This is a genomic window from Kribbella sp. NPDC054772 (assembly GCF_053611945.1).
This window is the reverse complement of sequence record NZ_JBSHBJ010000009.1, coordinates 69,588-123,215: the sequence shown is the minus strand read 5'-3', so window position 1 is coordinate 123,215 and position 53,628 is coordinate 69,588. Positions and strand designations below refer to the sequence as shown.

Annotated in this window: 62 protein-coding genes and 1 tRNA gene; 28 read left to right on the top strand and 35 right to left on the bottom strand. The window is 68.6% G+C overall.

What is annotated here, in order from left to right; genetic code table 11:
• Positions 1–53: 53 nt before the first annotated feature.
• Positions 54–821 carry an SDR family NAD(P)-dependent oxidoreductase gene (locus ACWGID_RS17375; protein WP_452197603.1) on the bottom strand — a complete coding sequence of 256 codons (768 nt, stop codon included), beginning with the start codon at positions 819–821 and terminating at the stop codon, positions 54–56.
• Between the two features lie 88 nt (positions 822–909).
• Here ACWGID_RS17375 and ACWGID_RS17370 point away from each other — a divergent pair, with 88 nt between their 5' ends.
• The gene (locus tag ACWGID_RS17370) at positions 910–1,449 is read left to right on the top strand and encodes a GNAT family N-acetyltransferase (protein WP_452197602.1); all 540 of its coding nucleotides are present in this window, start codon (positions 910–912) and stop codon (positions 1,447–1,449) included.
• Here the strand turns inward: ACWGID_RS17370 and ACWGID_RS17365 are convergent.
• The 6 genes from ACWGID_RS17365 to ACWGID_RS17340 are packed head-to-tail and all read right to left on the bottom strand — an operon-like array spanning position 1,446 to position 8,212.
• Positions 1,446–2,261 carry a bifunctional allantoicase/(S)-ureidoglycine aminohydrolase gene (locus ACWGID_RS17365; RefSeq protein WP_452197600.1) on the bottom strand — a complete coding sequence of 272 codons (816 nt, stop codon included), beginning with the start codon at positions 2,259–2,261 and terminating at the stop codon, positions 1,446–1,448. The two genes, ACWGID_RS17370 and ACWGID_RS17365, sit on opposite strands and share 4 nt — an antisense overlap.
• A complete protein-coding gene (gene allB, locus ACWGID_RS17360; RefSeq protein WP_452197598.1) occupies positions 2,258–3,598 on the bottom strand; it encodes an allantoinase AllB in 1,341 nt (446 codons plus the stop codon). The genes ACWGID_RS17365 and allB overlap by 4 nt, the downstream gene beginning before the upstream one ends.
• Positions 3,595–4,722, bottom strand: coding sequence for a glycerate kinase (locus tag ACWGID_RS17355; protein ID WP_452197596.1), 1,128 nt, complete (start codon positions 4,720–4,722; stop codon positions 3,595–3,597). Before ACWGID_RS17355 ends, allB begins: the two co-directional genes overlap by 4 nt.
• Positions 4,722–6,497 (bottom strand): glyoxylate carboligase, encoded by a 1,776-nt coding sequence (gene gcl, locus ACWGID_RS17350; protein ID WP_452197594.1) that lies wholly within the window; start codon positions 6,495–6,497, stop codon positions 4,722–4,724. The genes ACWGID_RS17355 and gcl overlap by 1 nt, the downstream gene beginning before the upstream one ends.
• Positions 6,494–7,378 carry a 2-hydroxy-3-oxopropionate reductase gene (locus ACWGID_RS17345; RefSeq protein WP_452197593.1) on the bottom strand — a complete coding sequence of 295 codons (885 nt, stop codon included), beginning with the start codon at positions 7,376–7,378 and terminating at the stop codon, positions 6,494–6,496. The genes gcl and ACWGID_RS17345 overlap by 4 nt, the downstream gene beginning before the upstream one ends.
• A 21-nt stretch (positions 7,379–7,399) precedes the next feature.
• Positions 7,400–8,212 (bottom strand): hydroxypyruvate isomerase family protein, encoded by an 813-nt coding sequence (locus tag ACWGID_RS17340; protein ID WP_452197591.1) that lies wholly within the window; start codon positions 8,210–8,212, stop codon positions 7,400–7,402.
• Positions 8,213–8,375: 163 nt separating this feature from the next.
• Between ACWGID_RS17340 and ACWGID_RS17335 the strand changes: the two genes are divergently transcribed.
• The 6 genes from ACWGID_RS17335 (at position 8,376) to guaD (ending at position 17,824) form a co-directional block, all read left to right on the top strand.
• Positions 8,376–9,908 (top strand): PucR family transcriptional regulator, encoded by a 1,533-nt coding sequence (locus ACWGID_RS17335; RefSeq protein WP_452197589.1) that lies wholly within the window; start codon positions 8,376–8,378, stop codon positions 9,906–9,908.
• Between the two features lie 120 nt (positions 9,909–10,028).
• Positions 10,029–11,954: a 2-oxo-4-hydroxy-4-carboxy-5-ureidoimidazoline decarboxylase gene (uraD, locus tag ACWGID_RS17330; protein ID WP_452197587.1), complete on the top strand. Its 1,926-nt coding sequence runs from the start codon at positions 10,029–10,031 to the stop codon at positions 11,952–11,954.
• Positions 11,951–13,387 carry a xanthine dehydrogenase small subunit gene (locus ACWGID_RS17325; RefSeq protein WP_452197586.1) on the top strand — a complete coding sequence of 479 codons (1,437 nt, stop codon included), beginning with the start codon at positions 11,951–11,953 and terminating at the stop codon, positions 13,385–13,387. The genes uraD (ACWGID_RS17330) and ACWGID_RS17325 overlap by 4 nt, the downstream gene beginning before the upstream one ends.
• Entirely contained in the window at positions 13,384–15,723 is a 2,340-nt protein-coding gene (gene xdhB / locus ACWGID_RS17320; protein ID WP_452197584.1) for a xanthine dehydrogenase molybdopterin binding subunit, read from the top strand. Before ACWGID_RS17325 ends, xdhB begins: the two co-directional genes overlap by 4 nt.
• Positions 15,711–16,547 (top strand): xanthine dehydrogenase accessory protein XdhC, encoded by an 837-nt coding sequence (gene xdhC / locus ACWGID_RS17315; protein WP_452197582.1) that lies wholly within the window; start codon positions 15,711–15,713, stop codon positions 16,545–16,547. Before xdhB ends, xdhC begins: the two co-directional genes overlap by 13 nt.
• Complete coding sequence (guaD, locus tag ACWGID_RS17310) at positions 16,544–17,824, top strand: guanine deaminase (RefSeq protein WP_452197580.1); 1,281 nt, start codon at positions 16,544–16,546, stop codon at positions 17,822–17,824. The genes xdhC and guaD overlap by 4 nt, the downstream gene beginning before the upstream one ends.
• 31 nt (positions 17,825–17,855) lie before the next feature.
• Here the strand turns inward: guaD and ACWGID_RS17305 are convergent, their stop codons facing one another.
• The 8 genes from ACWGID_RS17305 to ACWGID_RS17270 all read right to left on the bottom strand — a co-directional run bounded on the left by ACWGID_RS17305 (position 17,856) and on the right by ACWGID_RS17270 (position 23,883).
• Complete coding sequence (locus ACWGID_RS17305) at positions 17,856–18,809, bottom strand: type IV toxin-antitoxin system AbiEi family antitoxin domain-containing protein (protein ID WP_452197578.1); 954 nt, start codon at positions 18,807–18,809, stop codon at positions 17,856–17,858.
• 102 nt (positions 18,810–18,911) lie between these two features.
• Positions 18,912–20,264, bottom strand: coding sequence for an 8-oxoguanine deaminase (locus ACWGID_RS17300; RefSeq protein ID WP_452197577.1), 1,353 nt, complete (start codon positions 20,262–20,264; stop codon positions 18,912–18,914).
• A gap of 4 nt (positions 20,265–20,268) precedes the next feature.
• Positions 20,269–21,174 (bottom strand): factor-independent urate hydroxylase, encoded by a 906-nt coding sequence (gene pucL, locus ACWGID_RS17295; protein ID WP_452197575.1) that lies wholly within the window; start codon positions 21,172–21,174, stop codon positions 20,269–20,271.
• A gap of 5 nt (positions 21,175–21,179) precedes the next feature.
• Positions 21,180–21,497, bottom strand: coding sequence for a hydroxyisourate hydrolase (gene uraH, locus ACWGID_RS17290; protein ID WP_452197573.1), 318 nt, complete (start codon positions 21,495–21,497; stop codon positions 21,180–21,182).
• Positions 21,494–21,982: a 2-oxo-4-hydroxy-4-carboxy-5-ureidoimidazoline decarboxylase gene (gene uraD, locus ACWGID_RS17285; RefSeq protein WP_452197571.1), complete on the bottom strand. Its 489-nt coding sequence runs from the start codon at positions 21,980–21,982 to the stop codon at positions 21,494–21,496. Before uraD (ACWGID_RS17285) ends, uraH begins: the two co-directional genes overlap by 4 nt.
• Positions 21,983–22,070: 88 nt before the next feature.
• Positions 22,071–22,424, bottom strand: a complete 354-nt coding sequence (locus ACWGID_RS17280; RefSeq protein WP_452197569.1) for a helix-turn-helix domain-containing protein — start codon at positions 22,422–22,424, stop codon at positions 22,071–22,073.
• A complete protein-coding gene (locus ACWGID_RS17275) occupies positions 22,417–22,656 on the bottom strand; it encodes a thiamine-binding protein (protein ID WP_387767607.1) in 240 nt (79 codons plus the stop codon). Before ACWGID_RS17275 ends, ACWGID_RS17280 begins: the two co-directional genes overlap by 8 nt.
• Positions 22,657–22,665: 9 nt before the next feature.
• Positions 22,666–23,883 (bottom strand): DUF6986 family protein, encoded by a 1,218-nt coding sequence (locus ACWGID_RS17270; RefSeq protein WP_452197567.1) that lies wholly within the window; start codon positions 23,881–23,883, stop codon positions 22,666–22,668.
• Between the two features lie 117 nt (positions 23,884–24,000).
• On the opposite strand from ACWGID_RS17270, the gene ACWGID_RS17265 reads away from it, so the two are divergent.
• Positions 24,001–24,765: an IclR family transcriptional regulator gene (locus tag ACWGID_RS17265; protein WP_452197566.1), complete on the top strand. Its 765-nt coding sequence runs from the start codon at positions 24,001–24,003 to the stop codon at positions 24,763–24,765.
• A gap of 145 nt (positions 24,766–24,910) precedes the next feature.
• On the opposite strand, the gene ACWGID_RS17260 is transcribed toward ACWGID_RS17265, so the two are convergent.
• Positions 24,911–25,489, bottom strand: coding sequence for a GNAT family N-acetyltransferase (locus tag ACWGID_RS17260; protein WP_452197564.1), 579 nt, complete (start codon positions 25,487–25,489; stop codon positions 24,911–24,913).
• 31 nt (positions 25,490–25,520) lie between these two features.
• Positions 25,521–26,525, bottom strand: coding sequence for a glucose-6-phosphate dehydrogenase (coenzyme-F420) (gene fgd / locus ACWGID_RS17255; RefSeq protein WP_452197562.1), 1,005 nt, complete (start codon positions 26,523–26,525; stop codon positions 25,521–25,523).
• 92 nt (positions 26,526–26,617) lie between these two features.
• Between fgd and ACWGID_RS17250 the strand changes: the two genes are divergently transcribed.
• The 3 genes from ACWGID_RS17250 to ACWGID_RS17240 all read left to right on the top strand — a co-directional run bounded on the left by ACWGID_RS17250 (position 26,618) and on the right by ACWGID_RS17240 (position 28,689).
• Positions 26,618–26,941 carry a hypothetical protein gene (locus ACWGID_RS17250; protein WP_452197560.1) on the top strand — a complete coding sequence of 108 codons (324 nt, stop codon included), beginning with the start codon at positions 26,618–26,620 and terminating at the stop codon, positions 26,939–26,941.
• A 371-nt stretch (positions 26,942–27,312) separates the two neighbouring features.
• Complete coding sequence (locus ACWGID_RS17245; RefSeq protein WP_452197558.1) at positions 27,313–28,152, top strand: carbon-nitrogen hydrolase family protein; 840 nt, start codon at positions 27,313–27,315, stop codon at positions 28,150–28,152.
• Between the two features lie 36 nt (positions 28,153–28,188).
• A complete protein-coding gene (locus ACWGID_RS17240; RefSeq protein WP_452197557.1) occupies positions 28,189–28,689 on the top strand; it encodes a methylated-DNA--[protein]-cysteine S-methyltransferase in 501 nt (166 codons plus the stop codon).
• Between the two features lie 107 nt (positions 28,690–28,796).
• On the opposite strand, the gene ACWGID_RS17235 is transcribed toward ACWGID_RS17240, so the two are convergent.
• The gene (locus ACWGID_RS17235) at positions 28,797–29,240 is read right to left on the bottom strand and encodes a hypothetical protein (RefSeq protein WP_452197555.1); all 444 of its coding nucleotides are present in this window, start codon (positions 29,238–29,240) and stop codon (positions 28,797–28,799) included.
• Between the two features lie 19 nt (positions 29,241–29,259).
• Positions 29,260–30,102 (bottom strand): DUF72 domain-containing protein, encoded by an 843-nt coding sequence (locus tag ACWGID_RS17230; RefSeq protein ID WP_452197553.1) that lies wholly within the window; start codon positions 30,100–30,102, stop codon positions 29,260–29,262.
• 9 nt (positions 30,103–30,111) lie between these two features.
• Between ACWGID_RS17230 and ACWGID_RS17225 the strand changes: the two genes are divergently transcribed.
• Positions 30,112–31,062, top strand: a complete 951-nt coding sequence (locus tag ACWGID_RS17225; RefSeq protein WP_452197551.1) for a phosphotransferase — start codon at positions 30,112–30,114, stop codon at positions 31,060–31,062.
• 166 nt (positions 31,063–31,228) lie between these two features.
• Here the strand turns inward: ACWGID_RS17225 and ACWGID_RS17220 are convergent, their stop codons facing one another.
• The 5 genes from ACWGID_RS17220 to ACWGID_RS17200 all read right to left on the bottom strand — a co-directional run bounded on the left by ACWGID_RS17220 (position 31,229) and on the right by ACWGID_RS17200 (position 33,652).
• The gene (locus ACWGID_RS17220) at positions 31,229–31,603 is read right to left on the bottom strand and encodes a hypothetical protein (RefSeq protein WP_452197549.1); all 375 of its coding nucleotides are present in this window, start codon (positions 31,601–31,603) and stop codon (positions 31,229–31,231) included.
• 37 nt (positions 31,604–31,640) lie between these two features.
• Positions 31,641–32,150, bottom strand: a complete 510-nt coding sequence (locus ACWGID_RS17215; RefSeq protein WP_452197547.1) for a hypothetical protein — start codon at positions 32,148–32,150, stop codon at positions 31,641–31,643.
• Entirely contained in the window at positions 32,140–32,673 is a 534-nt protein-coding gene (locus tag ACWGID_RS17210) for an AAA family ATPase (protein ID WP_452197546.1), read from the bottom strand. The genes ACWGID_RS17215 and ACWGID_RS17210 overlap by 11 nt, the downstream gene beginning before the upstream one ends.
• A gap of 4 nt (positions 32,674–32,677) precedes the next feature.
• A complete protein-coding gene (locus ACWGID_RS17205; RefSeq protein WP_452197544.1) occupies positions 32,678–33,091 on the bottom strand; it encodes a hypothetical protein in 414 nt (137 codons plus the stop codon).
• 120 nt (positions 33,092–33,211) lie between these two features.
• Positions 33,212–33,652, bottom strand: coding sequence for a hypothetical protein (locus tag ACWGID_RS17200; RefSeq protein ID WP_452197542.1), 441 nt, complete (start codon positions 33,650–33,652; stop codon positions 33,212–33,214).
• Between the two features lie 109 nt (positions 33,653–33,761).
• Here ACWGID_RS17200 and ACWGID_RS17195 point away from each other — a divergent pair, with 109 nt between their 5' ends.
• The 3 genes from ACWGID_RS17195 (at position 33,762) to ACWGID_RS17185 (ending at position 35,443) form a co-directional block, all read left to right on the top strand.
• The gene (locus ACWGID_RS17195; RefSeq protein ID WP_452197540.1) at positions 33,762–34,106 is read left to right on the top strand and encodes a ClpX C4-type zinc finger protein; all 345 of its coding nucleotides are present in this window, start codon (positions 33,762–33,764) and stop codon (positions 34,104–34,106) included.
• Positions 34,103–34,699 carry a histidine phosphatase family protein gene (locus ACWGID_RS17190; protein ID WP_452197538.1) on the top strand — a complete coding sequence of 199 codons (597 nt, stop codon included), beginning with the start codon at positions 34,103–34,105 and terminating at the stop codon, positions 34,697–34,699. The genes ACWGID_RS17195 and ACWGID_RS17190 overlap by 4 nt, the downstream gene beginning before the upstream one ends.
• A 66-nt stretch (positions 34,700–34,765) precedes the next feature.
• Positions 34,766–35,443 carry a hypothetical protein gene (locus ACWGID_RS17185; protein WP_452197536.1) on the top strand — a complete coding sequence of 226 codons (678 nt, stop codon included), beginning with the start codon at positions 34,766–34,768 and terminating at the stop codon, positions 35,441–35,443.
• An 8-nt stretch (positions 35,444–35,451) separates the two neighbouring features.
• Here the strand turns inward: ACWGID_RS17185 and ACWGID_RS17180 are convergent, their stop codons facing one another.
• Entirely contained in the window at positions 35,452–36,231 is a 780-nt protein-coding gene (locus tag ACWGID_RS17180; protein WP_452197534.1) for an alpha/beta fold hydrolase, read from the bottom strand.
• Positions 36,232–36,277: 46 nt separating this feature from the next.
• Here ACWGID_RS17180 and ACWGID_RS17175 point away from each other — a divergent pair, with 46 nt between their 5' ends.
• Positions 36,278–36,622 carry a cytidine deaminase family protein gene (locus ACWGID_RS17175; protein ID WP_452197532.1) on the top strand — a complete coding sequence of 115 codons (345 nt, stop codon included), beginning with the start codon at positions 36,278–36,280 and terminating at the stop codon, positions 36,620–36,622.
• A gap of 6 nt (positions 36,623–36,628) precedes the next feature.
• Here the strand turns inward: ACWGID_RS17175 and ACWGID_RS17170 are convergent, their stop codons facing one another.
• The 3 genes from ACWGID_RS17170 to ACWGID_RS17160 are packed head-to-tail and all read right to left on the bottom strand — an operon-like array spanning position 36,629 to position 39,562.
• Entirely contained in the window at positions 36,629–37,861 is a 1,233-nt protein-coding gene (locus ACWGID_RS17170; protein WP_452197530.1) for a hypothetical protein, read from the bottom strand.
• Between the two features lie 40 nt (positions 37,862–37,901).
• A complete protein-coding gene (locus ACWGID_RS17165) occupies positions 37,902–38,804 on the bottom strand; it encodes a phosphotransferase family protein (RefSeq protein ID WP_452197528.1) in 903 nt (300 codons plus the stop codon).
• Positions 38,801–39,562 (bottom strand): phosphotransferase enzyme family protein, encoded by a 762-nt coding sequence (locus ACWGID_RS17160; protein ID WP_452197526.1) that lies wholly within the window; start codon positions 39,560–39,562, stop codon positions 38,801–38,803. Before ACWGID_RS17160 ends, ACWGID_RS17165 begins: the two co-directional genes overlap by 4 nt.
• Before the next feature lie 88 nt (positions 39,563–39,650).
• Between ACWGID_RS17160 and ACWGID_RS17155 the strand changes: the two genes are divergently transcribed.
• Positions 39,651–40,061, top strand: coding sequence for a nuclear transport factor 2 family protein (locus ACWGID_RS17155; RefSeq protein ID WP_452197524.1), 411 nt, complete (start codon positions 39,651–39,653; stop codon positions 40,059–40,061).
• Here the strand turns inward: ACWGID_RS17155 and ACWGID_RS17150 are convergent.
• Positions 40,058–40,726: an SAM-dependent methyltransferase gene (locus ACWGID_RS17150; protein WP_452197522.1), complete on the bottom strand. Its 669-nt coding sequence runs from the start codon at positions 40,724–40,726 to the stop codon at positions 40,058–40,060. The genes ACWGID_RS17155 and ACWGID_RS17150 overlap by 4 nt on opposite strands.
• 195 nt (positions 40,727–40,921) lie before the next feature.
• Here ACWGID_RS17150 and ACWGID_RS17145 point away from each other — a divergent pair, with 195 nt between their 5' ends.
• The 3 genes from ACWGID_RS17145 to ACWGID_RS17135 all read left to right on the top strand — a co-directional run bounded on the left by ACWGID_RS17145 (position 40,922) and on the right by ACWGID_RS17135 (position 42,545).
• On the top strand, positions 40,922–41,503 hold the full coding sequence (locus tag ACWGID_RS17145; RefSeq protein ID WP_452197520.1) for a helix-turn-helix domain-containing protein: 582 nt from the start codon (positions 40,922–40,924) through the stop codon (positions 41,501–41,503).
• Between the two features lie 7 nt (positions 41,504–41,510).
• A complete protein-coding gene (locus ACWGID_RS17140; RefSeq protein ID WP_452197518.1) occupies positions 41,511–41,882 on the top strand; it encodes a hypothetical protein in 372 nt (123 codons plus the stop codon).
• A 78-nt stretch (positions 41,883–41,960) separates the two neighbouring features.
• Positions 41,961–42,545, top strand: a complete 585-nt coding sequence (locus tag ACWGID_RS17135) for an AAA family ATPase (protein WP_452197516.1) — start codon at positions 41,961–41,963, stop codon at positions 42,543–42,545.
• Positions 42,546–42,744: 199 nt separating this feature from the next.
• Here the strand turns inward: ACWGID_RS17135 and ACWGID_RS17130 are convergent, their stop codons facing one another.
• On the bottom strand, positions 42,745–43,215 hold the full coding sequence (locus ACWGID_RS17130) for a hypothetical protein (protein ID WP_452197514.1): 471 nt from the start codon (positions 43,213–43,215) through the stop codon (positions 42,745–42,747).
• Between the two features lie 589 nt (positions 43,216–43,804).
• Here ACWGID_RS17130 and ACWGID_RS17125 point away from each other — a divergent pair.
• The gene (locus ACWGID_RS17125; RefSeq protein WP_452197513.1) at positions 43,805–44,428 is read left to right on the top strand and encodes a nucleotidyltransferase domain-containing protein; all 624 of its coding nucleotides are present in this window, start codon (positions 43,805–43,807) and stop codon (positions 44,426–44,428) included.
• A gap of 10 nt (positions 44,429–44,438) precedes the next feature.
• Here the strand turns inward: ACWGID_RS17125 and ACWGID_RS17120 are convergent, their stop codons facing one another.
• Entirely contained in the window at positions 44,439–45,185 is a 747-nt protein-coding gene (locus ACWGID_RS17120) for a phosphotransferase family protein (protein ID WP_452197511.1), read from the bottom strand.
• A gap of 132 nt (positions 45,186–45,317) precedes the next feature.
• Between ACWGID_RS17120 and ACWGID_RS17115 the strand changes: the two genes are divergently transcribed.
• Together ACWGID_RS17115 and ACWGID_RS17110 are read left to right on the top strand one after the other, a co-directional pair.
• Positions 45,318–45,695, top strand: coding sequence for a hypothetical protein (locus ACWGID_RS17115; RefSeq protein ID WP_452197509.1), 378 nt, complete (start codon positions 45,318–45,320; stop codon positions 45,693–45,695).
• Positions 45,696–45,810: 115 nt separating this feature from the next.
• Positions 45,811–46,572, top strand: a complete 762-nt coding sequence (locus ACWGID_RS17110) for a RibD family protein (protein WP_452197507.1) — start codon at positions 45,811–45,813, stop codon at positions 46,570–46,572.
• Between the two features lie 41 nt (positions 46,573–46,613).
• On the opposite strand, the gene ACWGID_RS17105 is transcribed toward ACWGID_RS17110, so the two are convergent.
• Both ACWGID_RS17105 and ACWGID_RS17100 read right to left on the bottom strand, forming a co-directional pair.
• Positions 46,614–47,051: a hypothetical protein gene (locus ACWGID_RS17105; RefSeq protein WP_452197505.1), complete on the bottom strand. Its 438-nt coding sequence runs from the start codon at positions 47,049–47,051 to the stop codon at positions 46,614–46,616.
• A 145-nt stretch (positions 47,052–47,196) separates the two neighbouring features.
• Positions 47,197–47,748, bottom strand: a complete 552-nt coding sequence (locus ACWGID_RS17100) for a GNAT family N-acetyltransferase (RefSeq protein WP_452197503.1) — start codon at positions 47,746–47,748, stop codon at positions 47,197–47,199.
• Between the two features lie 92 nt (positions 47,749–47,840).
• On the opposite strand from ACWGID_RS17100, the gene ACWGID_RS17095 reads away from it, so the two are divergent.
• Positions 47,841–48,557 carry a class I SAM-dependent methyltransferase gene (locus ACWGID_RS17095; RefSeq protein ID WP_452197502.1) on the top strand — a complete coding sequence of 239 codons (717 nt, stop codon included), beginning with the start codon at positions 47,841–47,843 and terminating at the stop codon, positions 48,555–48,557.
• Between the two features lie 48 nt (positions 48,558–48,605).
• Here the strand turns inward: ACWGID_RS17095 and ACWGID_RS17090 are convergent, their stop codons facing one another.
• Entirely contained in the window at positions 48,606–49,094 is a 489-nt protein-coding gene (locus ACWGID_RS17090) for a GNAT family N-acetyltransferase (RefSeq protein WP_452197500.1), read from the bottom strand.
• A gap of 261 nt (positions 49,095–49,355) precedes the next feature.
• On the opposite strand from ACWGID_RS17090, the gene ACWGID_RS17085 reads away from it, so the two are divergent.
• A complete protein-coding gene (locus ACWGID_RS17085) occupies positions 49,356–49,985 on the top strand; it encodes a glyoxalase superfamily protein (RefSeq protein WP_452197498.1) in 630 nt (209 codons plus the stop codon).
• 561 nt (positions 49,986–50,546) lie between these two features.
• On the opposite strand, the gene ACWGID_RS17080 is transcribed toward ACWGID_RS17085, so the two are convergent.
• Positions 50,547–50,619, bottom strand: a tRNA-Arg gene (locus ACWGID_RS17080).
• 260 nt (positions 50,620–50,879) lie between these two features.
• Between ACWGID_RS17080 and ACWGID_RS17075 the strand changes: the two genes are divergently transcribed.
• The 3 genes from ACWGID_RS17075 (at position 50,880) to ACWGID_RS17065 (ending at position 53,503) form a co-directional block, all read left to right on the top strand.
• The gene (locus ACWGID_RS17075) at positions 50,880–51,434 is read left to right on the top strand and encodes a hypothetical protein (protein WP_452197496.1); all 555 of its coding nucleotides are present in this window, start codon (positions 50,880–50,882) and stop codon (positions 51,432–51,434) included.
• A 249-nt stretch (positions 51,435–51,683) separates the two neighbouring features.
• Entirely contained in the window at positions 51,684–52,274 is a 591-nt protein-coding gene (locus tag ACWGID_RS17070; RefSeq protein WP_452197494.1) for a hypothetical protein, read from the top strand.
• Positions 52,271–53,503 (top strand): hypothetical protein, encoded by a 1,233-nt coding sequence (locus ACWGID_RS17065; protein ID WP_452197493.1) that lies wholly within the window; start codon positions 52,271–52,273, stop codon positions 53,501–53,503. The genes ACWGID_RS17070 and ACWGID_RS17065 overlap by 4 nt, the downstream gene beginning before the upstream one ends.
• Positions 53,504–53,628 lie beyond the last annotated feature (125 nt).

Here is a 53,628-nt window from a genome sequence, read left to right as displayed (position 1 = left end):
CGGCGACCCGAGCGTGGGACCGGATGGTTGGTGAGTGGTGCAGGTCCGCATGCTCACGGCGTCAGCTGGCCGCCGTTGATCTCGATGATCTGACCGGTGACGTACGACGCCATCCGGTCGGAGGCGAGGAAGAGGATCGTGCCGACGCACTCGTGCGGAGTACCGGTCCGGCCCATCGGGATGGTGGCCAGCATCGCCTGCATCTGGGCGTCGGCGGTGTGGCGGTCGTGGAACGGGGTCGCGATCACGCCGGGCGCGATCGCGTTCACCCGGATACCCTCCGCGGCGAGCTCCTTGGCGAGACCGCGGGTGAACGTGCTGACCGCGCCCTTCGAGGTCGCGTACACGACCGACCCGCCGGCGCCGCCGGTCCGCCCGGCGATCGAGGTGACGTTGATGATCGACCCGTTGCCCTGCGCGCGGAACACCGGCACGATCCGCCGGCTGAGCGCGAACACCGAGGTCAGGTTGACGTCCAGGATCCGGTGGAACTCCTCGTCCGGTACGTCGGCGATCGCGGACCGGTTCACCAGGTCACCGGCGTTGTTCACCAGGACGTCGATCCGCCCGTGCTGGGCGAGCACCTCGTCGATGAACGCGTCGGCGGATTTCGGGTCCGCGAGGTCCGCCTGGTGCAGGGACGCCGCACCGCCGGCTGTCTGCACCGCGCCCACGGTGTGCTTCGCGCCGTCGGAATTGCGGTGGTAGTGCAGCGCGACCGTGGCTCCCGTCTCCGCGAAGCCCACCGCCGCCGCGGCCCCGATCCCGCTGCTGGCCCCGGTCACCACGACAACCTGATCCCTGAAATCCAGATATCCCATGGGCCCTATCCTCTCCCAGCCGATCGGGACCGGTGGGAACGCGCCGAGGGACGGGCTCGGGTGACGGCCGCGGGGGTATTTTCGAGGGATGGGATACGCGCTCGGGGAGCTGGGGCTGCGGAAGTGGCGGACGGGTGATGCGTTGCGGCTGGCCGCTGCGCACGACGATCCGGAGATGGCGCATCAGGGTGGGATCGTGGACCGGGCGTCCGCGGTGGACTGGATCGGGCGGGTCGCGGACCTCGACAACGGGCACGTGTACGCCGTCGCGGATGCCGACGATCACCCGATCGGATGCGTCGGGGTGACGAATATCGACCGGCACCGGGTCGGCTGGACCTGGTACTGGACGCTGCACGACGTCCGCGGCCACGGCGTCGCGCGAGATGCTCTGCGCGCGCTGGCGGGCTGGGCGCACCACGACGCCGGGTTGTACCGGCTCGAGCTCGGGCACCGGCTGAACAACCCGGCCTCGTGCGCGGTCGCGGCCGGCGCCGGCTTCCTCTCCGAGGGCATCGAACGCGAACGCCTCGCCTTCGACGGCACCCGGTACGACGTGGAACGCCACGCCCGCCTGGCCACCGACCCGCTCGTCGCTCCCCAGCGCCCGGTGACGATCAGCGTTTAGAGCGTCAGCTTCGGGTGCCGGTTGACGTCTTTGTACAGCAGGTAGCGGAACCGCCCCGGCCCGCCGGCGTAGCAGGCCTGCGGGCAGAACGCGCGGAGCCACATGAAGTCGCCCTCCTGCACCTCCACCCAGTCCTTGTTCAGCAGGTAGATGGCCTTGCCCTCCAGCACGTACAGCCCGTGCTCCATCACGTGCGTCTCCGGGAACGGGATCACCCCACCCGGCTCGAAGCTGACGATGTTGACGTGCATGTCGTGCCGTACGTCGTCCGGGTCCACGAACCGCTGCGTCTTCCACCGCCCCTCGGTGTCCGGCATCTCGCGGCCTTCGACGTCCGCCTCGTTCGTCACCATCGCCGGCGGTACGTCGATCCCCTCGACCCGCTCGTACGCCTTGCGCACCAGGTGGAACGTCACCGCCGCGTCGCTGGTGTTCCGCACCGTCCAGTCGCCACCCGGCGGCAGGTACGCGTACCCGCCCTCGGTCAGCGTGTGCTTCTCGCCCGCGACCGTCAGCACAAGGTTGCCCGAGACAACGAACAGCACGGCCTCGGCCGCCGGGTCGGTCTCCGGCTTGTCGCTGCCACCGCCCGGCGCGACCTCCACGATGTACTGCGAGAACGTCTCCGCGAACCCGGACAGCGGCCGCGCGATCACCCACAACCGGGTGTCGTCCCAGAACGGCAGCCGGCTGGTGACGATGTCCCGCATCGTGCCGCGAGGCAGGACGGCGTACGCCTCGGTGAAGACCGCGCGGTCGGTGGTGAGGTCGGTCTGCGGGGGCAGGCCGCCCTTCGGCGCGTAGAAACTCATCGCTCTCCTCGGGTCAGCAGGCGGCCGCGTGGGTCGACGTCGATGTCGACGGGTGCGCCGCGGAGCCAGGTACTCCGGACGACGCCGGTGAGCGTGCGTCCGTCGTACGGCGTGATGGCGTTCTTGTGCTGCAGTTGGTGCGCGTCGACGGTGAAGGTCTCGTCGGGGGCGAGCACGCAGAGGTCGGCGTCGTACCCGACCTCGATCCGGCCCTTGGTGCGCAGGCCGGTCTGCTCGGCGGGGGCCGTGGACATCCAGCGGACCACGTCGGCCAGCGTGAACCCGCGGCGGCGGGCCTCGCTCCAGACGGCGGGCAGACCGAGCTGGAGGGAGGCGATGCCGCCCCAGGCGGTGCCGAAGTCGCCGGTGTCGAGGTGCTTGAGGTCGATCGTCGACGGCGAGTGGTCGGACATAACCAGGGTGATCGTGCCGTCCCGCAGGCCCTCCCAGAGCAGCTCGCGATTGGCGCCCTCGCGGATCGGCGGGCAGCACTTGTACTGCGTCGCGCCGTCCGGGATGTCCTCGGCCGCGAAGCTCAGGTAGTGCGGGCAGGTCTCGGCGGTGATCCGTACGCCGGACGCGCGGGCGTCGGCGATCAGCGGCAGGGCGTCGGCGCTGGAGACGTGCAGGATGTGCACGCGGCAGTCGTACTCGCGGGCCAGTCGGATCACCTGCGCGACGGCCTCGTTCTCGGCCGCGCGTGGGCGCGAGTTGAGGAAGGCCTCGTAGTTCGCGCCGTTCGGCGGGGTCGCCTCGTCGATGCGGTGCGCGTCCTCGGCGTGCACGATCAGCAGGCCGTCGAAGCTCGCGATCTCGGCCATCGCTGCCGCGAGCTGGTCCGTGTCGAGCGGCGGGAACTCGTCCACTCCGGAGTGCAGCAGGAAGCATTTGTAGCCGAACACGCCGGCGTCGTGCAGCGGGCGGAGGTCCGGCACGTTGCCCGGGATCGCGCCGCCCCAGAACCCGACGTCGACGTACGCCTGGGTCTCGGCGGTCTTGCGCTTGAGAGCGAGGGCCGGCGCGTCGCAGGTCGGCGGAATGCTGTTGAGCGGCATGTCGATGATCGTGGTGACGCCGCCGCGGGCCGCTGCCTTGGTCGCGGACGTGAACCCTTCCCAGTCGGTCCGGCCCGGGTCGTTGACGTGCACGTGCGAGTCAACGAGCCCCGGCAGCAGTACTTCGTCGTCGGCGAGCCGCAACTCCACGGCCGCGTCGAGCTCGGCGTCGTACGGCGAGATCGCGACGATCCGCCCGTCCCGGACGCCGACCGCGCACGCCTGCTCCCCCGCGGACCGCACCACCCGCCGAGCCCGAATCACCAGATCCACAGCGTTCATGCGATGCCTCTCTCGCTCCGTGTCATCGTAAGGTGCTGCACTGCGATCCGTTCCCCGAGCTGTTCGAGCAACGGCTTCGGGTCGGCGATACACCGCTGGACGTCCGGCTCCAGGTCGGTGAGCGCGTACGCCGCGGTCACCCCGATCTCCCGCAGCTGCCAGGGTTCCAGCTGGTTCACGCCACACACAGCGATAACTGGAATTCCGGCTGTTACCGACGCCACGCCCGCGACCGCCTTGCCGTGCAGTGTCTGCTCGTCGAGCGCACCCTCGCCGGTGATCACCAGGTCGGCGCCGATCAGTTGCTCACGGAAACCGACGAGGTCCAGGACGAGGTCGATGCCGGGCCGGAGCTCGGCGTCGAGCAGCGCGAGCGCTGCGAACCCCACACCACCCGCGGCTCCGGCGCCGGGTACATCGCGAAGGTCCTTGCCGGTCGCCTCGGCCACCAGGTCGGCCCAGCGCGTCAGCCGCCGGTCCAACTCGCCCACCTGCTCCGGCGTCGCCCCCTTCTGCGGTCCGTAGACAGCAGCAGCTCCCCGCGGCCCGGTCAACGGATTGTCCACGTCGCACGCAACAACCACCTGCACACCCCGGAGCCGGCGGCGAATGATCGCCAGATCGAAGGTCCATTCGGCCCGGTGGTCTGCGCCGCAGAGGGCTTGGATCAGGCCGGTGCCGCCGTCTGTTGACGCGCTCCCGCCGATGCCCAGCACGATGCGGGTGCAGCCTGCGTCGATCGCGGATGCCATCACCTCGCCGGTGCCGTACGACGTCGCGGTGAGTGGGGCCGGGACGCCGTCCGGGAGACGGACCAGCCCGGAGACGTCCGCGAGTTCGACGACCGCGGTGTCACCGGACCGCGCGTACCCGGAGGACACCGGCTGCCCGGTGGGACCGGACGCGACCACCGGCACCAACTGATACCCGGCGGCGCCGGCGGCGGCGTGTGTGCCGTCGCCGCCGTCGGCCACCGGGACCGAGATCACGGTGGCGTCGGGGCAGACTCGTCGTACCCCGGCGCCGACCGCTGCCGCGACCTCGGTGCTCGTCAGCGTCCCCTTGAACTTGTCCGAGGCAACGACCATCCGGACGCCGAACCCCTCGAACGTCGGGGCCGTCATCAGTCCAGCAACGCGAGCGCGGTGGGCGCGTCGGCCGGCGAGACCGCCAGGTCCTCGAACTCGATCACGTTGTCGATCTCGACCCCCATCGAGACGTTCGTGACCCGCTCGAGGATGACCTCGACGACGATCGGGACCTGGTGCTCGACCATCAGCTTCTTGGCCTGCTCGAGCGCCGGCAGGATCCCGTCCGGCTCGGACACCCGCAACGCCTTGCAGCCCAGGCCTTCGACGACCTTCACGTGGTCGACGCCGTACCCCTTCACCTCGGGGCTGTTGATGTTCTCGAAGGACAGCTGCACGCAGTAGTCCATGTCGAAGTTCCGCTGCGCCTGCCGGATCAGGCCGAGGTACGAGTTGTTCACCACCACGTGGATGTACGGGATGTTGAACTGCGCCCCGACCGCGAGCTCCTCGATCAGGAACTGGAAGTCGTAGTCACCCGACAGCGCCACCACGGTGCTGTCCGGATCCGCGACCGCGACGCCGAGCGTGGCCGGCACGGTCCAGCCGAGCGGGCCGGCCTGACCGGCGTTGATCCAGTGCCGCGGGCGGTACACGTGCAGCATCTGCGCGGCCTGGATCTGCGACAGCCCGATCGTGCTGACGTACCGGACGTCCGGCCCGAACGCGCGGTTCATCTCCTCGTACACGCGCTGCGGCTTGATCGGGGTGTTCTCGAAGTGCGTGCGGCGCTGCAACGTCGTACGGCGCTCGCGGCACTCCGCGGCCCACGCCGTACGGTCGGCCAGTTTGCCCTCGGCCGCCCACTCGCGCGCGACCTCGACGAACACCTGCAGGGCGGCGCGAGCGTCCGACACGACGCCGTAGTCGGGCGCGAACACCCGGCCGATCTGCGTCGGCTCGATGTCCACGTGGATGAACTTCCGCTCGCCGCGGTACACGTCCAGCCCGCCGGTGTGCCGGTTCGCCCAGCGGTTCCCGATCCCGAGGACCAGGTCGGAGGCCAGCATGGTCGCGTTGCCGTACCGGTGCGACGTCTGCAGACCGACCATCCCGGCGCTCAGCGGGTGGTCGTCTCCGATCGCGCCCCAGCCCATCAGCGTCGGTACGACGGGAACTCCGGTGACCTCCGCGAACTCGACCAGGAGGTCCGCGGCGTCGGCGTTGATAATCCCGCCCCCGGCGACGATCAGCGGCTGCGCGGCCTCGTTCAGCATCGTCAGTACCTTCTCGGCCTGGGCGCGGGTGGCGGCCGGGCGCGAGACCGGAAGCGGCTCGTAGGTGTCGATGTCGAAGTCGATCTGCGCGAGCTGCACGTCCAGCGGCAGGTCGATCAGGACGGGACCGGGACGGCCTTCGCGCATCACCTGGAACGCCTTCTGGAAGGTGCCCGGGACCTGCGCGGCCTCCATCACGGTGACCGCCCACTTCGCGACCGGCTTGGCGATCGCGGAGATGTCGACGGCCTGGAAGTCCTCCTTGTGCAGCTTCGCGACCGGCGCCTGGCCGGTGATGCAGAGGATCGGGATCGAGTCCGCGGAGGCGGAGTACAGGCCGGTGATCATGTCGGTGCCGGCCGGTCCCGACGTACCGATGCAGACGCCGATGTTGCCGGCCGCGGCCCGGGTATACCCCTCGGCCATGTGCGACGCGGCCTCGACGTGGCGGGCCAGCACGTGCTTGATGCCGCCATGGGCGCGGATCGCGCTGTAGAACGGGTTGATCGCGGCGCCGGGCAGCCCGAACGCCTGCGTCGACCCTTCCTTCTCCAGGATCAGTACCGCGGCGTCGACCGCGCGCATCCGGGTCATGAGTTCGCCTTTCCGGACAGGCGCTCCACACCGCGGAGCAGCGCCGAGTGGTCGAGCTTGCCGTCACCGTTCGCCCGCGCGGACGCGACCAGCTGCGCCACCAGGGCACCCAGCGGTACGACGACGCCCGCCTCGCGGGCGGCCGCGGTGACGATGCCCATGTCCTTGTGGTGCAGATCGATCCGGAACCCGGGCTCGAAGGAGCGGGACAGCATGTTCTCCTTCTTCTGGTTCAGCACGGTGGACCCGGCGAGACCACCACCCAGGACCTCGAGGGCGGCCTTGGTGTCGACGCCGTACGCCTCCAGGAACACGACCGCCTCGGCGACCGCCTGGATGTTCGCCGCCACGATCAGCTGGTTCGCGGCCTTCACCGTCTGGCCGGAACCGCTCGGGCCGACGTGGACGACGGTCTTGCCGACCGCGTCGAACAGCGGCTTGGCGACCGCGAAGTCGTCCGCCTCGCCGCCGACCATGATCGACAGCGCGGCGTTCTTGGCGCCGGCCTCACCACCGGAGACCGGTGCGTCGAGCAGCCGGAACCCGAGCGCGCGGGCCTGCTCGGCAAGCTGCTGCGTGACGTCGGGCCGGATGCTGGAGAAGTCGATGATCAGCGCGCCGGTCTCGGCGTTCTGGAAGACCCCGCTCTCACCCTCGAGGACGTCCTGGACATCGGGCGAGTCGGGCACCATCACGCAGATCACGTCGGCGCCTTTGACCGCGTCGGCGATCGAGCCGGCCGCGCGGCCGCCGGCGGCGATCAGGGCCTCGGCGCGCTCCGGGCTGCGGTCCAGGCCGGCCACGGAGTGTCCGGCGTTGGCGAGGTGGACGGCCATCGGGTTGCCCATGATGCCGAGGCCGATGAAGGCGATATTCGTCATTTCGTCGTCTCCTAGGAAAGGTCAGCGGCGCTCGAACGGCAGCCAGCCGAAGCTTGCTTCTGAGGTGGTGGACGGCTTGTACTCGAGCCCGACCCAGCCGGCGTAGCCGTTGGTCTCCAAGGCGCTGAGCTGGTGGTCGAGCGGAAGCGTGCCGGTGCCGGGCTCGTTGCGGCCCGGGGCGTCGGCGATCTGGACGTGGGCGACCCGGTCGGTGTGCTCGGCGATCACCCGGTCGACGTCGTCACCGTTGACCGCGAGGTGGTAGAGGTCCGCGAGCAGTCCGACGTTCGGTACGTCGTACGCCGCCTGGACGCGATCGATCACGGTCAGAGCGTCGGCCGCGGTCTTCAGCGGGTAGCGGTCGGCACCGCTGACCGGCTCGACCAGGACGGTGGCGCCGATCCGGGCGGCGGCCTGAGCGGCGAGGGCGAGGTTCTCGACCGCGAGGTCGTCCTGCTCCTGCTCGGCGACGCCGTCGACCCGGTTGCCGTACAGGGCGTTGAAGCCCTGGGTGCCGAGACGCTCGCCGATGCCGACGGTGACGTCGACGTTGTCCCGGAACTCGCTGGACCGCTTCGGCCAGGACACCAGGCCGCGGTCGCCGCCGGGCATGTCGCCGGCGAAGAAATTCAGGCCGGTCAGCTGGACGCCGGCGTCGGTCACCGCGGTGACGAACGCGTCGACCTGCCGGTCCGGCGGCACCGCCTCGACGAACGGCCACCAGAACTCGACCGCGCCGAAGCCGGCCCGCCGCGCCGCGGCTGGCCGCTCCAACAGAGGCAACTCGGTGAACAGCAACGAACAGTTCACCGTGAACCGCAGATGGTGACTCATCCCGACTCCAATTTCCGTATTGCGGAATCTTGTTTCTGTTCTGCGAAATGACCATAAGCGGGCGCCGAGTGACCGTCAAGACCGGCCGCCGGCGTCGAGGCCTGTCCTACGCGAGCGCGCGCGTTGTACGTTCCTCTAAAGCGACCGAGCTCGGAGGTACGGCGTGTTACTGGCGGAACTGCTGGATGCGCCGGAGCTCGGGCTGCGGCTGCTGCACTCGGCCGGCGGGACCCTGGACCGCCCGATCGGGCGGCTGGTGACGACCGACCTGCTGGAACCGGGGCGGTACCTGAACGGCGGCGAGGTGGTGCTGACCGGGCTCGTCTGGCGGCGCCGACCGATGGACAGCGAAGTGTTCGTGAGCTCGATGGCGGGGCGCGGCGCGACCACGATCCTGGCCGGGAAGGCGCAACTGGGCGACGTTCCGGCGGATCTGCTGCAGGCGTGTCAGCGGCACGAGGTGACGCTGATCGAGGTGCCGGTCGAGATCGCGTTCGCGGACGTCACGGAGTACGTCGCGGCGGCGGGCTCGGCCGAGACCGGGGCGCGCCTCTCGGCGAGCCTGGTGCGGCAGCGGCAACTGCTGTCGTCGATCGCGGCCGGCCGCAGTCTCGACGAGTTGGCGGCGCGGATCTCCGCCGAGATCGGGCACGACTGCCGCGTGCTGACTCCGACCGGGCGCCACGTCGTACCGGGGCCTGGTGAGCTCGATGCGGCGGCCGTCGACGCGGTGACGCGCAAGTTCCTGACCGCGGACCGTACGCCGGCGCTCGCGCTGACGATCGATGCGTCGTACAGCCTGTTCCCGGTCGGGTCGGGGCTGGGCAACCGGCTGACGGCGTGGGTGCTCGTGATCGAGGGCGACCACACCGAGTGGTCGCGGGACCATGTCGAGGCCGTGCACGAGTTGTGCGCGATCGCCGCTCTGGACCGGGCCCGGCGGGACGAGGGTCGCCGCGCGCTGCGCCCGCTGGTCGCCGACGCGTTGGCGCTGGTCGAGTCGGGCGCGCCGCAGGCCGAGGTCGCCGCGCGGCTCCGGCAGGCGGGCGCGCACTCGGAACGACCGATGGCCGTCGCGGTCGCCGAGCTCCGGGACGACGGCCCGAGCGAGGTCGCGCTGAGCCTGCTGGAGGACGTCGCGCTGACGGTCGGGCCGGCCGTCGTCGCGCCCGGCCGGGACGGTCTGCTGGTCGGTTTCCTGCCGTACACGCCGGGGCTTCCCGAGCACCTCCGGCGGGCGTTCGGCCGGCTCGGATCCGGTCTCCAGCGGGCGCGGCTCGCTGTCGGGGTCAGCGGCGAGACCGCCATTGACGCGCTCGCGGGCGCGCTCGAAGAGGCCCGCTTCGCGCAACGCGCCGCGGGTGCCGGCCGGGCTCCGGTCTCGGTCGTGACCTCGGACGAGGTCGCCTCCCACGTCCTCCTGCTCGCCACGTTGCCCGACGACGTACGGCGTACCTACACCAACCGTGTCCTCGGGGCGGTGCTCGAGCACGACCGCCGGACCAACGCCGACCTGCTCAGCACACTCCAGGCGTTCCTCGCCTGCTCCTGCTCGTGGACCCGTACGGCGGAGGCGCTGCACCTGCACGTCAACACCGTTCGCTACCGCATCGAACGCGTTCAGCAACTGACCGGACGCGATCTGGCGAGCCTCGAGGACCGCGTCGACGTGTTCCTGGCGCTGAAATCGCTCTGATTGTGTGATCACACAAAGGTCGGTGTTCATGAGCGGTTCATCTTCGGACGTTCATCGGGTGCCATCGGGGCCGTAGGAAGCCGATGCTCGGGGCAGGTCAAACCCGAGGAGCGTGTCCCGATGAAGACAGTCCTGCGACCGTCCCGCCGCGCCAGCCGCCATCCTGTCGATCAGGTGCTGCCGCCCGGCAAGCTGGCCGTCTACGGCACCCAGCACGTCCTGGCGTTCTACGCCGGGGCGGTGATCGTACCGATCCTGCTGGCTGGTTCGATCGGGCTCAGCACCGAGCAGCTCATCCACCTGATCAACGCGGACCTCTTCACCTGCGGGATCGCCTCGATCATCCAGTCCGTCGGGTTCTGGAAGGTCGGCGTCCGGCTGCCGCTGCTGCAGGGCGTGACGTTCACCGCGGTGTCGCCGATGATCGCGATCGGTCTCGCGGCCGGCGGCGGGACCAACGGTCTGCTGGTGATCTACGGCGCCGTCCTGGTCGCCGGTCTGGCCACGTTCTTCATCGCACCGTTCTTCAGCAAACTGATCCGGTTCTTCCCGCCAGTCGTGACCGGCTCGGTGATCACGATCATCGGCCTGGCGCTGCTCCCGGTCGCGGCCGGGGACGCGGTCGGCGGCGCCGGCCCGGATGCCGCTCCGACGAGCGGCAAGAACATGGCCTACGCACTCGGCACGCTGGCGCTGATCGTCCTGATCCAGCGCGTCTTCAAGGGGTTCATGGCGACGATCGCCGTCCTGGTCGGGCTGGTGGCCGGGACGCTGGTGGCCTGGGCGTTCGGCGACGCGCACTTCAGCGCGGTCAGCGACGCGTCCTGGGTCGGCGTCACCCAGCCGTTCTACTTCGGCTGGCCGAAGTTCTCGATCGCGGCGATCATCTCGATGGTCGTGGTCATGCTGATCACCGCGGTGGAGACCACCGGTGACGTGTTCGCGACCGGCGAGATCGTCGAGAAGCGGATCGGCCGCGAGGACATCGCCCGGGCGCTGCGGGCCGACGGCCTGGCGACCACGATCGGTGGCGTCTTCAACTCGTTCCCGTACACCTGCTTCGCCGAGAACGTCGGCCTGGTCCGGCTGACCCGGATCCGCAGTCGCTGGGTGGTCGCAGCGGCCGGCGGGATCATGATCCTGATCGGGCTGGTCCCGAAGGCCGGTGCGATCGTGGCCGGCGTACCGCACCCGGTTCTGGGTGGCGCGGCGCTGGCGATGTTCGCGACGGTGGCCGTGGTCGGGTTCCAGACGCTCGCCAAGGTCGACTTCCACGACCACCGGAACGTGGTGATCGTGGCGACCAGCGTCGGCCTGGCGATGTACGTGACCGCGCAGCCGCAGGTCTCGCAGGCGGTGCCGCACTGGGCCGAGATCATCTTCGGCAGCGGCATCACGCTCGGCAGCCTGACCGCGATCTTCCTGAACATCCTGTTCCACCACGTCGGCAAGAACTTCGGCCCGGCGGTGGCGGGGCAGCCGGGTGACACCGTCCGGCTGGACCAGGTGAACAAGATGACCCGCGAGGAGTTCGTCGAGACGTTCGGCAGCCTGTTCCAGGGTCCGCGCTGGGCCGTCGAGCGGGCCTGGGACATGCGCCCGTACGCCGACACGCACGCGCTCCGGCGGTCGTTCCAGGAGGCCCTGTTCTCCGGGTCCCGCGACGAGCAACTGGAACTGATCCAGGCGTACCCGCAGCTCGGATCGCAGTTCGTCGCCGACGGCCTGAACGGCGAGGCGTCGCTGCGGGACCAGTCCGACAAGGGCCTCACGTTCCTCGGCGAGCCGGAGCGCGACGAGCTGACCACGATCACCGACGCGTACCGCGAGCGGTTCGGCTTCCCGCTGGTGATCTCGGTCCGCGACGCGGAGTCGTTCGAACGGATCGTCGAGCAAGGCCGGGAGCGGCTCGGCAACTGCGACAACCAGGAGCACGCCGCCGCCCTGCTCGAGATCGCGAAGATCGCCGGCTACCGGTTCGACGACTTCGTCTCCGACGCCAACCCGATCCACAGCGCCCGTACCCGGTGGAGCAGCAACCGATGACCACGCAAGCCCTTCGTACCTCTGCCCTGACCGTGAACGGTGAAGTCACCGCGATCGGCGACGTACCGGTGCACACCACCGTGCTGGACTGGCTGCGGGACCGTGGCCTGACCGGAGCCAAGGAAGGGTGTGCGGAAGGCGAGTGCGGCGCCTGCTCGGTGCTCGTCGCGCGGCCCGGGACCGACGCGCCGACCGAGTGGACCGCGGTGAACGCGTGCCTGCTGCCGATCGCGTCGCTGGACGGCCAGGAACTCATCACCTCGGAGGGCCTGGGTTCTCCGGCCGACCTGCACCCGGTCCAGAAGGAGATGGCCGTCCGCGGCGGGTCCCAGTGCGGGTTCTGTACGCCGGGCTTCATCTGCAGCATGGCGGCGGAGTACTACCGCCCCGGGCGGGCAGGCGGCGAGAGCGATCACGAGCACGGGCCGAACGGATTCGACCTGCATTCGCTCAGCGGCAACCTCTGTCGCTGCACCGGCTACCGCCCGATCCGCGACGCCGCCTACGCCCTGGAGGACCCGACGGAGAACGACGCCCTGGCGGTACGCCGGGACTCGCCGCCTCCGGCTCCGGCAACGACCGGACTGGTCTCGGCCGAGGGCGAGTTCGTCCGGCCCGCGTCGCTCGACGGCGTACTCGATCTGCTGGCCGAGCGACCGGAGGCGCAGATCGTTGCCGGGTCGACCGATCTGGGTGTGCAGGTGAACATCTTCGGTTCCCGCCCGCCGCTGACGATCGCCATCGACCGGCTGGCCGAACTCCGCGAGTTCAGCTTCGGGCTGGACGAGGTTCGGCTCGGTGCCGCGCTGACGCTGAGCGAGATCGAGCGCCGCCTGGCCGGCCGGGTGCCGTTGCTGGCCGAACTGTTCCCGCAGTTCGCGTCCCGGCTGATCCGGAACGGCGCGACGATCGGCGGCAACCTCGGCACCGGGTCCCCGATCGGCGACACCCCGCCGGCGCTGCTCGCGCTCGACGCCGCGCTGGTCCTGTCCTCGCGCCGCGGCGAGCGCGTCGTACCGCTGGCGGAGTACTTCACCGGCTACCGGCAGACCGTGAAGGCGGTCGACGAGCTGATCCGGACGATCGTGATTCCGTTGCCATTGGCACCGATGACGGCGTTCCACAAGATCGCCAAGCGCCGCTTCGACGACATCTCGAGCGTCGCGATCGGGTACGCCGTCGAGGTCGTCGACGGTGTGGTCCGGGACGCCCGGATCGGACTCGGTGGGGTCGCCGCGACCCCATTGCGGGCCCGCGCGACCGAGGCGGCCCTGATCGGCCGGCCGTGGACCGAGGAGACGATACGGATCGCCGCCGGCGTGATGGCCGCGGAGGGTACGCCGATGGACGATCACCGCGCGAGTTCGTCGTACCGCTCGGCGATGCTCGGTCAGTCGTTGCTGCGTTTCTACTTCGAGGGGGTGGGCGCATGAGCTCGCTGTCGGAACGGCCGGCTGCCGCGCTGGTCGGAGTACCACTGCCACACGAGAGCGCCGCGCTGCATGTCACCGGAGCAGCCTTGTACACCGACGATCTGGTGATGCGGACCCGGGACGTCCTGCACGCGTGGCCGGTGCAGTCACCGCACGCGCATGCCCGCGTCACCGCGCTGCGCGTGAAGCCGGCGTACGACGTACCGGGTGTGGTGCGGGTGTTGACGGCGGACGACGTACCTGGGGTGAATGACGCCGGGGTGAAGCACGACGAGCCGCTATTCCCGGGTGAGGTGATGTTCAACGGGCATGCGGTGTGCTGGGTGCTCGGGGAGACGCTGGAGGCGGCGCGGCTCGGGGCGTTGGCGGTGGAGGTCGAGTACGAGCCGCTGCCGTCATTGGTGACTGTTCGCGAGGCGATCGAGGCCGAGAGCTTCCAGGGCATCGGGCGGCACCTGGAGCGGGGCGACGTCGAAGAGGCGTTGGCGGGCGCGGCGCAGGTGTTCAGTGGCGAGTTCGAGTTCGCCGGGCAGGAGCACTTCTATCTGGAGACGCACGCGGCGCTGGCGCTGGTGGACGAGTACGGGCAGATCTTCGTGCAGTCCAGTACGCAGCACCCGTCCGAGACGCAGGAGATCGTCGCGCACGTGCTCGGGCTGGCCAGTCACTCGGTCACGGTGCAGTGCCTGCGGATGGGCGGTGGGTTCGGCGGCAAGGAGATGCAGCCGCACGGGTTCGCCGCGATCGCCGCACTCGGCGCTACGCTGACCGGGCGGCCGGTGCGGTTGCGGCTGAACCGGACGCAGGACATGACCATGTCGGGCAAGCGGCACGGGTTCCACTCGTCGTGGACCGTTGGCTTCTCCAACGATGGCAAGCTGGTGGCGCTGGACGCTGTTCTGACCGCGGACGGCGGGTGGAGTCTCGACCTGTCGGAGCCGGTGCTGGCGCGGGCGATGTGCCACATCGACAACGCGTACGAGGTCCCGCACATCCGGGTCGAAGGCCAGATCGCGAAGACGAACAAGACCTCACAGACCGCGTTCCGCGGCTTCGGCGGCCCGCAGGGAATGCTGGTGATCGAGGACATCCTCGGTCGCTGCGCTCCCCTCCTCGGGTACGACGCTCTGGAGTTGCGCCGGCGCAATTTCTACCAGCCGGGCGACTCCACGCCGTACGGGCAACCGGTGCGGCACGCGGACCGGCTGGAGTCCTGCTGGTCGCAGGTGCTTGCTCTTGGTGAGGTCGACGCGCGGGCTTCGGAGATTGCCGAGTTCAACGCCGCGCATGCGCATGTGAAGCGCGGGCTGGCGATGACGCCGGTGAAGTTCGGGATCTCGTTCAACCTGACGGCCTTCAACCAGGCCGGCGCGCTGGTGCATGTCTACAAGGACGGGTCGGTGCTGATCAACCACGGTGGCACCGAGATGGGGCAGGGGCTGCACACGAAGATGCTGCAGGTCGCTGCCACGACGCTCGGGCTGCCGTTGTCGCGGGTGCGGCTGGCGCCGACGCGGACCGACAAGGTGCCGAACACGTCGGCGACTGCCGCGTCGTCCGGCGCCGATCTGAACGGCGCCGCGATCAAGAACGCCTGCGAGCAGATTCGGGAGCGGCTGGCGCAGGTCGCCGGCGGGCGGCTCGGGATCAGCCCGTCCGACGTCCGGTTCGCCGACGGGATCGTGCGCGGGTTGTCCGGCGACGGGCTCGCCTGGAACGAAGTCGTGGGGATGGCCTACATGCAGCGCGTGCAGCTGTGGGCAGCCGGGTTCTACCGGACCGAAGGACTCCACTGGGACGCGAACGCGATGCGCGGCGAACCCTTCAAGTACTTCGCGTACGGCGTTGCCGCGTCGGAGGTCGAGGTCGACGGGTTCACCGGTTCCTACACGCTGCGCCGGGTCGACATCGTCCACGACGTCGGGGACAGCCTGAGCCCGCTGATCGACATCGGTCAGATCGAGGGCGGATTCGTCCAGGGGGCCGGCTGGTTGACGCTCGAGGATCTGCGGTGGGACGAGAGCCAGGGCGATCGGCGCGGACGGCTGTCGACACAGGCCGCGAGCACGTACAAGCTGCCGAGCTTCTCGGAGATGCCGTCGATCTTCAACGTCCACTTGTTGGAGAAGGCTCACGAGGAAGGTGCCGTCTACGGCTCCAAGGCTGTCGGTGAGCCGCCGTTGATGCTGGCGTTCTCGGTCCGCGAGGCGTTGCGACAGGCCGCGGCGGCCTTCGGCCCGGCGGGTACGAGCGTTGATCTCCCGTCCCCCGCCACACCTGAGGCCGTGTACTGGGCGCTCGATCGCGCACGAGGCGGTGTGTCATGGAGTGGGTAAAAGCGATCCAGCTGCTGAGGACCGGGCGTCGGCCTGGGGTGCTCGTCACCGTGACGTCGGTGCGCGGGCATGCGCCGCGCGAGGCCGGCGCGAAGATGGTTGTTGCTTCCGACAACGTCTGGGCGACGGTCGGCGGCGGCAATCTGGAAGCGCTGGCGGTCGAGCGTTCCCGGGCGATGATCGCGGACGGTGTGTCGGTCCCCGAGGAGCTGACGGCCGCGCTGTCCGACAAAGCGCCGTACCAGCATGGGGTTCAGTGTTGTGGGGGTGAGGTGAAGTTGTTGCTGGAACCGTTGGCGGTGGTGCCGTCGGTGGCGATCTTCGGGGTCGGGCATGTCGGCCTCGAGCTCGCCCGGATCCTCTCGCGGCACGACATCGAACTGCATCTCGTCGACTCGCGGCCGGATCAGCTGACGGCCGATCGGCTGACCGTGCTCGACGACGCGATCGCGCAGGTCCACGTCCACAACGTGCCGGTCCTGCCGGAGCTCGTCGTCGGCGAACTGCCGCCCGGGACGCACGCACTGATCATGACCCACGACCATGCCGAGGACGCCGCGTTGTGCGACGCCGCGATCCGCAACGAGAAGCTCGCGACGATCGGGCTGATCGGGTCCAGCGCGAAATGGACCCGGTTCCAGCGCAAGCTCGCCGAGGACGGCAACTCCCCGGAGGCGATCGCGCGGATCACCACGCCGATCGGGATCCCCAGCGTGACCGGCAAAGAGCCGGCTGTCATCGCGGTCGGCGTCGCTGCCTGGCTGCTCGAACTGTTCACCGCCGAGCGTCGCCCCACCTCGGCTCATCGTGAGGCGAAGGCATGACTCTTTACCGTGGCACGTTCATCGACACCCCGGAGAACCCGTTCGCCGGCGCCGGCCTGCGGGTCGCCGTCGACGCCGGAGTACTGGTCGAGGACGGCGTCATCGTTGCCCGCGGCCCGTTCCTGGAGATCCGGCAGGCACACCCGGCCGAGCAGGTCGTGGACCTGCGGGACGGCGTCGTACTGCCCGGCTTCGTCGACACGCACGTGCACTTCCCGCAGATCCGCGCCGTCGGTGGCCTCGGGTTGCCGTTGCTCGAGTGGCTCGACCGGTACGCGCTCCCGGAGGAGGCGCGGATGGCCGACACGTCCTATGCGGCGAGCGTGGCCGACGAGTTCGTCCGCGGGCTCGCGGCGGCCGGGACCACGTCGGCGCTCGTGTTCGGCGCGCACTACGCCGACGCGGTCGACGCGCTCTTCAGCGCCGCGTCGAAGGTCGGCCTCCGCATCACGTCAGGCCTCGTGCTGAGTGACCGCCTGCTCCGGCCCGAACTGCTCACCACACCGGTCCGCGGGTACGCCGAGTCGCTCGCGCTCGCGAACCGCTGGCACGGCGTCGGCCACAACCGGTACGCCGTGACTCCCCGCTTCTCGCTCTCGTGCACCGACGAACTGCTCGCGACCTGCCGCGAACTGATGGACGCGATCCCCGGCGCACTGTTCACCTCACACGTGAACGAGAACGAGGCCGAGATCGCGAGCGTGGCCGACCTGTTCGGCGGCAGCGACTACGTGACGACGTACGACCGGCACGGCTTGGTGAACCGCCGTACCGTGCTCGCGCACAACGTGCACCCGACCGACGTGGAACTCAAGCTGCTCGGCGCCGCCGGAGCCGCGGTCGCACACTGCCCGACGAGTAACGCGGCGCTCGGCAGCGGCCTGTTCCCGCTGCACCGGCACCTCCAGCACGGCGTACGCGTCGCTCTCGGCTCGGACGTCGGCGCCGGCACCGGCTTCTCCCTGCTCAAGGAGGGCCTGCAGGCGTACTTCTGCCAGCAACTCCTCGGCGACCAAGGCCGCCCGCTGACCGCCGCGCACCTCCTCTACCTGTCCACAGCCGCCGGCGCCGAGGTCCTCGACCTTCCCGACGTCGGCCACCTCTCGATCGGCCACCGCTTCGACGCCCAACTCCTCCGCCCCACCGACGGCTCCCCGTTGTCCATAGCCATCACCCACGCGGAGGACACCGAAGAAGCCCTAGCCCGAATCTTCACCCTAGGCACCCCCGCCGACGTCCAGGCGGTCTGGATCGATGGGCAGCTCCTCCACCACTGACCACGAACCCCCATTGCGGACCTCGGACAAGCTATTGGGTGTCCGAGGTCCGCAACGGGTGTCCACGCAGTCCCCGCCAGAGTCGGTCAGCGGTACGGCGCGGTTGGTCGAGGTCGGACCAGCCGATGCGGATCATGCCGTAGCCGCGCTCGCGGAGACGGTCCTCGCGCCATTTCTCGGCGCGAACGACGTCTGCGCCGGCGTCGTACTTCAGAGCTCCGTCGAACTCCACCACCAGGACCCCGGCGAGCAGGAAGTCGACGCGACCGATCAGGCGGCCGGTCTCGTCACGGATCTCGACCTGTAGCTCCGGCGCGGGCAGACCGTGGTTCGCCATCAGTACGCGGAGTCGTGACTCACCGACCGACTCGCTCAGCCCGTCCGCGAACAGGACAGCCGCACGCGCCGCCGCCGTACCTGACCAGTGCCGATGACGCCGTACGACGGCTTCGAGCTGCTCCGGTGTCGTCAGACCGAGCCGTAGCGCCGCGTCGGCCAGCACCACACCGACCTCGTACGATGTGCCGCCCACCGTCTCCACGATCGCCCGCTCGACCCGCGTCACTCTCAGACCGGCGCACTCGACGACCTCGTCCGCAGCCACCGGCGACCGATGCAGCTGCACGTGTCGTCCTGCTCGCCCACGACCCGTCACCGGGCGGGTGAAGTGCGCCTTCGCAAGGTCGATCCCCCAGATCGGCAAGCCATGAAGAACCGCAGCCGACTGATGGCTGACCACGACATCACGCAGGCGCTCGTAGGCCATCCGCACGCTCAACCGATGCAGACGCAGCGAGCGCTCCCACGGTGGCTCCTCCGGCGGCCAGCCCCGAGGCTCGACGTACGAGTTGTAGGCCAGCCGCCGCCACTGCCGTGTGCGCAACCGGTGCTCCAGCCCGCTGGCGCTGTACCCGGCGGCGAGCGCGTCGGCTCGGGTGAACCAGCCGCCCCGCGCGGCGGCGACTACTGCCAATCTCCTGTTCATGCCGGAGAACATGCACCGAGCACACCACCCCCGAACGACCGATTCGGCAGTTTGTGGACAACCCCCGCGGACCTCGGACAGCCAATAGCTTGTCCGAGGTCTTCAGCGGATGTCCGAGGTCAGACGGGCCTGCACTCGCGCGACCTCGCTCGCCAGCGCATCCGGGTCGGCGGTTTGGAGTACGTCGTGTTCTATGACGGGGCGGCCGTTGATCAGGAGGAGCGATAGCGGCGGGGGTGTGCCTAGGACCAGGGCGGCGATGGGGTCGGGGATGCCGGCGTGGTCCAGGGTGTTGAGGTTCCAGACGGCTAGGTCTGCGAGTTTGCCGGGTTCCAGGGAGCCGAGGTCGTTGGCGCGGCCGAGGATTTGGGCGCCGTCCAGGGTGGCCATTTCTAGGGCGGCGCGGACGGTTAGGGCTTGGGGGCCGCCGCGGGCTCGGGCGAAGAGGAGGGCGTGGCGGAGTTCCTCGATGAGGCTGCCGGACTCGTTGCTGGCGGTGCCGTCGACGCCGAGGCCGACGGGGGAACCGGCGGCGCGGAGGTCGGCGGTGCGGGCGATGCCGGCGCCGAGGCGGGCGTTCGAGCTGGGGCAGTGGGCCACGCCGGTGCGGGTCCTGCCGAGGTGCTTGATCTCGGCGTCGTCGAAGTGGATGCCGTGCGCGAACCACACGTCGGGGCCGGTCCACCCGAGCTGATCGGCGTACTCGAGTGGTGTGCAGCCGTACGTCGCTCGGCACCACTCGGTCTCGTCAATGGTCTCCGCGAGATGCGTGTGCAGGTGTACGCCGCGACGTCGCGCGAGCTCGGCCGACTCGCGCATCAGCTCGCCGCTGACGCTGAACGGCGAGCACGGTGCGACGACGAGCTGCAGCATCGAGTCCGGCGACGGGTCGTGCCAGCGGTCGATCGCGGCTTCGGTCGCGGCGAGGATCTCGTCGCGGTCCTCGACGACCGAGTCCGGCGGGAGGCCACCGTCCTTCTGACCGCGATCCATCGAGCCACGGGCGGGATGGAAGCGCAGACCGATCTCCTGCGCCGCGGTGATCTCGGCCGCGAGCAGGTCGCCACCTCCGCGCGGGAAGACGTAGTGGTGATCGGCGGCGGTCGTGCATCCGGTCCGCGCGAGTTGGGCGAGCGACGCCCGCGCAGCGACGTCCACGGATTCCTCGGTGATCCGGGACCAGACCGGGTAGAGCGTCGTAAGCCAGCCGAAGAGTGTGGAGTCCACGGCCAGCCCGCGTGTCACCCACTGGTACAGGTGCTGATGCGTGTTGACGAACCCGGGTGTGACCAGGCACCCCGTCCCGTCCACCACCCGAGCCCCGTCGTACGTCGGTGCGGGTCCCGGCCCGACCGCGGTAATCCGATTGCCGTCAGCAACCACATGCCCGACGAACTCGCGCCGGGCCGGATCGAGGGTCGCGACGTGCGCGCCCTCGATCACGATCCTCGCCATGGCGTCAGCAGAACCCTGGTACGGCGTGCCACGCGCTGCCGGCGTCGCTCGCGTCGTCGCGGGTCACGCTCGCCTCGATCAGCCCGTACGGACGGTCCGCGGCGATGAACACCTCACCCGGGTTCTCGACGTCGAACGGCGAGAGGTCGACGAGGAAGTGGTGCTTGTTCGGCGCCGAGAACTTGATCTCGGCGACCTCCGGGTGCTGCTCGAGGACCGCCTGACCCATCCCGTAGAGCGTCTGCTGCAGCGCGAGACTGTGGATCTTCGCGAACTGTTCGAGCAGCAGTCCCTTGATCTCGTCGTACGACTTGTCCCAGTCGACGTCGGTTTGGTCGTAGCGCCAGCGCGCAACCAGTGACGTGGCCAGGATCCGGTCGTTCGTCTCCTGCAGCGTCGTGTACTTGTCTTTCAGGAACCCGTGGAACTCCGACCCGGTCGACTTCAGGACGACGAGGTCGCTGATCCCCGAGACGACGTACGCCTTCCGGTCGGCGCCGCGGCCCTCGACGTTGACGACCGTGTTCCGGACGCCACCGCCGGAGCGAACGAACGAGTGGTCGTGGCCCTGGCCGTCGACCTGGATCCGCTCCCAGGCGTACTCCTCGACCTCGACCCGGGCACCCTCCGCGGCGGCCGACGCGTCCAGGAAGTGCGCGCCGAGGGTGAGTGCGTAGTCCTCGATCGCGCCGATCCCCTTCTCCTTGGCGAACGCGAAGGCGGTGTTCTTCTGGGTGTCGGTCGGCAGTACGTCGCTCTGGTCGCCGGTGGTGTGCGCGGCCTCGAAGTTGCCGCGCAGCGCGGTCGACACGTTGAGGTCGCGGATCTGGTGGCGAGGCGTGTCGCGGTAGATGCGGACGACGCGGCTCTCGGCTTTGCCGTACTGGTTGGCTCCCAGGTGGATGGCCATCGGGATCAGCTCCCTCGGTAGGTGGAGAACGCGAACGGGCTGAGCAGCAGGGGGACGTGGTAGTGCCGCTCGTCGGCGACCGTGAAGGTCACGGAGACCTCGGGAAAGAAGATGGCCTGGCCGGTGGATTCCGCGTACGCCGCGACGTCGAACCAGAGCCGGTACGTGCCGTGCTCGAGCTCGGGCGCGAGTTCGCCGATCCGGCCGTCCTGGTCCGTCGTACCGCGGGCTTCGAGGACGTCGCCGCGGTACAGCCGGACCTGGATGTTCTGGACCGGCCGTCCCAGCGCGGTGTCGAGGACGTGCGTACTGAGGCTGCTCATGCGGTCACCACTTTCGCCAGCCGGAGCAGCGCGATCTTGCGCAACTCCTCGTGGACGACGGCCGCTTCGGTCGCGTCGTCGTGCGTCAGACGTTCCCGCAGACTGCTCAGCATCTGCGCCGCCGACAACCCGGTGGCGCAGATCAGGAACACCCGGCCGAACCGGTCCTCGTACTGACGGTTGCCCTCGGCAAGAGCTTCCCGGGAGTCCTGGTCGACACCGGACTGTTCCGTGCGCGACCAGGCCGCCTCGGTGCTCGCGCCCTGCGGCCGGTCACCGATCCGCGGGTGCGCCTGCAGAGCACGATCGACCTCGTCGTCGTCGAGCTCCCGGAGCGCCTGGTCGGCGACCGCGGTCAGCGCGGCGACGTCGCCGTACGGCCGCTTGGCCAGGATCGCGTCGACCCAGCGCGGCACGTCACAGCAGGCCGCCAGCTCCGGCCGCAGCCGGTCGGTCGGAGCGGAGTTGAACTCCAACAGATCCACGGTCACACCTTCTCGAATCCCGAAATCGACTTTCCGTATGACGAGAGCGTGACACCCGCCCCGCTCGTCGTCAACAGTTTGTTGAAAATCAGCGGGCGCGGTTCAGGTAGTTGTACACGGTGAAGCGCGTGACGCCGAGCGCCTCGGCCACGATCTCCGCCGACTTCCGGAACTCGAACGCGCCGCGCGCCTCCAGCATCAGCACCGCCTGCTGCTTCTGCGACCTGGGGAGCTCATTGAGCGGCCCGCCCAGTTCGTCCGCCACCTCCGCGAGCAGCCCCTGCACCCCACCCTTGGCCGGCAGCCGCACCGCGACCACCGGCTCCCCGTCCCACGCCAGCGGTACGTCGTCCGCGCGGGCGTCGGCCGGGTCGACGAGTTCCGCGTTCAGCCGTTCGATCAACGGGCCGATCGCCTGGACCAGCGGGTGCGGCTCAGGCATCGCGGCGTACCTGCAGCGTCACCTGGCTCGCGCCGCCGGCGAACGCGGCTTCGAGCACTTTCGGCAGCGCGGGCAGCAGCAGGTGCTGCTCGCCGCTGACCTGTGTGCCGAGCGGGCCGAACTCACAGTCGAGCCCGGCCTCCTCGGCGGCACGCAACGCCTCGGTGGCGTGCGCGGGTGGCGAACCCTCGACCTCGAAGGGTTCCGTGGTGAACTCCGCAACCAGTCGCATGCCGCGAGGCTAACTCTCCGGCACTGCTCGGCGGGCCAGCTTGGCGAGACCGGTCGTGTCGAACTCGGTCGTGTCGATCGCTCCGCACTCGATGCCGCGCAGGACGAAACCGGCGAGCGCGGCCGCCGTCGCGGGCTCGTCCAGGTAGCCGGACTCACCGTCGCCGAGGTACGCCCGCAGGCGTAGCGCGGCCTGCTCGAACCCTTCCCGATAGAACAGGTACGTCGCGGCGAAGCGGGTCGGGAGCTGGGCGGGGTGCATGTCCCAGCCCTGATAGATGCCGCGCGCGAGTGAGCGCCGTACCAGCCGGAAGTGCAGGCGCCAGGCGTCGTGGACGGCGTCGCCGACCGGGAGGACGTTGGTGGAACCGTCGGACACGAAGACACCGGTGCCGGCCGCGGCGAGCTGCATGACGTCCTTGGCGTGGTCCGCGACCGGGTGCTCCATGCTCTGGTACGCCGCCGCGACGCCGAGCGACGCGGAATAGTCATAGGTCCCGTAGTGCAGACCGGTGACGCGATCGCCGCCGGCCTTGATCATCCGGGCGATCAACGCGGTCCCGTCGGCACCGAGGATCGCCTGCGGCGTCTCGACCTGGATCTCGAACTTCAACTGCGGTACGCCGTAGGCGCGCTCGAGCGTTTCGAGGACGAACACCATCGCCTCGACCTGCTCGACCGAGGTCACCTTCGGCAGCGTGATGACGAAGCCGTCGGTGATCGTGCCGAGGTTCTTGATGACGAGGTCGAGCGTTCTGACGGCGCGGCGTCTGGTTGGCGCCTCCAACGATTTGATCCGCAGACCGTAGTACGGCGTCCGGTCGGAGAACGTTTGAGCAGCGGCGATCGCCGCGGCGTCCTCCTCATCGTCCGGCCGGTTGCCGTAGCCGTCCTCGAAGTCGACGCGCAGGTCCTCGATCGGCTCGCGCTCGAGTTTCGCGCGGACCCGGTCGTAGACCTCGTCCGCCAGATCGGCCGGAAGGTCGAGCACTTTCGCGAACGCTGCCGCGGACCCGGCGTGCTCGTCGAGCGCCGCCCGCGCTTGGGCGCCCCAGTCGGCCACCGTGCCCGCGTCGTACCGATCGGCTGGGACGTAGACAGTGTGGATCGGCTGGCGGACCCCTCGATCGCCGCGGTAGTCCGCGGCCAGCGCCGCGTCCGCGGCCGCCAAACGCCGGTCCAGCTCGGTCACCAGATCAGCCAGGTCGTACGGGTCATTCAGGCTCATGCGGCCGCCTCCTCAGCTTTCCGTATTGTGGAGACTAATATCTACTTTGCGGAAGGCACAAGCATTCGCGCTTCCGGGATCTGGCGCTAAACTTCCGTCATCCGGAAAGGGGCTTCAATGGCGGAGACGAACGGCGGCAAGCCGCGCACCGGCAGCGTGCAGTCGATCGAGCGTGCGTTCGGGCTGCTCGAGACGATGGCCGACGCGGGCGGGATGATGGGCCTGTCCCAGCTGGCCACGGCCTCCGGCCTGCCGCTGCCGACGATCCACCGGCTGGTCCGGACCCTGGTCGACCTCGGGTACCTGCGCCAGGAGCCGTCGCGCCAGTACGTGCTCGGGCCGAAGCTGATCCGGCTCGGGGAGAGTTCGTCGCACATGCTCAGTGTGTTCGCCCGGCCGCATCTGGCCCACCTGGTCGACGAGCTCGGCGAGTCCGCGAACATGGCGATGCTCGACGGCGACCAGATCGTGTACCTCGCGCAGGTCCCGTCCCGGCACTCCATGCGGATGTTCACCGAGGTCGGCCGCCGGGTCCTCCCACACTGCACCGCGGTCGGCAAGGCGATCCTCGCCCAGTTCCCGGACGCCGAGGTCCGCGAACTCCTGCACCGCACCGGCATGCCCCAGCACACCGGCAACACGCTCACCACCCCCGAAGCCTTCACCACCCAGCTCCATCAGGCGGCCGACAGCGGCTACGCGACCGACGAAGGCGAACAGGAGGTCGGCGTCCGCTGCGTCGCGGTCGCCGTCCCCGACGCCCCCACCCACCTCGCCATCTCCATCTCCGGCCCCGCCGGCCGCATGACCGAAGACCTCGTAGAACGCGCCGTCCCCCTCCTAACCCAAGCCGCCAAGTCCCTCTCCGAAGACCTGCACTAAACCCGCCTGTTGGTGGGGCCTGAGACAGGTAGTGGTGGGGTGGGACCTGTTATTGCCTGTTCCAGGTCCCTGGTGCAGGTCTCAGGTCCCGAGTTGTGGCGCGGGGGCGCGTCGCGCGAGGCAGGTGCGTGTGGGTGAGGGCGGGCTACTGGGGGGCGTAGGTTCGCCACTGTTCTGTGAGTTTGTAGCCGAGGGACTGGTTGGTTTGGAGGCTGGCCTGGTTGGCGGCGGCTCCGCCGGTGCTGAAGCGGGTGATGCCGATGTCGAGGAAGGCGAGGATCGACGCCGCCTTGACGGCTTGGGCGACCCCGCGGCGGCGGTGGGTGGTCAGCACCGACGTGAAGGCGGTGTCGCCGTAGCCGTCGTGGTCGCGGATCACGGTGGCGCCGACCAGCCGGTGGCCGTCGAAGGCTCCGAAGACCCGGTGCTCGGGCCAGAGCGCCTGGACGTCGGCGAGCTCACCGACCACCCGATGCGTCGCCGGCGTGTACGGATAGTCCTCCTCGTTCGCCTTCTCCAGCGCGTGCAGGACCGGAGCCGACTCGGGCCCCAACTCCCGAACAGTCAGTCCGCCGGCGCTCACCCGGCGTACGGCGGACTCCAGCAGCTCGCGGTCCGGGTCGAACAACCGCACGGCCCAGGACTCCCCGACCACGCGGTAGCCGGCTGCTTCGAGCTCGGCGCACCGCGGGTCGTCATCGCGAACGATCTGAAAGTCGGGCACCTGCCGATTGTCCGGCGCCCGACCGTCAGGCTCAAGACAGTTTGCGCAGCAACGGCAGAACGTCTTCGGTGAACTGGGTCAGGAACCGCTCCTGATCCTGCCCCGGACCGTGGACGACGAAGTGGTTGAACCCCGCGTCGACGTACGGCTGGAACTGCTTCACGACCTCCTCGGGGTCGGACGCCACGATCCACCGCTTCGCGACCTGCTCGATCGGCAGTTCGTCGGCGAGCCGCTCCATCTCGGTCGCACTCGTCACGCTGTGCTTCTGCTCCGGCGTTAGCGACAGCGGCGCCCAGAACCGGGTGTTCTCCAGCGCGGCCGCCGGGTCGCGGTCGTAGGAGACCTTGACCTCGAGCATCCGGTCGATGTCCTCGAACTTCTTCCCGGCCTTCTCCGCGCCCTCCTTCACGGCGGGGATCAGCTTGTCGGTGTAGAGCTCCATGCCCTTGCCGGACGTCGCGATGAACCCGTCGCCCGCGCGGCCGGCGTACTTCGCGACCAGCGGCCCGCCCGCGGCGACGTACACCTTCAGCGGGGTCTCGGGGCGGTCGTAGATGAACGCGTCAACGGTCTTGTAGTACGGGCCTTCGGAGCTGACGCCGTCCTTCGTCCACAGGTCGCGGATCAGCTGCACGGCCTCCCGCAGCCGGGCGAACCGCTCCTTGAACTCGGGCCACTCCATCCCCGACACCGCGATCTCGTTCAGCGCCTCGCCGGTGCCGACGCCGAGCATCACGCGGCCCGGGTACAGCTCGCCGAGCGTGGCGAACGCCTGCGCGATCACGGCCGGGTTGTACCGGAACGTCGGCGTCAGCACCGACGTACCGAGCAGCACCCGGTTGGTCCGCTCACCGACCGCCGCCATCCAGGCCAGCGCGAACGGTGCGTGACCGCCCTCGTGCCGCCACGGCAGGAAGTGGTCCGACACGGTCACACTGTCGAGCCCGAGCTCCTCGGCCCGGACGGAGTACTCCACCAGGTCCCGCGGCCCGAACTGCTCCGCCGACGCCTTGTACCCGACTCGAATGCTCACCCTCTGCTCCCAACGTCATCTTCGCGTACTCCCCATGACAACCGCGTCACGGTCTGACTTTATGCCGCCCGAGGTCGCTACCATCGAGGGCTGTGTACGCCAACGACGCACGAGTGCTGGGCCTGATCGGTACGACGTTCCGCGCGGCCGGACTGCCGGCGATCCGCGTGACGGTGCCGGCCGCCCTCGCCGAGCAGGCCGTCTCCGCCTGGGAGCACGACGACACGAGCACCCCGGCGGGTCCTGAGGACACGTTCGCACGCCTGCAGCGGCAGCGTGCCGGGGCGCTCGCGCTGATCGGTCTGTCGATCACCGAGACCGGGAAACTGGACTCCGACGGGAACACGGTAGTCGATCTCAACCCGGAGCTGATCGGAGTCGCCATGGACGCCGCGGACGATGTCCTGCGCCGCTGACGCACGGGCCTGAGCTGACTCGCGGGCCGCTGACGCACGGACCCGAGACGACTCGCGACAAGCGCCGCGAGGCTGATTGACTCGGCCGAGCGGCTCGGCGAGGATGTGGGTCCGGCGCGGCCCGCGCCTCACCTTCGTCGACCGGCCCCAGCTCGGTCACAACGAGAAGGCAAAGGGACTTCCTGTCTCGGGCCGCTCGTCCTGGTCAGTCGCCTCGGACGGATCGCTGGGGGATCGCGTGCGAGTGCGTGGAAGGCCAGATGACAGCGCACAGGAACTTCAAACAGCGGGTTCGCGCCCGCGCCGCCAAAACCGGCGAGTCCTACACGACTGCCCTCCGGCACTTCCGTCCGACTCCGACAGGAGAAGACATGCCGGAAGAAACGACATTGCGGTTCGCCGTCGCCCAGACGTCGATGCACCGCGACCCGACGAACGCCGACGAGCTCCGCGAGGCCGGTGCCGAGATCCGCGACTTCATCCGCCAGGCCGCCGCGGCTGGGGCCCGTCTGGTGCACTTCACCGAGGGCGCGATCTGCTTCCCGAGCAAGCAGGTGCTGTCCGAGCTCGGCCCGGAGGAGATCGGCGCGTCCGACTGGTCCAAGGCCGAGTGGTCGGTGCTGCAGTCCGAGCTCGACAAGATCAACGCGCTCGCCGCCGAGCTCGGGATCTGGGTGGTGATCCCCTCGGTGCACCAGCAGCCGGAGGGTCGCCCGTACAACAGCATGTATGTCGTGTCCGACCAGGGGAAAGTGGTCGCACGGTACGACGAGCGCACGCTGTCGACAACCAAGGTCACGTGGATGTACTCGGCGGGCAAGAAGCCGGTGACGTTCGACGTGGACGGGTTCCGGTTCGGGCTCGCGCTCGGGCTGGACGTGCTGTTCCCGGAGTTGTTCACGGAGTACGACCAGCTCGGCGCCGACGGCGTGCTGGTGTCGTACGCGACGCACGGAGTCTCGCACCACGAGCACGTGGGGGTGCAGGCCCGTGGGTGCGCTGTGAACAACACCTGCTGGATCAGCTTCGCCGTGCCGGCCAACCCGGACGACGGGCTGACCTCCGGGGTGGTCGACCCTCGCGGTGAGTGGGTGGCTCAGGTGCCGAGGGAGGGATCACCAGAGCTGGCCGTGACCGATCTGCATCACGTCGAGGCGACGCAGGTCGGGCGGGCGTTCCGGCAGCGGACCCGGGAGCGGATCGGGTCGTAGGACTCACACGTCCGGGTGTTGCCGCGTTCTATCGGTATGAACAGGCATGCGGTGGTCAGCACCCGGATCGGGGAGCTCACGGTGGTGGTGTCGGGGGACGTGCTGGTCGGCGTCTACTTTCCGCACCACTGGGTGAAGCCGACGGTTGAGACGCTGGGTGAGCGGGTCGAGTCGACCGACCCGCTCATCACGCTCGTCGTCGAGCAGTTGGAGGAGTACTTCGCCGGTCGGCGGGTGTCGTTCGACCTGCCGACCCGGCTGGCGGGTGACGAGTTCCAGCGTCGGGTGTGGACTGTGCTCGAGGAGATCCCGTACGGCGAGACCACGACGTACGGCGAGATCGCGGCGCGGCTCGGGGAGCCGGCCCAGATGGCGCAGGCGGTGGGGAAGGCGGTCGGGCAGAACCCGTTGTCGATCGTGATCCCGTGCCACCGGGTGATCGGGAAGAACGGGTCGCTCACCGGGTACGCGGGCGGGCTCAAGCGGAAGCAGTTCCTGCTCGACATCGAGCAGCCGGTCGGAGCGCGGCTGTTCTGACCGGACCTCCGCCACTCACCAACTCGCGCGGGCGGGCCCCGGCTGACCGTCGGCGAGCGTGCCGCAGGACCGCGGGTCGCGGTTGGTGAGTGGTGGAGGTCCGCCCGTCAGCTCAGGTCGCCGACCTGCTCGGCGTACCAGTCCAGCTCGGTGAGGTGCTCCGCGATCTGGCGAAGTGTCCAGTTGGGGCTGCGGTCCTTGTCCCACTCGGCCGGGTCGAGGGCGGCGTACCGAAGAGTGAACGTGCGGCCGAGTCGGCAGAGGCGCTGCTCGGCCTCGCGGACGTCCTCGGGGGCGAACGGCGCGAGGTCGGCGGCCGACAGCAGCGCACTCGCGTGCCACTCGTCGGGCTGCGTCGGAACGCCGGCCAGCAGCGCCTCGACCTCGGCCAGGTGATCGATCATGTGATCGGCGATCCGGCGGACCGCCTTGTGCGGCGTGAAGGTCCGACCGTCGTCGGAAATCCGCGGTACGCCGTCCCACGCCGGCCAGGTGACGACCAGCTTCAGCGACCGTTCCAACGCTTGCTCGACGAGCTCTCCAGGGTTCATGCCGCTGACGCTAAGGCCGTCATGCTTCGGTCGCGGCCGAACCGATCCCGAGGCGGCCGGCCAACCGCTCCGCGTCGTACGGCGCGTGCACCTTCACGTCGTTGTCGAAGTACACATAGGTGTCGCATTTCCAGGAGCGGATCTTGCGCGCCCAGCGGTCGAGCGACTTGTCGTCGTACCCGCTGACGTAGAGCTCCTCGGCGCCGTGCAGCCGGACATACGCGAAGCCGGCGGTCACGTCGTCGAACATCGGCCATTTGCCGGCCGTGTCCGCGCAGACCACGGCGATGTCATGCGCCCTCGCCAGCTCGACGAAGTCCTGCGTCTTGAAGCTGTCGTGCCGTACTTCGATCGCGTGCCGGAGCGGGATGTCGACCTTCGCCTCGAGCAGCGCGCGGTTCTTCATCCGCTCGTCGTGACCTTTGGCGAGCTCGGCCGCCGCGACCGTGGTGCGTGGCAACTGCGCGAAGAACGCCGCGCAGCGATCGGCGTCGTACTGGAAGTTCGGCGGTAGTTGCCAGAGGACCGGGCCGAGTTTGTTGCCCAGAGCAAGGATACCCGAGGCGAAGAAGTTCGCCAGCGGAGCGTCCACGTCGGCCAGTCGCTTCAGGTGCGTGACGAAGCGCGGTCCCTTGACCGAGAAGACGAAGCCGTCGGGAGTCTCGTCGTACCAGCGTTGATAGGACGTCGGGCGTTGGAGCGCGTAGAAGGATCCGTTGAGCTCGATCGAGTTCAGGCGGTGGGACGCGTACTCGAGCTCGGCGCGCTGCGGGAGGCCCTCGGGGTAGTACACCTTGCGCCACGGCGGATAGCGCCAGCCGGAGATCCCGACTCGGTACGGGGTGTCCGGCCACTGTGCCATCCTCCGATTATGACCTTGAAGATCGACCGCGGTTCCTATCCGGAGGCGCAGACCCCCTGGGAGGAACCGGCGTGGCGAGCGGCGGCGCTCGACTGGCTGGACCGGGAGCTGGCGGCGCTCGGCGTCGGCGAGACCGGTCCGCGGCGGGTCCGGCTCCGGCCGTGGTCGGTGATCATCCGGGTCGAGGCGGAGCGACCGGTGTGGTTCAAGGCGGCGTCACCCGGGAGCGCCTTCGAGCCCGCGCTCGCCGAGGCACTCGCCCGATGGACGCCCGGGCAGGTGCTCACGCCGTACGCCGTCGACACCGCCCGCGGCTGGTCACTGCTGCCGGACGGCGGGCCGATGCTTCGCACCCAGCCGGTGGATGTTCGGCACTGGTTCGAGGTCTTACCGCAGTACGCCGAGTTGCAGCGGGGTCTCGTCGCGCGGGCGGGGGATTTGCTGGCGCTCGGCGTACCTGATGCGCGAGTTGCGGCGCTGCCACGTCTCTTCGATGCCACGTTGGACGGCAACCGGAGTCTGAGCGGGGCGGATCGGGAGCGGTTGCGGCGGTTCCGGCCGCGGTTGGTGGCGTGGTGCGAGGAGTTCGCGGAGATCGGCGTACCGGATTCGCTGGATCATGCGGATCTGCATGATGGTCAGATCCTGGTCGCGGGAGCCGGGCGGTACACGTTCTTCGACTGGGGTGACGCGAACGTGGGTCATCCGTTCTGCAGCCTGCTGGTCGCGCTCGACCGGGCGGCCGAGGAGCACGGCGCGGACGTCGTCTCGCGGTTGGAGGACGCGTATCTCGAGCCGTGGACGGCGGACGGGTACGCGTTGCCGGAGCTGCGGCGGGCAGCCGAGCTCGCCCGGCGCCTCGGTCAGCTGACCCGCGCGGGCTCATGGGGCCGCCTCTTCCCGGCCGCCGCCACCATCGGCGACCCGGAACGCGCGGCTGCCCTGCTGCGAATGATCTAGACGCGGGCGGTTCAGGTTCCGCAGCGGCCGGAAGCCGCGGGTGCCGGACCTCCAGGCCATCACAATCGCCGGAACCGCGCGCGCTCACGCCTGGCCAGGCAGCCGACGGCCGATTGTGATGGCCTGGAGAAACGGCCGCCGGTCCGGGCGCGCAATCGGCCGCGGATCAGGTCGGGATCCAGGCTGGCCACCACGGAGGGACGTTGCCCGGGCAGATCCCGGGTGAGGAGGCCGGGGTGCCTTGCCACGAGAACAGGGCGAGGTCGGCGATCGCGAGCGCGATGGCGGCCGCGACGAGCGAGAACAGGAACGCTTTCCCGGCGTACCGGAAGACCACGGTGAACAGCACCAGGTTGACGATCAACGCGAGCGGCAGGCCGAGGAACAGCAGCGTCAGCCCGTTCGGCATGCTCCCGGCGATGTCCACGCGGCACGCCTTCCACGCCCGCGACGTGATCACCACGAGCCCGAACGCCGACCCGCCACCGACCACCACGGCAAGGAACGACTCCCCCTTGCTCCCCTTCGCAGCAAACGCCATGGGGATCACGGTAAGTGATCCACCAGCCCACTTCACCTCACCCGGCGCGGCCCGCCTCGAGCGGGTGCAGATCAACCGGAGTGAGCACCCACCGGAACCCGTACTTCGGCGTTGCGGTGCGGTCCACTTTGCCCGGCGCGAAGTACTCGTCGACCAGACTCAACAACCGCTCGTGAAACTCCGCCACCCGCTCCCCCGGCACCCGACCCGCATGCTCTCCACTGTCCTGCACGAAGCCGGTGCCGAACATCCCGGCCGCCACATCCGCATAGGCCTGCACGTAGTCCTGCACGCTCGACCCGGGCAGGTCGGTCTGCGGGCCACGCTCAGGCGCCGGCGTCCGTGCGAGCTCCGCGCCGGCTGGGGTACGACGCCATACGCCGGCATCCTCTTCGACCCGGCCGGTGTCGCGGAGCCTTCCGAGGTACCAGAGGACGCGCGCGTCGGTCACCTCGAGCGCGTCGGCGAGCTCAGTCAGCGACTGCGGCACTTGCAGCAAATCGACGATCCCGCGCGGTAGGTCGGACGCTTCCCAGTCATTGATCATGTGAGGGAGTCTGCCCGGCGAGGGTGGTCAGGATCAGGTCGGCGACTTCGGGGATCGTGCCGGTCGCGTCGACCAGGAGGGCGCCGTACCGCGCGTTGTCGGCGTCGACGTTGGCGTGCCAGGCGAGGACGCACTCCAACTCGGCAGGGCTCGAACCGAACCCGCCGGACCGACCCGCGAGTCGCCGGCGCAACGTCGTCGCGTCGACGCTCAGGCTCACGACCGCATCGAACAGGTCCCAGATCTCGCCCTCGTTCCCCACCGTCCCGCAGACGAACGTCAGGCCACCGGCCGCACCCGCGACCCGCCGTACGGTGTCCACCGGCAACCGATACGTATGCTCCGCGAACCACGCGTCATCCCGGTACGACGGCATGCTCACTTCAATGCCCGACCCGTTGTCGAACCACCGCGCGAGGCGGTCGCCATCGACGTCGAAAACGCCGTACCCCCGCCGCCGCAGCTCATCCCCGACCGCGGTCTTCCCGACCCCCGACGAGCCGTTGACCAGCACCAATCCCATGCGTCTAGATCACCGCAGTGGGAATGGAGATCTCGCGCCGGCAGGCAGGACAGGTGGTGCGGCCGAGGAGGTACGGGATCTGCGCCGCGACCTCCCGGCGGCCATGCCGGTCCGCGAGTTCGAGCATCCGGCTTCCACGGGCATCGCCGGGCTCGACCGTGGTGGGCCGCTCGTCGCCCCACGTGCCGGTCGTGAACTCGTCCAGCGACAGCAGCAGATCCTCAGCACAGTTCGGGCACTGCAGCGACAGTTCGCCGGCCGCGATGCTGTCCAGATTCCGTTGCCACACGCCCCCATCCTCGAAAGCCAGCAACGCCTGCAGCGCGTAGACGAACTCGGTGTCGGACTCCGCCAGAGCGAGATTCCGCTCCGCGAGATCCCGCAGTACGCCGATCTCGCGCGCGTACTGCCGCCGCACATCACCCGCGTCCCGGGGCCTGTCGACCGACGACACGATCGCGGCGGCCAGGGGAGCGCCGCGACGTACCCCGCCGGTCCGTACGCGTCGTCGTACGACGCCCAGTTCACCACGTCAATGTCATTTCGGGGCCGGGGGCAACCACAGGATGGTGGTTGACTGCTCGGGATCGTCCGGGTGGTGCGGCACGACGACGACCTGGTCCTCGTCCTCGTAGATCACCCGGCCGGGCGCGGCCGAGGTGTAGCGCTCGCACGGAAGGTTGTGTGCGGCAAGGATCGCCAGGTACTGCGGGATCGGCTCGAACAACCGCACGGCCGACGGCTTGAACCAGGCCGCCGCGTGCGGGTTGACGTCCCGGTCGTACACCGCCGGGTCGACGGTCGAGGGATTCAGGTACGCCGCGTCGTACCAGGCATTCGTCGTACGCCGGAATTCCTCCTCCGCCGCGCTCAACATCCCGCGGTGCCCCAGCGTGTTCACCAGCCCGAAGATCCCGATCCGCCGCCCGCGCCGATCCGGAACCGGACTCTGATACCTCACATACCCCTCAGCGTTCACGCGCCGATTCTGCCCCGCCAGCGGCCGACCGAGTCCTTGACCTTCGCTTCGCGTCAGGGCTAGCCTGACAAGTGTGTCAGGGTGGGCCTGACAGAAGTGGAGGAGAGTGATGGCTGACAACGTGTTGCGGTGTTCGTTCTGCGGGAAGGTGCGGGACGAGGTGCAGCAGCTGATCGCCGGGCCGGGGGTCTTCATCTGCAACGAGTGCGTGGGGCTGTGCGAACGCGTGCTGACCGACCAGCCGATCCCGACTTTCCCGCCGTTGGACGGGAAGAGCGACGACGAGTTGCTGGCCGACGTGGCGCGACTCGACGCCTCCCGCGGGCAGGTGGAACTGGCCGTGCAGGACCGCGTGCAACGGCTCCGCTCCCGCTCCGTCACGTGGGCGCGCATCGGCGAAGCGCTCGGGGTCAGCCGGCAGTCCGCGTGGGAACGCTTCTCGGGGGAGGAGTGACGCGGGTACTGCTGGTTCGGCATGGCGCTGTCGACGGCGAGCAACTCGACGCCGAGGGTTGGTGGGGTCCGGCGAGGGACTTCGCGCCGTTGTCGACGGTTGGGGCCGAGCAAGCGCGGCAGGTCGGCCGGCGACTCCGCGGCAGTGGGGCGCGGCGGATCGTCGCCTCGCCGATGACCCGGGCGCTGCAGACCGCGAGCCTGATCGCCGCGGAGACGCAGCTCCCGCTGACCGCGGTCGAGGTCGACCTGCGCGAATGGCTCCCGGACTCGACGCTGTCCTGGCGCTCGGCCGAGGCCTTCGCCGCTGCGGACGACTTCCATCGACACGACGGCGAGTGGCCGGCCGGCGAAACGCGGACGTGGGAACCACAGTCCTCGGTACGCCGACGCGCGCTCGACGCGCTACACCGCCAGGCCGCCCTCGACGCCGACCCCTTCATCGCCGTCTGCCACGGCATGCTGATCGAGTCCCTCACCGAGCAGCAGGGCATCGAGCACTGCGGCATACGAGAGATCAACCTGAACCACGTCGTACGGCGGGACGCGGTTCCGTTCCTGCCTCACGCAGCGGGTCCGGCTCCGAAACGGTGAGCGCTCGCCACCGACCTCAGGTATTTCCATGGATTCTGCCTTCCACGACCGCCTAAGGTCCTCGGCGTGAACAGTCCGCCCGCACCCCGACTGGCCGCGATCCGCGACCGCTGGTTGAGCGCTGCAACGACTGACCTCCGCAACGACCCGCTCGTACTCGGCGCCGCCCTGACCGGATCGTTGGGCGCCGACCGAGCCGACGACTGGAGCGACGTGGACCTGCTCGTCGTCGTCAACGACGCCCACTTGAACAGCCACGCGACCGCTAACCATCTCCCGCCCGGCGATCGGACCTTCACCATCGACGCCCGCCACAACGGCCCACTCGGCACTCGGGCGCTCAGCGCGCAGTACGTCGTCGACGGTCTACCGCTGTGGGTCGACTGGCACGTCGTCCCACTCTCCCTCGCGACCTGGCCGCCCGAGAGCACCGTCCTGTTCGACCGCCACGGCATCCCTCAAGCTCGAACCACCCACGACCACCACGAGCCGCCGACCCCCAAAACCCCGGAGGAAGAGGCGGCCCTCCGACTCGCCCTAATCCCAATCGCCGGCAAGCAGGTAGCCCGCCACTCGCCAGCAGCCGCACAAACCATCCACTTCCTCACCGGCACTCCCCTCCCCGAAGCCGATCGCAGCACTCAACTGGCCGCGCTCCGCGAACTCCTCCCCCAGCTCCCCGATGCCAAGACGCGCGCAGCCACCAGCGCATACCTCGACCTCGTCGAGGAAACCCTTCACTGACTGCAGAGCTACCCGAGGAAGTCTGCAATCTCGGTGATGTAGCGGTCGGGTTCCTCGACGTTGGGGAAGTGGGCGCTGTTGTCGAACACCCGGAGGACGGCACGCGGCAGACGGGTGACCAGGTCGCGGCAGGCGTCGACGCCTGCATTGCGATCCCACAAACCGACCAGCACCAGCACGGGAAGGTCGAGGCCGGCCAGTTCGTCGACGAGTGGCACCGGCCGCGACGGCTGCTTGGCAAGCGCTGCGGACATGTCACCTGTGTTGACGAGCCCGCTCTCTTCCCACAGCCCGCGCACGAGCTTCGCGGTCGCGGACTGGTGGAAGAGGAAACGGTCGGTTGTCTCCCGATCGGCAACATCCCAGACCGCGCGTGGCCCCGACCTGGCGACCGCAGCCCGGATCGCCGTACGCATGTCGTCATTCGCGGCGACTGCCTCGAAGCCGGCTGCCCACGGCGACGGCGTGAGCGGCCCAGCCAGACCGGTGCCCTGAATGATCAGGCGGTCGACGCGTTCTGGGTAGGCGACGGCATACTCCGCCGCGAGATCGCCGCCGAACGAGATCCCCAGCAAGACCATCCGCGGTACGTCGAGGTGCCGTGGACGACGACCAGCGGTGTCCCCGCCCGTAGATCGCCCACGACACGGACCCAGTGCCGAATGCCGTTGAGCACCACACCTGACTCGCCCATCGTCGCAGTCTGCCCGAGCCGCGGCGTAGCGGTAAGTCCGGTGACCTGTGGTGGGTCGGGTTGCTAGGTTCGCGAGGGTGAATGCACCGAGCAATGACGGGTTGATTGAGGCGGCTGCGGCTGTTTTGCATCCTCATCATGTGGACGAGCGGGTGTTCGGGGATGTGGCGTCGGCGCTGGTTACCGAGGCTGGGAACGTGTACGTCGGGGTCTGTATCGACACGTCGTCGGGTACGGGATTCTGTGCCGAGCATGCGGCGATCGCAGCCATGGTGACGGCTCGGGAGTACAAGATCGCGAAGATTGTCGCGGTTTGTGGTGACGAGAGCCGGCTCTACGTTCTGCCGCCGTGTGGGCGGTGCCGGGAGTTCATTCGGCAGATCGATCCGGCCAACCTCGCCACCGAGGTCGTCCTGGGTCGGGACCGTACGTCGCCGCTCAGCGCGCTCCTGCCCGAGAACGCGTGGCCCGCGCCGCTCGACTGACTTGGGTCACACCGGACTGACGGCGTACCGGTTCGGGTGTTTTACCTGATGGGCGATTGCGAGGGTGCTGATGATGTCGGCGATGAAGATGAGTTGTAGTGCGGCGTGGAGGGCGCAGAAGCGGGGGGTGATGGCGCGTTGGCGCATCAGGAGGGCTAGGCAGGTCAGACCGTAGATCGAGGTCGGGAGCAGCATCAGGTACGTGCCGATGACGGCGGGGACGAGCCCGGCGGTGGTGAACGCGCCGACCAGCGCGTAGCCGCCTGGGCCCATGAAGAACAGTACGGCCCCCCGCGAGATCGCGATCGGGATCAAGGTCAGTGCCAGTACGACGGCTGTGCAGAGCACGAAGTTCTGGATGAACAGCGGGATCATGCCGAGCTTCACGAGGCGGGCCGACCGCGCCAGCGCATCGACGTCCTCGGCCAGATAGAAGCGAACAGCCGTCCGGAACGTCACGAGCGGCGCCACCGGGACGACCACCAGCAGGAAGAACTCGGCGGACGACGTGAGGCCGAGGAGATTGATCCCGTACGGCATCGGGATTCCGAGCGGATGGAACGAGTAGAAGGTCCCGGTGAACACCAGCCAGACCGCCGCGAGGGACGAGCCCACGATCAGCACGCCGGCGAGCAGGTTCCGGGAGAGCGGCCCCGGTGGGCGCGCGATCCCGAGGCGGTCCCGGGCGATCTCGACCACCACGATCGCACTGAGCACGTCGACGACGTACAGGAAGTGCAGCACCATGTTGAGACCGAAGGTGATCGGCCCGATCCCGTCACCCCGCTTGAGCACCACGAGACAGCCGACGCCGTACGCCGAGGTCGGCAGCAGCACGACGTACGTGAGGACGACGAACAGCAGCGCCACCAGGAACCCGTCGAGACCGAACCGGTCCTGATCGTTCGACCCGACCAGCGTGACGACTTCCGCCAGGGCGATGAAGTTCAGCACGAAGAACGGAACGGCGATGAGCTTCACGAGGTTCGCCGAGTCCTGCAGCGCGTTGAGGTCGCGCCGCCGAACCAATCGGACCGCGTCACCGACGACGACGATCCCGAGCACCAGGTAGATCAGGAACCACAGGCCGAGTAGCACGAACGGCACCGTCAAACCGCCGGCTCTGTCGATCCGGAACGGCCAGTTCATTCCGATGCCCGTGGCAACACCGGCCGTCAGCACCGCCCCGAGAACAAGCCACGCACCGAGCGCCTTCGCCATACCCGCAGTCCCCGTCATTGCTTCGAGTTCGTCCGCACATCCTCGCGTCCGAACGGGGTCACTTGATACCGAAGGCGGCGAACCGGCCGGCGAGGTCGTCGACCCATTCCGGTGGAGTTCGATGGTCCGGGAGCGGCACGCCTGCCTCGCTGCGCCAGAGGGCATCGCCCAGCGCGGTACGGAGATGCCAGGCCATCACGCGGTCGACGGACAGTTGCCGCCCGGTCGTGGTTTGGTAGTGACGGATGGTGGCCGTGGCGAGTTCGACGCCCGGTCCCGTTCCGGGGAAGCAACGCAGGTCGTACTCCGGCTCGTGCAGGCCGGCCGTCTCGAAGTCGACGACCACGCGGAGCTGTCCGCCGTCCCACACTTGATTGCCGCCGTGCAAATCCGCATGCACCAACACGCCCGGGCCCGGCGTCGCCAGTACGTCGTCCGCCCAGTCACACCACCGCAGTACGGCGGACCGCTGATCCGCACGTGCCCACTTCGGAAAACCGGCACGCAAGGTGTCGGTCGTGGCGGGCTGGAGAGTCGCCGGGGTCTCGAAACGCTCCCGGGTCGCCGGATCATGCAGCGCACCCAGGAAGTGAGCGAGTTGCCGGCCGGCGTCGTCGAGATCGAGAGAGTCCACGACGTCGAAGAGCGCAGACCCGGGCACGAGCCTCGTCACCAGCAGCAGCGGATCGGTGCTGCTGGCAACTACATCGGGCAGGTACGGCAGTACGGGCCCCAACGCCTCGAGGACGGCAATCTCATGCGCCAACCGAACCGCGGCGGGCTGCGACCAGGCGAACTTCACGACAAAGCGCCCACCAACCACGGCGCTCCCCGCCCACCACCGCGGATCGGTCTCCCCCAGACCTCCGCGAACCGCGATCGGTTCGTCGGTCAGTTCGGGCGCGACCTGCCGGAGCGCCGCGCCGACCGCCTCAGCGGACCCCGCCTCCAACCACCTCATGTTCTCGTGAGCGCGTCGATCCAGGCGTCGTGGTGGCGCTCGACGTACTCGGCGGTTGGGCCCCAGTAGTCCCCATGACCCTCGGCGTACATCCGCGCCCACGGTTGCTCGCCGGTCTCGTGGCCGCGAACCAGGAGTTCGTACGATCCCCAGGTGCGGGCCGCGATCTGTGCGGGGAGGGCGAGGCGCTGCTCCTGGTCGAGTCCGTAGCCGTCCACGAGCGCGCGCAAACGCGGGGCGTCGGTCGCGACGGTGCCTTTGGGAACGAACGGAAGGAACGCGGTGGCGGCGTACCCGAGATCCCACAGGCGGGACGAGGGCGCCGCGTTGTCCCAGTCGATGAAGACCCAACGCTCGTCGTTGCAGACCAGGTTCCAGGGTGCGAGGTCGTTGTGGCAGATCAAGGTGCCGCCGGCTGGATCGGGGACGAGTGACTGCCAGGCGGCGTCTGCTGGTGGTTCGAAGGTCTCCATCACGTCGTGGAGTTCGCGGATGAGCCGCCCTACTCGGTGGAGGTCGTCGAGCGAGAGCGGCGGCATCGTGTGGGCGAGGGTGCCGGGGATGTACTCGAGGACGTGTCGACCTTGGTCGTCTCGCCCCAGAGTCCCAGGCGCGCCGTTGAAATCGCTCTCGGCCAGATGAGTGAGCACTGCCTCGACCGCGGCCGTCTGAGGCAGGGCGGGCTTCCGAACAGTCGAACCGACCCGGACGACCTGCGCGGCGACATTCCCACCCGTCAGGACTTCTTCGGCTTCCATCCCCGACATCATGCCCTGCCCACCGTCCACATCCACGTGGCGTACTCCGGGTCGGCGGGCACATGATGGAGTGGGGAGGGGGCCGATCATGAACGACATCATCGAACGGTTGATCGTGGCGATGAACCGCCACGATGCGGCGGCGGTCGCGGGATTCTTCGCCGCCGACTATCGCAGCGAGCAGCCGCTGCACCCCAACCGCGGCTTCGGCGGCAGCAGTCAGGTGCTGGCGAACTGGACCTCGGTCTTCGAAGGCGTCCCGGACTTCGCCGCCGAGCGCATCTCGTCGGCCGCGTCCGAGGGCGCGGTCTGGGCGGAAATGCGCTGGTACGGCGCCCATCGGGACGGTTCCCCGTTCGAGATGCGAGGCGTGACCGTGCTCGGCGTACGCGATGACAAGATCACCTGGGCGCGGCTGTACATGGAGCCTGTCGAGGAGGGCGGGTCCGACATCGACGCCGCCGTACAAGAGCTCTATCGGCCGCCGTCCGACAGTTAGTCGGCGCGGCGGGCGATGACTCGGGAGAAGCCGAGGGTGCGGCCGTTGTCGGTGCGGAGCATCTGGGCTTCCTCCTGATCCGGCGTACCGTTGTCGCGGTCGCAGGCGTCGTTCCACTGCAACCAGTCGCGCCACCCGTCAGGCAGGCGATCGGCGACCTCGACGGTGACCAGGCCGGTCTTCTCCCAGTGCTGCCGCCACCACGCCGGGCTGTGCCAGGCGCAGAAGTCCCATTTCCAGTACGGCTCGAGGTTCGGCGGCGGGAGCGTCTCGTACTCCTGGGCGAGCCCCGGCTGGATGATGCCGATCTGGCCGCCGGGTTTCACGAAACGCGAGACGTAGCCGAGGTAGAGGTCGTCGGTGCCGAAGTAGTGGTACGCGCCGATGCTGACGAGCGCGTCGAAGAACTCCTCGGCGAACGGCAGCGCGTGGGCCTCCGCGTAGATCGGGTGCACCCGGTCCGCCACCTGCGCGTCGGCCGCGCGACGCAGGTTCTCGTCGGGCTTGACCCACAAGTCGGTCGCCCACACCTCAACGCCGTACTCCTTGGCCAGAAAGATCGAGCTCAGAGCCGTCCCGCACCCCAGGTCGAGCACCCGCATCCCCGGCTCCAGCGTCATCAGCCCCGCCAAGGCCTCAGCCTCCCAGACCGGGTTCGGCCCCATCCCCCCATCAACCATCCACCGCCCCGAGTACGCCGCAGACCGCGGATACCGCCCATTCCGCAACAAATCCCCAAGCTCACCATCATCCATACGCCGTGAGTCTCAACGACGGCGTAACGCCCGACAACCGGTTATTCCGCTCGGCGGTCAGCTCGGATTATTATCTGATTAGATAACGGGTCGAGGAGTGTTGAGATGGACAAGGACAGTCAGGCGGTCAGCGACAGGCTCAACCACGCGCTCGCCGACAGCGGACTGTCGCAGGCCGCGTTCGCCACTGCGCTCGGGACATCTGCTTCCCGCTTCTCCACCTACCGTTCCGGCAGGACCAAGCCGACGGCGCAGTTCTTGCTGCGGGCCGGACGGATTGCCCATGCCCTTCAGGGCGCGCGCGAGCATCGGATCATGACGGCGCCGGCAACGGCGACAGCTATTCGCGACGCGAATGACGAGGACTGGGCGTGGCGCATGGTGCTTCAGGGCCGCGACCACCTGTGCCTGCTGCTCCGCCGTCACGATGGCTCCGAAGCCGCGTGGGAGGCCGCGCCGGGCACGACCGGTCAGGCCGGCTTCGACACCCTATTGGCCGTCCTGACCGCGCACGAATTCGAGGCAGCAGGCGAAGACCCACCCGAATGGACCAAGGTCGAGCCCCTCGCGGAACCATGGATCCCCGAACACCCATTCCTGAACCGCGACGAGATCATCGCGCAAACTCCGGAGTACCTCGCACAGGCCAACATCTTCATCCCAGCCCGAGACCTGGTGACCGCGTGACCGAGCGTTGCGTCACAGCGACGTACCCGGTCTGCACATCACTTACGCCAGTGACGAATTCCTGTTGGCGACCAAGCTGATCGCCCAACGGCGCAAGGATGCGGGCGACATCATCACGCTCACCAAACGCCTGCACCTGGAGAACGCATCCTCGGACGACCTCGAACAGCTGATCTACCGGTACTACACCGACGAGGAATCACTCGAGTTCATCCTCGACGGCAACGACACCAATCGCGAAGTGCATCTCCTGGCAACCAGGGCTGAACAAATGCTGGCGAATCATCAATCCAGATCGACGCCGACGACGCCAGGCGCGGACACCGAGGCGGCGGCCGTACGTCGTCGGGACCGCGGCACGTCGCACGAACGGAGCTAGTACCTACCTTCAACCTTGAACCTGCTCGCGCTAGGTTCTCGGCTACGGGTTTTGGTGTGTCGATTGGATGGGAGTCGTATGAGTGATGTCGCGGTGGTTCAGATGTCGGGTCCGCCGGGTGCCGGGAAGGCGACGATTGCTCGTGAGTTGGTGCGCCGTCGGCGGTTCGTCGCGGTCGACCGGGACGTGATTCTGACCGCGATGATGGACACTGACGGCGGAGCCAATCTGGAGCAGGACGACAGCTTCGCCTTCGCCCGCGTTTCCAGCTACAACGTGGTGAAGGCTATGGCCGACGACGTACTGGCGCAGGGAATCGGCGTGATCATCGACAGCCCGTGTTATTACGACGAGTTGCTGGCGGCTGGGCAGGCGATCGCTGCCAAACACGGCGTCGAGTACCGCTACATCGAGTGCTTCACCGAGGACATCGGCCTGCTCGACACCCGCTTGCGGTCGCGACCCGCACTGCGCAGTCAACGGCCGGCCGTCGACCTTCCACCGATCGACCTGGGGACTGAGCCGGAGCGCGGTACGGAGCTGTTCACCGAGTGGATCGCGAAGGTGAAGCGCCCCGACACGTACCTCCGCCTCGACACGACCCGCCCACTGGAACAGTGCGTCACGGAAGCCTTGGCGTACCTCGACGGCGCGAGCACATAACTCGCTGACACCGCTCTGCCGAGCCTCTGCCCCCCGCGGTGCTCTGCGCTCACCCCACGACCCTCGCGTACGCCGTGTTTCGCAAGCCGTCGCGTAGTTGTCGGAGCGAAGGGCTAGCGTCTCGTGGATGCCGCACTACGCGCCGCCGGCGAGGCCGCTCGGACCGGACGCCGCGGGCCAATGGGTCCGCCGCTGGACATCACCCGAGTGGACGCGGACCGCGGACGCGTGGGTTGGCGCTCGCCTCGCCGAGCGCGGCCGCCGGATCAGCGGCGTACCGGTGACGTACCGCGCCCGCTTCTGGTCGGTGAACCGCTGCTATCCGTCCGGCGAGGGACTCGTGTGGTTCAAGGAGAACAATCCGGGCCACCGCTTCGAGGCTGGATTGGTCGCCGTACTGGCGCAACTCGCCCCGGCGGACGTGATCGGGCCGATCGCGGTAGATCGCGAGCGCAGTTGGCTGCTCACCGACGATCAGGGAACGACGCTCACGCATCCCGACGTACGCGATCAGCCGACGCGTCGCATCGTCGTACGAGCGCTCGCCCGCCTTCAATGCACGCTCCTCGGCCGCCTCAACCCGACCGAGCACCCAGGGATCATCGACCTGCCGCCGACCATTGCCGGCGATCGAGTGCGCGACGTGGTCCAGGACTGGGCGTCGCTGCACCCCGGCCATCCGCTGCGCCCCGAGCCAGAACTACTGAAGCGAGCCGAGACCGCCGCCGCAGTACTGGATCGACGTACGGCGTCCCTCAGCGACACCGTTCCACTCGACCTGGAACTCAACGACGTGTATCCCGCGAACATCTTCGCCGACCGCTCGACCCGGCGTACTCCGCCCGCGATTCTTCGACTTCGGCAACGCGCTCTGGGGCCACCCGTTCGTCTCACTGCACGGTTTCCTCGAATCGGTCGTCGAATGGACCAGAGCACCCCTGTCCCGCGCGGACCACAACGAACTAATCGACATCTATCTGACAGTCTGGCGCGATCACCTCGACGCCGACCCCCAAATCCTCCGCAAAGACCTCGACGCAGCCGGGGCGCTCGTCGGCGTACACCAACTCATCTCGTGGCGCCGCCTAATCCCCCACGCCGACCCCATCGAACTCCACTCCCGCGCCGAAATCCCCCACACCTACCTATCCAAGATCTCCACCCTCGCAAGCTGACGCCACGGGAAACGACCGATGTGCGCACTCGGTGGGGCCACCAATTACCAGGCGGGATGGACCGTTCTCGGGCATGCTCGCAGGATGAGTAGCGATCTTGGGGCTTGGGACCCGCTCTCCCCGGAGTCGGTCACGGGGCTGTTCGGCCGGCTGACGACGCCATGGTGGATCGCCGGCGGATATGCGATCGAACTGCTCGCGGGGCGCCCACTTCGGCCCCACGGCGATATCGATGTCCTGCTCCTGCGGCGCGACCAGCAGATCGTGCACGAGGTCCTGGACGGTTGGGATATCCAGGCGGCCGACCCTCCAGGCACCCTTCGGCCGTGGCCGGCGGGAGAGTGGCTGCCGTTCGGGATCCAGGACATCTGGTGTCGGGAGCACCCTGACGGTCCTTGGCGAATCCAGGTGATGCTGGACGAGGCCGATGGTGGCGAGTGGACGTCTCGCCGCGATGCTCGGATCCATCGACCGGTCGCGTCGCTGGGCATTCGCACCGATCGAGGGATACCGGTTCTGGCGCCGGAGGTGCAGTTGTTCTACAAGTCGAAGCGCAAGCTGCCGAAAGACGAGATCGACTTCGCCGCCGTCCTCCCGTTACTGGATTCCGAGGCGCGACGATGGCTTGACGAGTCCCTCGCTCTCACCGCCCCGAGTCATCCCTGGCGCGCGGCCCTGTCCAAAAACGGCGGCCGTCGAGAGGCCTGAAACCCAGGTCCTACATCCGGGCTCTGAGTACGTCGACCTCGCCGCCTGGTGTGAACGGGTCGTAGCCGTGGTCGATCAGCCAGCGGACGCCTAGCAGGGTTCGCAGCGACCACCACGCTTGGATGACGTCGAGGTCGATGTCGGCGCCGTAGCCGGCGACGAGGTCACCGAGGCGGTCCGGGTGTCCGAGCGTCAGCGTGGCGAGATCGCGCAGGGCATCGCCCTGGCCCGCCTCGGACCAGTCGATGATGCCGGTGAGCTCGTCCCCGTCGACGAATACGTGGGCGATGTGCAGGTCCCCATGCGTGAACACCGGAGTCCACGGCCGAAGCGCGGCCTCGGCGACCTCGCGGTTGCGAGCGACCAGGTCGGCGGGCAAGACGCCGTACGCGACGAGTCGCTCGCACTCGTCATCGAGCTCCGCCGTCAACTCCTCCAGGGCCTGACCATCGCGACCGGGCCAGGGCGGCACCGGCGCGTCGTGCAACGTTCGGATCGCAGCACCGGCCGCGGCCCACGCCGTCGGCGATGCGGTCGACGGCGTACCCAACCGCCCGAGCACAGTCCCCGGTACGGCGGAAATCGCGAGCACACACGCCTCACGCCACAGGACTTCCGGGGCCGGCACCGGCACCAGGCCAATCACCTCAGCCTCACGATCAATCCGCGCCTGATCAGCATCAACCTTCAGAAACACATCCCCGACCCGCAACGTCGCCCGCTCAGCATGCGCCACCACAACGCTGACCTCATCCATGGCCGCCCAGTATGGCGAGACGGATCGCCACCGTCCTCAGGTTTGTTTGTGTGGACGGACCGGCCGAAAACCTTCAGGAGGCTCTGCGGCTACCAGAACCGAGGCGCTTGATCTTGATGCCAAACTCGTGGCGTGCGCGATAGCGATCCAACAGATGTCGAGCGAGCGTTCTTCGAAGGACTCTCCGCGCGTGTGCCCGGCCTCGACGAGTGGTACCACGAGGATTCGGACGGGACACCATGGATGCTCGTATCCCACGACTTCGTCATCGGGAACGCCGTCACCGACACTCTGCGCGTCGACTACGACGGCACGAATCTCCGTGGCGGATGGAGCCCCGCGTGCCTCAACTGGGACGATGGTGTGCGCGCGGATGACGCCCTGATCGACACCTCCCCGCCGGACGGCCTCAGGCTGGATGACGTGGCGCCCGGACCTGCTGCGGCGGCTACCGCGCGATGGTTCGCCGAGCACATCGCCCGCCGAGACCGCGCGACACCTGAAACCTGACCAGCTCGGGTCGCCTGAGGTCGTCATGTGCTCTGCGTCGAGTTGGCCCGCGGGCGTTGTCGGTGGGTGCTGGTAGATCTGGTACCCGTCGTGCAGCCAGCCGAAGGAGGCTTCGATGTCGAAGCGACCGCGTGTGGTGGTCAGTGTGGGAGCCAGTGTCGACGGGAAGGTCGCGCTTGCCCGGGACGCGCTCTTGATGCACCAGCCGAGTTCGGATTTGTGGGCCGCGATGACGCCGCCTGCCGCCGATCCGGCGTCGTTCGACGTCCTCGAGGTGCTCCGGCAGCAGTACGGCTGCAACGCGATCCTGGAGGGCAGCGGCAGCCTGGTCACCGAGGACACGATCCCGGAAGAGCTGCCGGCGTACGACGGTGACATCGCCGAGCTCTACCAGCACTTCCTCCCGCCGGACATCACCGCACAGCCATCCCCGCCGCACATGTGGTTCACGGTCGTCGACAGCCGCGGAAGGGTGCGCTGGACCGAGAAACACGAGAACTGGGACGCCCTGGTCCTGGTGGCGCGATCAACCCCAGCCGACTACCTCAGCTATCTCCGCCGAGAACGCATCTGCTACCTCGTCGTCGGCGAGGACCGCGTCGACCTGACCCAAGCGATCTCCGCGATGGGCACCGAGCTCGGCATCACCTGCGTACTGTCCACAGCAGGCGGCGGACTGAACGGCGCACTACTCCGGGCCGGCCTGATCGACGAACTCCACCTAACCCTGGCGCCCGCTCTAATCGGCGGACTCGGCACACCCTCAGTCATGGACGGCCCACCGCTCTCCGTCGGCGAGTCTCCAACCCCGCTGCAACTCCTCTCCGTCAACACCGACCCCAACGGCCCCGTACGCCTGCACTACAAGGTGGGCTGACCCTCCCTTGCGACAGCGCCCGAGGTACGGCGTACGCAGGCTTAGAGCCAGGGCGGGGTGTACTGGGACACGTAGACGCGGGCGCGTTCTGTCGGGTCTGCCCAGTACTGGTGCGGTTGGCGATGCACGTGCCTTTCGCAGAACTCCCGGAGGTCGCTGCTGATCGTCTCCACCTCACGGACGGGGAACCCCTCGAAGTCGCTGTTGACCTGCAGGAGTTCGGCCTCGGGGTTCCAACCCGACGCATCGAACGCCCACGTGCCCCACCTCGCGTACACGTGCAGCGGATGTTCGAAGTCACCCAAGTACAACGCCGCCAGGGCAAGCTCCTGCTCGGGATAGAAATCCCTGCACGTCCAGGCCAGCACGTGGCACGCCCCGCTCGAGAAGAACGCCTGATCCGTCCGCTCCCACGAAACCCGTTGATCGGCCCGCTCGATCGCAGTTCGCCGGAACACCCCAGACGCCGTCGCAGCCATCCCCCGATGCTAGCGACACCCACAGACACCCGTACGACGAAGCTCGCGTACGTCAACGCCGACATACGGCGTACTCGGGCATCGGCGCAGCTCATGCACTGCGTGGTCTACTCGCTGGAATCTGCGTCCCATGCCTGCGACGGCTTCACTGAGCGTTGGGGTCGCGGAGGCCGACGGCGTCGTGCCGCCAGAACGCTTCGGCGTAGACAAGCGTCCCGGTCATCCATGACTCGTACGCCGGGAGTTTTACGGCCTGGAAGGCAGCGTCCGGGATTCGCAGGGATGGCTTGCGGAAGCCCAGATCACCACCGGGCACGAAGCCGAGGCGCGAGTAGTAGCCCGGGTCGCCCTCCAGGAAGACGAGGGGTACGTCCCGCTCGGCAAGGATCTCGAGACCGTGCCGGACAAGGGCGGAGCCGATGCCGCGTTTGTGGAGGTCCGGCAGTACAGCCAACGGACTGAGGACTTGCACGTCCACCAGTTGTCGAGGGGCATCCAGGAGACTGCGCGTGAACATGACATGGCCGACGAGCTGTCCGTCCTGCTCGGCGACCAGCGAGAGACCGTCATCGGAGGCCAGGGTGTTCCGCAAGGTGTCGACCAGGTCGGCTACGACAAGGCCATGATCGCCGAACGCCCGCATGTGCACGTTCCGCACGGCCTGCCTGTCAGCCGGCAGTTCTTCCCGAAGGTCCATGTCCGGAGGGTATGGGGCACTCGGCCCGCTCGCACACGGTTTTGAAGCCGGCAGGTTGGCGCGTGCATGCGCCCTCGGGGTAGAAACCTGGCATGCCCGATTCGGTGAGCAAGTCCGGTGCTCCTGTCGCTGACTACGACGGCTTCGCGGCGGCGTACTCGGCCAGCAACGAGAACAACCTCTTCAACGCGTACTACGCGCGTCCGGAGATGATTCGTCTCGCGGGCGACGTCGCGGGCGAGGCGATTCTCGACGCCGGCTGTGGTTCGGATCCCTTGATGGACGCTCTGCGCGGCAAGGGCGCGATCGTGTCCGGCTTCGACCTGAGCCCCGCCATGGTCGAACTCGCCCGCGAAAGGCTGGGTCAGGAGGCGGACCTGAAAGTCGCCGACCTTGGTGCGCCCCTGCCCTATCCCGACGACGCGTTCGACCGCGTCGTCGCATCGCTGTCCTTGCACTACATCGAGGACTGGGCCTCGGCACTGGCCGAACTGCGACGTGTGCTCAAGCCAGGCGGCCGGCTCATCGTTTCGATCATCCATCCGACGGTCTACGCGGTGGTGTACCCGGAGGCCGACTACTTCGCCCTGACGCAGTACTCCGAGGACTACGACTTCGGCGAAGGAACCGTGTGGATGACCTACTGGCATCGCCCCCTGCAGGACGTCATCAACACATTCATCGCCGCGGGGTTCGGCATCAAGACGGTCACCGAGCCGCCGCCCGCAGCCAACACTCCCGCGGAACTACTCCCCAACGCGGGCCGCTCATTCATCTGCTTCCTGTTCTTCGACCTGGAAGCGCGATAGATACGTGCGGCGCCGCCTGTGCCAACGCACAACTTCTGATCCGCAGCTCTAACTCAGCACCTTGCGCATCTGAGCGCACATCGTCTCGTACCGCGTGATTGAGCCGTCGGGGTTTTGCTGGTCCCAAGCTTCGAGCACCTCGTCGTATGCGACATAGCCCAGCCGCTCGTACAGGGCACGGGCTCTGGGGTTATTCAGCTCGACACCGATCTCGGCACGATCAAGGCCTCGGGCCAAGATCCGCTTCTCAGCGGCTCCAATGAGCACCGTCCCGATCCCACAGGACTGCAACGCCGGATGCACGGACAATTGCCACAGCGAACCTGCACCCGGATGCGGCAAATAGTCGACCCCGCCGATAGCTACGGGTACGTCGGTCTTTGTGCAGACTGCAAGGTAGTCAACGTCCCCAGAACGCGCTCGGTCGAGTTCCTTGGCAACCTGCGTCAGGTGCAGTTTGCTGCCGGCAAAACCGCACGCGGCCAAATCGGCATGAGCGAGATCTCTGACGGTCAGATCAAGTACGACTGCGGCCATGTGACCACCTCCCCGTGCAGTTTTGTGTACGACGCTGAAGGTGACAACGGGTTTCTACCCGCCGAAGCTCACCCTGCTCGTTAGGAGCCCGTTCGAGTCAGACTGGAGTCACGGCCGAGCGCGTCAGTTGCGCCGCCGGCCAACAATTCGCTGTGGTAATCTCAATCTCGCAGGCGCGGGTTCAACCCCGGTCGTAGGGCGCAACGGCATACAAGCCGAAAGGGCAAGGCCCACCTACTTCAAGACCGAAGAGGGAGCGCCATGCCTAAGCTCGAAACCTACAAGAAACAGGCGAAACTGCTGGTTCGCTGGCACCGCGAAGGAAACTTCTCGATCGGCGGCCGCATCCGACAGCTCGAGCGCTATCGCACGTTGTCCGACCGCGAAGCACTCGCGCTGAAGTTTCCACTCACCGAAGCCCAAGAGGTCATCGCCCTCGAAGCGGGCTGCGCCAACTGGGCCGAACTCAAGGCGAGCACGGAAGCGGCCGCGCCCACCAGCGAGCAGCCGGAGACTCAGGACACGGCAGTCGCGAGCGCCAAACCGGTGCTGTACGTCGCCGACGTCGACGCCTCGGCCACGTTCTATCGGGACCAGCTCGGCTTCCGGATCGACTTCTTGCACGGCAACCCGCCGTTCTACGGATCGGTGTCGCGCGACGGCGCGACCTTGCACCTGAAGCTCGTACACGAGCCGGTGTTCGCGGCCGGTGCCGCGGAACGAGAAGAACTCATCATGGCGTTCGTCGATACGCCGAACGTGCGTGAGCTGTACACGGAATATCTGGCCGCTGACGCCGAGATCGTGCAAAAGCTGACCAAACAAGCGTGGGGCGGCACGGACTTCATCGTGCGAGACCCAGACGGCAACGCAATCGCGTTCGTCGGCTAAGACCCGACGCGGCGGAGGCATGACCGGTTGAGTTCGCCCGTGACCTCATGAACCCAACCGTTCAGCAACCAACGACGCGCGGGCGGGCGAGGTTCGGCCGGCAGGCCGCACGGGCTCGCCCGTCCGCGCCGAAGGCGCGCCCTTGATCCATAGAGGTCAATCCTGCAGAGGGGCACGGCTCTCGGGTGTCCTCCGGCAGGTGATGTGCGACGCCCGGTGACCTGCGGCGGTGCCGCATGCACCGATTGCGGGTTGAGCTTGGATCTACGCTCCCCGCGCAGAGAAGGCTTCCATCAGTGAGACCGCACGCCAGTGGCCCCGGAGATTCAGGACATTCTCGAGCACGCCGACCCCGTACAACGAAGGTCATCTACGTCGACGTGGCCGGGGAGCTGCAATGCCAGGCCGTGGACGAGCTCGGGTTCCTGTTCGAGGAGTCGGCGGGGTGGCGTTGGGGGTCAATCGTGGGGGGGTCGGGAGGGCGGCGAGCACGACAGTCGCTGGTGGCTCCGGGAAGGCAAAAGCCCAGGTCAGAGATGCTCTGCCTGGGCTTTTGGTTTGCGCGCTCGGAGGGATTCGAACCCCCAACCTTCTGATCCGTAGTCAGATGCTCTATCCGTTGAGCTACGAGCGCTGGACAACGTCGAGTAACGATACATGGCGGGGGGCCGTGTATGCCAATCGGCTCGTTGAGGGGGTTGGCGGAGGGTACGGCGGGGGTTCCGGGGCGAGGGTTTTCGGGGATGTGGAGGGCTGGTTCGGGGGCGCGAAAGGCGGGGTGGGGGCGAGGGGGTTGGCGGTGGTGGGTGGGGGCGGGGCGACTGGTTGGGGTGGGGTGGTTACTGGCGGTGCGGCGTACCGGGGTGGGGTGGGGCGGAGCCCTACGATCCGCGGATGGGACTTGAGGAGATGTTGGGTGGGCGGGATCTGGGGGATGTGAAGAAGGCCGTCGGGTTCGTGATGGAGAACTCGGACGACTTTCAGAAGGTGCTGAATCTGGTGCGGGGGTTGCCGGACGATGCGGTCGGGATGATCGGGAAGTTGCCGGAGTTGCTGAAGACGATCGGGTCGGGGCTTGCGGAGGCGGGTGAGCAGGCGGCGAAGGCGGCTGGGGCGCTGGTCGGGGAAGACGGCGAAGGTGGCGCGCGGAAGGCGCTGACCGGGAGTGCCGGGACGATGAACGCGGCGAAGGATCGGTTGCATGACGCGGCCGGGATGCTGTCGGGGCTGGCGGGCGAGCTGGACAAGATTCCTGGGATCGGTGACGCCGCGGCGAAGAGGCTGAATGAAGGGAGCGGCCAGGTGGGTGGGGTCGCGACCGAGATCGAGAGCCTGGCCGGCAACCTGGAGGATCTGTCCGGAATTCTCGCCACCGTCGGCGATGCGCTCAAGGGTCTCGGCAGCAAGCTCACCGAGTCCGGCGGATCGGTCCAGACCCTCCTCAGCTGACCCCAGCCGCCGTACGCCGGAGCTCGCCGCGGGCGTCGACGCCCGACCCAACCGCCGTACGCCGGGGCTCGGCGTGGGGACTGTGGACACCCTTTGGTTGCCTTGGACAGGTTATTGCTTGTTCGAGGCCACCAATGCGTGTGCACGGTCCCGGGAGAAGCTCGCGGGATAGGTGGGAACCGGGCGTTGGGGGGACGCGTCGGAGGGGGATGGCAGAGGGAGGACCTTCGCGTGGCTAAGGTCGCGGGCATGGCTAGTCGACTGGTTCGGGGTACGGCGCTCGGGTGCGGGGTGGCCGCGCTCGCGGGGGGTGGGATCGGGTTCGCGGTCGGCGAGCCGGTGACGCCCGAGGATGTCGTGCCGGCCCGGGCGCTGGCGGGGGATCTGTGCCAGCGGATCGGGGACGTGTCCCAGCTGTTGCCGAAGGCATCGAGTGGGCCGACGACGATGATCCAGGGCGGGAGCTCGGAGGTCACCTGTCAGGCGGGCAGCTCGCGGACCAAGGTACGGGCGTACACGTCGGCGGGTGTGAAGGTGACGATCACGCCGTACGCCGGGCAGGACGCGGGCGCGGGCAATGCGCCGTTCACGCCGGACCAGACGGCGAAGAAGGCGTTCACGCGGTCGCCGATGAAGGCGCTGACCGAGAGCCGCCCGTACCCGACGAAGGTCGACCAGAGGGCGAAGGGGCTGGCCGGCGAATCGTGGAACGTGCGAGTGCTGGTGCAGCGCGCGGACATCGTCGTACTGGTGGACTACACGGCCAACCCGGTGCAGGCGGATGTGGCGCAGCAGGCCGCGCTGGCGCTGGCGGATCGCGCGATCTGGGAGAGCAAGTGAGTAACAGTACGCCGGAGATCCCCGGCTACCAGCTGGACCAGCGACTGCTTCAGCACCCGTTGGCTGAGTTGTGGCACGGCCGCACGTTCACCGGGATGGAGATCGTCGCGCTCGTGCTGAGCGAGGACGGCGCCCAGGACCCGACGGTCGTGGACCGGCTGACCCGCGCGAGCCGCGACGCGGCGCTCGTGCCGGGGCAGCAGGAGACGCCGCTGTGGGCGGCCAACTTCAACTCCGGCCGCCCGTACGCGATCACGCAGCTGGTCCCCGGCCAGACCGGCGCGGAGCGGCTGATCGATCCGCTCGACGGGATCCTCGGCAACGACGACGAGTCGCTGCAGGCGGTCCGCGCGCAACTCAGCCAGTACGGCGCGGTGCCGCCGACGCTCCCCGAGGTCGACCACGAGCGGAGCCGGATGGCGATGCCGTCGTACGTCGACCACCCGGCGCAGCCCGCGGCGACGCAAGCACAAGGGCAACAACAAGGACAACCGCAGTCGAAGATCGACGTGGCCCGGCAGTACCGCCGCAAGATCGGCGCATGGGTCTACGGCGTTGTCGCGATCGTCGTGCTGATCATCTTCAGCATCACGTACTCGATCGGCACCGCGATCGGCAGCGCGGTGAAGGACGAGCCGGCCGCGGCCGGCCCGGCAGCGGCGGTCAGTCCGGAGGCGATCCCGAAGACCGTGCTGCTGCCGCCGGTCAACCGCGTGACGACGGCGCCGTACAAGCGGCCGGACGGATCCCCAGGGATCTTCGGCGCGACGTATGCGGCCGGCACCGACCTCCAGGTGGTGTCGAACGCGGAGCTGCCGTTCGCGATCGGCTGGCCGCGTCCGCCGCAGGTGGACTTCCTGGGTGAGTCGTCGCAGCTGATCCTGCGGCGCATCGTGACCAAGAACGACTACGACCCGAACGGTCTGAAGAACGCGTTCCGCGCGCAGATCGCGCTGCACCCGTGCGTCAGCCTGGCGCAGTGCCTCGCCGACCGGCTGACGTTCGACCAGGAGTGGACGAAGACCTACAAGACGACCGCGCCGGCGACCGCGAAGGACTCGCGGACCTGGCTGTCGGTGTCGACGAAGGCGCCGTACACGATCACGATGACGCGGGCGTTCCAGAGCGGCGGTCAGTGGTGGCTGGTCGGTGTGATGGCCTACGGCCAGCCGGTCGAGGCGCCGGACATCCAGCGGCTGGTCAACGACATCTGGCGGCAGACCAGCTGATCCACCGGAAAATCTCCTGAACGGGGGGCGCCGCGGGCCCCCGGGCGGGGGGGTGGGGGGGCGCGCGCCCGCGGGGGGGCCGGGGGGCTCCTGGGTGTGGGGGTGGGGGGGGGGGTGGGACGAGA

Excerpts from the sequence above, each read along its gene's own strand:
- ACWGID_RS17375 (WP_452197603.1), bottom strand. The coding sequence starts at position 821 with ATGGGATATCTGGATTTCAGGGATCAGGTTGTCGTGGTGACCGGGGCC.
- uraH (WP_452197573.1), bottom strand. The coding sequence starts at position 21,497 with ATGAGCAGCCTCAGTACGCACGTCCTCGACACCGCGCTGGGACGGCCG.
- ACWGID_RS17125 (WP_452197513.1), top strand. The coding sequence starts at position 43,805 with ATGAGTAGCGATCTTGGGGCTTGGGACCCGCTCTCCCCGGAGTCGGTC.
- ACWGID_RS17105 (WP_452197505.1), bottom strand. The coding sequence starts at position 47,051 with ATGGCTGCGACGGCGTCTGGGGTGTTCCGGCGAACTGCGATCGAGCGG.
- ACWGID_RS17230 (WP_452197553.1), bottom strand. The coding sequence starts at position 30,102 with ATGGCACAGTGGCCGGACACCCCGTACCGAGTCGGGATCTCCGGCTGG.
- ACWGID_RS17325 (WP_452197586.1), top strand. The coding sequence starts at position 11,951 with ATGACCACGCAAGCCCTTCGTACCTCTGCCCTGACCGTGAACGGTGAA.
- ACWGID_RS17165 (WP_452197528.1), bottom strand. The coding sequence starts at position 38,804 with ATGAGGTGGTTGGAGGCGGGGTCCGCTGAGGCGGTCGGCGCGGCGCTC.
- ACWGID_RS17280 (WP_452197569.1), bottom strand. The coding sequence starts at position 22,424 with ATGCCTGAGCCGCACCCGCTGGTCCAGGCGATCGGCCCGTTGATCGAA.
- ACWGID_RS17240 (WP_452197557.1), top strand. The coding sequence starts at position 28,189 with ATGAACAGGCATGCGGTGGTCAGCACCCGGATCGGGGAGCTCACGGTG.
- ACWGID_RS17225 (WP_452197551.1), top strand. The coding sequence starts at position 30,112 with ATGACCTTGAAGATCGACCGCGGTTCCTATCCGGAGGCGCAGACCCCC.
- ACWGID_RS17210 (WP_452197546.1), bottom strand. The coding sequence starts at position 32,673 with ATGGGATTGGTGCTGGTCAACGGCTCGTCGGGGGTCGGGAAGACCGCG.
- ACWGID_RS17095 (WP_452197502.1), top strand. The coding sequence starts at position 47,841 with ATGCCCGATTCGGTGAGCAAGTCCGGTGCTCCTGTCGCTGACTACGAC.
- ACWGID_RS17075 (WP_452197496.1), top strand. The coding sequence starts at position 50,880 with ATGGGACTTGAGGAGATGTTGGGTGGGCGGGATCTGGGGGATGTGAAG.
- allB (WP_452197598.1), bottom strand. The coding sequence starts at position 3,598 with ATGAACGCTGTGGATCTGGTGATTCGGGCTCGGCGGGTGGTGCGGTCC.
- ACWGID_RS17120 (WP_452197511.1), bottom strand. The coding sequence starts at position 45,185 with ATGGATGAGGTCAGCGTTGTGGTGGCGCATGCTGAGCGGGCGACGTTG.
- ACWGID_RS17355 (WP_452197596.1), bottom strand. The coding sequence starts at position 4,722 with ATGACGGCCCCGACGTTCGAGGGGTTCGGCGTCCGGATGGTCGTTGCC.
- ACWGID_RS17215 (WP_452197547.1), bottom strand. The coding sequence starts at position 32,150 with ATGATCAATGACTGGGAAGCGTCCGACCTACCGCGCGGGATCGTCGAT.
- ACWGID_RS17110 (WP_452197507.1), top strand. The coding sequence starts at position 45,811 with ATGTCGAAGCGACCGCGTGTGGTGGTCAGTGTGGGAGCCAGTGTCGAC.
- ACWGID_RS17135 (WP_452197516.1), top strand. The coding sequence starts at position 41,961 with ATGAGTGATGTCGCGGTGGTTCAGATGTCGGGTCCGCCGGGTGCCGGG.
- ACWGID_RS17270 (WP_452197567.1), bottom strand. The coding sequence starts at position 23,883 with ATGAGCCTGAATGACCCGTACGACCTGGCTGATCTGGTGACCGAGCTG.
- ACWGID_RS17300 (WP_452197577.1), bottom strand. The coding sequence starts at position 20,264 with ATGGCGAGGATCGTGATCGAGGGCGCGCACGTCGCGACCCTCGATCCG.
- xdhB (WP_452197584.1), top strand. The coding sequence starts at position 13,384 with ATGAGCTCGCTGTCGGAACGGCCGGCTGCCGCGCTGGTCGGAGTACCA.
- ACWGID_RS17340 (WP_452197591.1), bottom strand. The coding sequence starts at position 8,212 with ATGAGTCACCATCTGCGGTTCACGGTGAACTGTTCGTTGCTGTTCACC.
- ACWGID_RS17100 (WP_452197503.1), bottom strand. The coding sequence starts at position 47,748 with ATGGACCTTCGGGAAGAACTGCCGGCTGACAGGCAGGCCGTGCGGAAC.
- ACWGID_RS17365 (WP_452197600.1), bottom strand. The coding sequence starts at position 2,261 with ATGAGTTTCTACGCGCCGAAGGGCGGCCTGCCCCCGCAGACCGACCTC.
- ACWGID_RS17070 (WP_452197494.1), top strand. The coding sequence starts at position 51,684 with ATGGCTAGTCGACTGGTTCGGGGTACGGCGCTCGGGTGCGGGGTGGCC.
- ACWGID_RS17150 (WP_452197522.1), bottom strand. The coding sequence starts at position 40,726 with ATGGGGCCGAACCCGGTCTGGGAGGCTGAGGCCTTGGCGGGGCTGATG.
- ACWGID_RS17195 (WP_452197540.1), top strand. The coding sequence starts at position 33,762 with ATGGCTGACAACGTGTTGCGGTGTTCGTTCTGCGGGAAGGTGCGGGAC.
- ACWGID_RS17305 (WP_452197578.1), bottom strand. The coding sequence starts at position 18,809 with ATGAACAGGAGATTGGCAGTAGTCGCCGCCGCGCGGGGCGGCTGGTTC.
- ACWGID_RS17220 (WP_452197549.1), bottom strand. The coding sequence starts at position 31,603 with ATGGCGTTTGCTGCGAAGGGGAGCAAGGGGGAGTCGTTCCTTGCCGTG.
- ACWGID_RS17370 (WP_452197602.1), top strand. The coding sequence starts at position 910 with ATGGGATACGCGCTCGGGGAGCTGGGGCTGCGGAAGTGGCGGACGGGT.
- gcl (WP_452197594.1), bottom strand. The coding sequence starts at position 6,497 with ATGACCCGGATGCGCGCGGTCGACGCCGCGGTACTGATCCTGGAGAAG.
- ACWGID_RS17085 (WP_452197498.1), top strand. The coding sequence starts at position 49,356 with ATGCCTAAGCTCGAAACCTACAAGAAACAGGCGAAACTGCTGGTTCGC.
- ACWGID_RS17090 (WP_452197500.1), bottom strand. The coding sequence starts at position 49,094 with ATGGCCGCAGTCGTACTTGATCTGACCGTCAGAGATCTCGCTCATGCC.
- ACWGID_RS17265 (WP_452197566.1), top strand. The coding sequence starts at position 24,001 with ATGGCGGAGACGAACGGCGGCAAGCCGCGCACCGGCAGCGTGCAGTCG.
- ACWGID_RS17345 (WP_452197593.1), bottom strand. The coding sequence starts at position 7,378 with ATGACGAATATCGCCTTCATCGGCCTCGGCATCATGGGCAACCCGATG.
- uraD (WP_452197587.1), top strand. The coding sequence starts at position 10,029 with ATGAAGACAGTCCTGCGACCGTCCCGCCGCGCCAGCCGCCATCCTGTC.
- ACWGID_RS17275 (WP_387767607.1), bottom strand. The coding sequence starts at position 22,656 with ATGCGACTGGTTGCGGAGTTCACCACGGAACCCTTCGAGGTCGAGGGT.
- ACWGID_RS17235 (WP_452197555.1), bottom strand. The coding sequence starts at position 29,240 with ATGAACCCTGGAGAGCTCGTCGAGCAAGCGTTGGAACGGTCGCTGAAG.
- ACWGID_RS17145 (WP_452197520.1), top strand. The coding sequence starts at position 40,922 with ATGGACAAGGACAGTCAGGCGGTCAGCGACAGGCTCAACCACGCGCTC.
- pucL (WP_452197575.1), bottom strand. The coding sequence starts at position 21,174 with ATGGCCATCCACCTGGGAGCCAACCAGTACGGCAAAGCCGAGAGCCGC.
- ACWGID_RS17170 (WP_452197530.1), bottom strand. The coding sequence starts at position 37,861 with ATGACGGGGACTGCGGGTATGGCGAAGGCGCTCGGTGCGTGGCTTGTT.
- xdhC (WP_452197582.1), top strand. The coding sequence starts at position 15,711 with ATGGAGTGGGTAAAAGCGATCCAGCTGCTGAGGACCGGGCGTCGGCCT.
- ACWGID_RS17245 (WP_452197558.1), top strand. The coding sequence starts at position 27,313 with ATGCCGGAAGAAACGACATTGCGGTTCGCCGTCGCCCAGACGTCGATG.
- guaD (WP_452197580.1), top strand. The coding sequence starts at position 16,544 with ATGACTCTTTACCGTGGCACGTTCATCGACACCCCGGAGAACCCGTTC.
- ACWGID_RS17160 (WP_452197526.1), bottom strand. The coding sequence starts at position 39,562 with ATGGAAGCCGAAGAAGTCCTGACGGGTGGGAATGTCGCCGCGCAGGTC.
- ACWGID_RS17155 (WP_452197524.1), top strand. The coding sequence starts at position 39,651 with ATGAACGACATCATCGAACGGTTGATCGTGGCGATGAACCGCCACGAT.